Origin of the sequence: Limnothrix sp. PR1529, assembly GCF_002742025.1 — a bacterium.
Lineage (GTDB): Bacteria > Cyanobacteriota > Cyanobacteriia > CACIAM-69d > CACIAM-69d > CACIAM-69d.
On record NZ_LIRO01000038.1, the window covers coordinates 342 to 58,012 of the forward strand.

The window sequence follows — 57,671 nt, forward strand, 5'->3', positions numbered from 1 at the left end:
ATTGGGTTTGTGCCCTACGCACCGCTGCCATTGCCGCAGCCAAACCGACTCGTGATCCCGAGGGGCGATCGATGGTGCGTGGGAGACAAGCCAACCAAACCGTTACCCCGAAAACGTTCTCCCACTCACCCTACGGTTTGTCGATTGACCGCCACCCATCCCGAAGCAACGATAATCCCCGATCGGTTGGGCCACGCTCAATCGTCGGTTATCGCTCGTTTGAGCGATCGGCGAGGGGCGATCGGGCACGGGTCATCACGCCCGTGGCTTGGCTGTTCATGCGCATGGCGCGGGCGGCGGCTTGGGACAGGGTGTTCACCTCGTGCAAAAGCCGTTCCGGGTCAAATTTTTCCCCCAGCACCACATCCACGGTCAGGTTGGGATGATCGACCAAAATCGGTGAGGCCTCGGCGCGATCGCCCAACAGCAGCACTTGCACTCGGGGCGCTTGGCGGCGCAATCCGGCCACCACTTCCCAGCCATCCATGCCCGGCAGCCGCAAACTGACAATCACCACCTGGGGTTGCAACACGTCTAGCTGGGAGAGGGCGATCGCCCCGTCTGGAGTCCAAACCACTTGGTAGCCGGCCGCCATCAGCAGCTCACAAACGGCGATCGCCCGCTCCTCTTGGGCATCGATCAGAATCACCGAGCCTGACGGTCGCCAATCCACCGGTTCTTCTCCGTTGGGAGCGGTGGGTTGCTCGGCGGCGGGGGCTTGGGAGGGAATTCCCACCGTGAAAGTCGATCCCCGATCGGGCAAAGAATCCACCTCAATCCAGCCCTTGTGCAGATCCACTAACTGCTTGGTCAGGGCCAAGCCCAAACCCAAGCCGTCGTAAACCCGCCCGTAGGACGGATCGAACTGGTGAAACATCTCAAAAAGTTGCGGGATCCAATCTTCAGGGATGCCGATGCCAGTGTCTTCCACCTGCAACATCAACAGGTCTTGTTCGCGCCAAACTCGGACGATCGCTTGGCCACCTTCGGGTGTGAACTTGATTGCATTGCCCAATAAATTGCTAAGAATTTGCCGCACGCGATGACAATCGGCCGAAAAGCGATCGTCTTTGGTCAAAATTTGCACTTCCAACAACAGTTCAATGCCGCGCTCAATGGCGTGGGGCCGCTCGCCATTCACCACCGAGTACACCAGTTGGGTAATTGAAAAATCGCTGACGTTCAAGACGGTGCGCCCGGCTTCCACCTGCGACATTTCCAGCAAGTCTTCAATTAGCTTCAGCAAATGCTCGCCGCTGTCGTGGATGGTTTGCAGATAGTCGCGCTGTTTTTGGTTCAGTTGCCCGAAAGACCAGCGCAACAGGGTAGCCGACAGGCCAATCACGCAGGTTAAGGGGGTGCGCAGCTCGTGGCTGATGGTGGCTAAAAATTCACTCTTGGCCCGGGCCGCCGATTTGGCGGCCAGCAGGGCTTCCTGCAAAACCCTGGTTTGGGTGCTGATTTGCTGACCGAGGGTTTGTTGCTGCTGCTGCAAGGTGGCATCTAGGTGAGCTGCCCGCACGGCCACGGCCAAGCCCTGGGCAATCTGTTGGGCCAGGCTCACTTCTTCGGGAGTCCAAAGCCGGGCTTGATCGCACTGATGGAGCACCAAAAATCCCCATAACCCCACCGATCCGCGCATGGGAGCCAAAATTGGTACGGCCAGTTGGGCCCGTGCCGCCCGATCGCGCCCCCCATCGTTCACGATCCAAGTTTCCTGTTCCTGCGATCGCCATTGGGGTTCAAAGTCATCCACAAAGCAGCGATCGGCCCCCTCATAGAGCACCGAACCCACCTGGTCGTCCAAACGCGCTTCATAGGTCACGCAATCGCGAGTCATTTGCCAGTTCGGATCGTCCCAAGGGGAGGGCAGCCCCGCCGCCTGATCCGCCTGTCGCCAGAGCCGAATGGACTGTAACCGCGCCTGAAATTGGTAGATCAACGCTCGATCGACCCGCAAGCCTTGACAGAGAGTTTGCAAGGCGCGGTCAATCACCACGGGCAATTCCTGTTCCTGAACAATCCCCACCAGCAAATCAATCAGGTGGCGATCGCCCTCCAATCGGGTTGGGGAGGGCCGAGGGGCCGGGGCCGGGGTCAACAAAGGAGCCGCCAGAGTCTGCGTCCAAGTGGCCAGCCACCGCACCAACACTGCCGATTGCAGCGATGCATTGGCCTTATGCCAGCCCTGGGGCACTTTCAACAGTCCCCGTTCTTTCATCAGCGCCTGAATGGCCCGCCGATCGTCCGTCAGCCGCAGGTGATAGATCCCCGGATGGAGCGTGGTTTGATCTAAACCCTGGCGTAGGGTTTGGTGAGTGGTGGCCGCTGGATCCTCGATCGGCCCGCGGCCATTGGCCTTGTGGCCTCGGCCCCGCCCCCGTCGCATCGATGATTCCGGCGCTTCCGTTGCCATCCCGGTTGGGGTCTCGCCCTCGCTCGATCGCTCCATGGTCAACAACCAAGCCAGCCCCGGCCCCGTCACCAGGGCAAAAGCGGGCTGCTGTCGCTTCCCGATCGTCGCGTCCCCCTCTGTGGCGATCGCCCCGGATTCCGGCAAATTCCCTAATTCCTGGAGACAATCCAACGTTGACTGCCAGAGCAGCGATCGCACCTGTTGACAGCCCTCCGCTGTCAAGGTCCATTGCAGTGATTGCGCAAACGAGCCACTCATGATCGGTACGCTGGCAGGCAGCGTTCTAGGGGATGGCAGAAACTCCCAAATTCGACGTAGATTTGCGTAAATTCAGGCAGCCTGTAACGGATAAACGGTTCAACCTCAATCACCAAATTCAGCCACACTATTCAGATTGTCATGACACATTTGACCGTTGTTTGAGGCGTTGACGACTGGGGTCATTCCGGCAGTGAAAGCTTAATGGCAGCCAACTAATCCAGAACTTGATTCCGGCAGATGCGGGGTCAAAGTGAAACAGTGCGCTAACTCGTCCTGACGAGAGGTTTTCTCAATGGGGCCAGGGAATGAGAATTATTTTGAAATCACTCACCCAACCCAAAGCCGCCGAAAAATGCCTTCTTTCCTGGTAGCCAACACTCAATAGGGCCAAGGGCATTGACAAAAACATCAAAAGAGAATCGCCAAAAAGATGAGAAATGCCCTGTGGTCGCCTCTTTGGGCAATAGCAACGATCACTAAGCCCAATGGCTGATGGAGCCATCTCGCATCAATGTTCTCTACTTGAGTAATTCTAAGATAGTCAATTTACGAGGAAATTAATCTAAAAAGTTTCTGGATTCTAATTCTGTAATTAAATCTGGCTCTTCCAAATTCAATCCGGATCACTTAAGGAATGAAAAATTCTGAAATCATGACAAAAATCTTGTTCAAGAAATGGGTAGTCAGTGTGACTTTCTTGAGGTTTTTCAACTAAATCTCAAGATTGTTCTCAAGATCCATAAAATTATTCATGTAGTTTTCAATAGAAGAAATGTTCAAAACTTTTTGAAATGAAATAAAACATTACAATTAATCATTGCAATCAATAACTGCGATCAATTATTCAAGAAAATCTAACTTGGAGGCTCAATTAATCCTAGGTTAACGACATGATAATTGCAGATTTATTTTGTAGCAATGGTGCATCAGGATCGTTAGATGACGCATTGATGACGCATTAATGGTGTATTAATTGCACATCAATTTCAGATTAATTTCAGATCAACTACGCAGCCCCAACAGGGTGGCAACGTGGTAATGGCGAAGGGATTGTGGAGAAATACGTAATTAATGCGTGATTTAGGATGGCGTTAAGGTCTTTTTGAGTTGGGTTCTTTCATGGAACCAGTGGATTTGTTGTGGCTGGGAGGATTGGCGTTGGGGACAGTGGGCCTCTGTGCCAGTCAAGGCTTGGGGCTGACGCGGGCTTGGGGCCGGGCGATCGGGCGGGCCCTGTTGCAACTCACGGCGGTGGGCAGCTTGTTGGCTTTGGTTTTGGCGGCTCCGTCTCCGGGCAGCCTGGCGATCGCCCTGGGGGGATTGTGGGGGCTGGCGGTGGTTTCTGCCCACCAACAGATGGGGCAACGATGGCCCCAACTCTTGCCCTGGCTGTTGGGCGGGCTGTTGGGAGCCGGACTGTTGGCCAGTGTGCCGGTGGTGCTGTTGGTGCTGCGGCCGGGGCAGTGGTTTGAGCCTCGGGTTTGGGTTCCCGTGGGGGCTGTGGTGTTGGGGGCGGCGGCCAATGGGGCGGCGATCGCGGGGGAACAGGTGATGATGGCGGCCCGATCGCACCGCAACGATATTGAACAGCGATTGAGTTTGGGGGCCACGGCCCAACAGGCGATCGCCCCCCATCGTCGCGCCGCCCTGCGATCGGCCCTTGTGCCCACCTTGAACGGTTTCACCAGTGCGGGACTATTCACTTTGCCAGGTCTGGTGAGTGGGGCCCTGCTGGCAGGCATGGATCCGTTGATGGCCGTGTCGGTGCAGCTCTTGGTGATGGTGGCGGCGGCGCTGGCTGTCTCCGTTGGTGCGCTGGTGGTGGCCTGGGGGGCTGGTCGTTTGTGTTTTGACCCGATCGCCCAACGATTGCGCTAGAGCGATCGCGCTAGGCCGATTACGCTCGGCCGAATTGAGCCACCTTGTACCAACTTGCCCCCGGTGGCGGACTACATAGGGACAGAGTTCCCGTGGCGTGATTAACCTTTGGACGCTTCTTCCTCGGTGCCAGAAACTACCGGAGCCGAAGCCAAATGGGGCGATCGATCGTGACTATGACTCAAGCCCCGCTGAAGCTGGTTAAATCGCAACTTCATCGCTAACTCCTCCTGGGGTTTGGTTTCGCGAATCTGCTTCAGGGGCAACAAAATAATAAATTCACTACCTTGATCCGGCTCAGAGATGCAGCGAAGTTGTCCACCATGCTGCGTAATAATTTGATGGCTAATAAATAACCCTAGTCCAGCGCCTTGCCCAACGGGTTTGGTTGTGAAAAAGGGGTCGAATAATCGCGATTGAACTTGTTTGTCAATGCCTAAGCCATTGTCAGCAATGGAAATCAAAACCCAGCGGTTTAAATCCACTTTGGTACGAATTGTGATGGTGGGTTGTAATGGAGCTTTAGCCGCCTCAAATCCTGAACCATTAGCATCAAAGGTTTGCAATTTGGATCTCAGTTGCTCTGCAAAGGAAGCCCCTCGATTTCGCCGATTATTGTTAGTGTTATTGGCATTATTGCTCGTGCTAGCGTTTTCAGAATTTAGGTTGCCAATACCCGCATTTTCCAGCTTTGATTGGCTCGTTGGTTGACCGGAATTTCGGGGGGCCTTTGCGGGTAGGTCAGTGGAGGTTTTCAAGACCGGTGAACGATGGCTTTCTCCATCAATGGGTTCTGAATTGCTAAGGTCAATTTCGGTTCCTGGCTCCGCCCCCAAAATGACGGGAGCGGTGGTTGGGGTGCTCGGGGCTGAGTCTGCCGGTTTTCCGTGAATGCGTTGATAGTGTTTTTTCATGGTCTCGTCGAGGGAGTCGATCGAGTTCATGAGTAAATGCATAAAAACTTGATTGAGCTGGCGTGCATAACACTCAACGAGGGGTAATTCGCCATAGACTCGCTCGATCGCAATCGCTGGTCGGAATGAGCGTTCTTCTAAGGCGTGGTCTAAGAGTTCGATCGTGCTGTCAATGCCTGCATGGAGATCCACCGATTTCAAATCCGATTCATCCAATCGCGAAAAATTGCGCAGGGCATTCACAATTCGATAGATCCGATCGGCTCCGCGATCGATGGACTGAATGACCCGATCGCTATCTTCTAAGATGAAAGCCAAATCCACTTCTCGGGAGCGATCTAAAATTTCATCGTAGGCAACGGGATAATATTTTTGATACAGCCGTATTAGGTCGCAAAGATCCTGTTGATATTTTTTTAGGTGTCGCAAATTACCCTGAATAAAGCTCACGGGATTATTCACTTCATGGGCAATGCCCGCCACCATTTTGCCCAAGCTTTCCATCTTGGCGCTGTGGATCAACTGAGCCTGAGAAGCCCGCAAATCTTGAAGAATTAACTCCAGTTCCATGATGCGAGCGCGATAGGTTTCCCGATCGAGATTTTGAGTGGCCGATTCAATTAGGGCGGCCTCCGCTCGATCGCGCTCATCCAAGTTCTGCAAAGCCTGTTGCAGGGCCTGCCAAGCCAGGCTAATGAATCCCAAACTGAGCAGCACCAAAATGCCGCCAATGCTTAAGAGTCCATACAAACTATGTTGGTGTAGGGTGCGCGTAATGGTGACCCGGGCGATCGCACTGGGTTTGCCATACACATCCACTAAGTAGCGATAACCCACCAAATTGCGCGATGAATCAGTTACTTCGGTGCGCTGATTTCGTCTGGCTTGACCCGTAAAATCAAAGGCTCCATAGAGGGGCAAATTGTTGGAATGGCGGCTGACCTTAATTTCCAAAGCCCCCGGAACCAATTGGCTTAAATCTTGAAGCAACCGAGCATCCAGCCGCTGACCCATCACAAACCAACCATCCACTTGATCTGGTTTTTGAGGATTGGGAATGCTGCAAATGGCAATGCTTAATAAATCATTGTCAATGGCTACCACACCTGCCAGCCGCTTTTGGTCTGGGTTTGATTGAAATCCTTTCGGCAAGGATTGCAAAAAATACGTCAGGGTTGTGGAGGGTTCATGGTAGCGATCGTTGGCGGTGCTGCCGGACTGATTTGAAACTTGTCGCTCTCGGGCATAGCGAATTTTGCCATCGCGACCCACCACGCCCATGATGGTTAAATCAAAACTTTGATAATTGGTTGGACTAAAATTATTGCGAATAAAGTCTTCATTGGGCTGCCTGAGAAACTGATGGGTTGCATCCCAATAGCCATAGTCACAGGCCGATGGCAAAAGCTGGGCCGATCGCCGGTAAAGTAACCGAGTAAAGCGGTTGGTATGTTCTTCGATGGTTCTTTGTTCGAGGCTGGTGATGGTGTTCAGCAGGACACTCGCCACGCCTGTGTAAAGCAACCCTGATACCAACAAAATGGTCACCACGAGCTGCCGAAAGCCGCGTCGCACCTGCTCACCTTCAGACGAAGCTGATTTCAGCACAGAACTGCCTCAAGATCCTTTTCCATCTTTCCTTCAGAGTTATCACAAATAGAGGGGTTGCAACTTCAATTATTGTTAAATTTTTTCCTCTGGGATCCAATTTAGATAAATTTCTTTCGAGTTAACTCGTTTTTGAATTAATGGTCAATATCTTGGGGAGCAAACTGCCAGGGAGATTACCCAGCCGATGGGTGGGCATGGGAGCGGCCGCGACTCAGACCCAGCGGGCGGCCAGGGCGGAAAATTAGCCCCGATTCCGGTTGGTCCCATGTGGTCTCAGGGGGGCGCAAGTTCAGGGAAAATCCGTAGGATCGCTGGAATCTGGGGCACTAAAGATGAGCAAAGGTTCATGATCGAACCCTTGCTTTTGCGATCGGGAATTCTATTTCTTAGCCCTAAAATCCTGCTTCAAGAATGGCACTTTGGCGCAACACCTCCGTGGCATAGGGTTGCCAAAGATGTGACTTTTTAGACCTCCAAAGGTAGGGGCAGTGGTTGCAAAGTCTGAATACCGTGAAGAATCAGGCCATATTCGATCGCTTCCACAACGGCTTGATAGGAAGCTTCCAAAATGTTGCCGGAGACTCCCACGGTTGTCCAACGCTGGTGGCCGTCGCTGGATTCCACCAGGACTCTGGTTTTGGCGGATGTGCCCGCGCCGCCATCCAAAATTCGCACCTTATAATCGGTGAGGTGGAACTGAGCCACCACTGGATAGAACTGCACCAGCGCTCGCCGCAGGGCCGCATCCATGGCCGCCACGGGGCCGTTACCTTCCGCCACTTCCAGTAGGGTGCGATCGCCCACGGTGACCTTGACGGTGGCCAAGGATTCCCGATCGCTCGGTTCACCAAAGTCGTAGTGAACGCGGCAATCTTTCAGGACAAAAAAGCTCGATCGCTGACCGAGAGCCGTTCGCATCAGCAGGTCAAAACTGGCTTCGGCGGCCTCGAACTGATAGCCCTGATTTTCCAGGGTTTTGAGGGTTTGTAAAATCTGCCGACAGGCGGGGTCTTGTTTGTCGAGATCTAAGCCAAAGGAGCGGGCTTTGGCCAACACATTGCTCAAACCCGATTGATCAGAAATGACGATTCGGCGTTGGTTTCCCACCCGATCGGGCGAGATATGTTCATAGGTGTGGGGATTGCGTTCCACGGCGCTGACATGGATCCCTCCCTTGTGGGCAAAGGCAGACAGACCCACATAGGGCGCGCGATCGTCCGGAGCCAAGTTCGCCACTTCACTGACAAAGCGACTGGTGGCCGTCAACTCCGCCAACTGGGCGGCGGGAATGCAGTTCAGCCCCAGTTTCAACTGCAAATTAGGAATCAGGGTGCAGAGGTTGGCATTGCCACAGCGCTCGCCATAGCCATTGATCGTGCCTTGCACCATCCTTGCGCCCCCTTGGACAGCGGCGATCGCGTTGGCCACCGCCGTGCCGGAATCGTTGTGGGTGTGGATTCCCAATTGGGCCGCGGGCAGCCATTCCCGCACCTCAGCCACAATCCGAGCCACCTCGTGGGGGAGTGTGCCGCCATTGGTGTCGCAGAGGGCCAACCAAGCGGCCCCGGCCTCGTGGGCTGCCTTGAGGGTGGCGATCGCGTAGTCGGGATTTGCCAAATAGCCGTCAAACCAATGTTCCGCGTCGTAGATCACCTGTCGCCCTTGGCTGATTAGGAAGGCGATCGAGTCGCGGATCATGGCGATGTTTTCATCGAGGGTGGTTTTGAGGCCCTCGGTCACATGCAAGTCCCAAGATTTCCCAAAAATGGCTACCCAACGTGTCCCAGCGGCCAAAATCGGCTTCAGGAGCGGATCTTCCTCGGCGTTCATGCCCGGCCGGCGGGTTGAGCAAAAGGCCACCACCTCGGAAAATTCCAGCGGTTCTTCCTGAAGTTGCCAAAAAAACTGCACATCCTTGGGATTGGCCCCGGGCCAACCCCCTTCAATGAAAGGAATTCGCAGGCGATCGAGCTTGCGGGCAATCCGTAGCTTGTCCTCAATGGAAAATGAGAGACCTTCCGACTGGGCCCCATCCCGCAACGTGGTGTCATAGAGCCACAGTTGAGGACTTGCCTGGTGAGAACTGGGCTGGGCGGGGCCGTTGCTGGGTGCAGCATCCGGCGCGGGGGCGGAGAAAACCATGGTTGCAGTGCCTAAACCGATCGCCTATCAAGGGCCTAGTAAATGGCCGATTAACTGAATCGCCTATTGCCGATCGCTCAGGGCCCATGAACTTACTGGGCAGCCATGCGAAGAGGCGCGAAATAGTGCCAATGATGCTATTATCGCGCCTTTTCTGGGGCATTGCGAGTGAAGTTTTTCAGGGGTTTTAATCCCGGATTGAATCCAGCTTGAATAGGGATGTCTGAAGAGCTAAAACCGCTATCTTGGGAGCCTCATTGATCGATGCCTGTGGGGCTTACTGATCGATCCCTGCGGGACTTATTGATCGATGCCTGTGGGGCTTACTGATCAATATCTGCGGGACTTATTGATCGATGCCTGTGGGGCTTATTGACCAATGCCTGCGGGCCTCGTTGATCGATGACGACAAGGGGCTTAAGCCCCTTGCCCCGATGATGACTGGTGCTTGGCAAGTACCCTAAGTTACTGCTCAGAGATTGCCTAGGCTAGAGATAGGAACTTTTCATAAATGCGATAGGTTTTGTAGATTTTGCCGCCGGCCGCTTCGATCAAACGGCGCGATCGGGAATTGTCCTCGTAAACCCAACCTAACTCAGAGGTGCGGTAGGGTTTGCCCTTTTGCTGACAAGCTCGCAACCCCAAATAAATCAAGGCCAAGGGAACCAATTTGCGTTGATATTCCGGCAAAGAACAAATGGCAACCACCCGCCCCCGATCGATTTGCCGCCGATACCAAAGAAACTTCAACGTTCCCCACCAATTCAGCTTGCCTTTCACTTCCTTGAGCGGGATGTTGTAGTCTGGCAAGCCCATGAAAAATCCCACTGCCTTGCCGTCCACTTCTGCAATCAAAACCACATCGGGATCAACCAATTGTTGGAGCGATCGCGCTTCTTCCAAAAACTCTTCTTCGGTGCGTGGCGTAGAACTCCAATTTCCTGAAAAAGCTTCGGTGAATAGACGATATAAAATCCTGGCATCTCGCTCAAAGGCTTCACCCTTGGTTTCAATAGAGCGGAAGCTCACGCCGGATTTGGTGGCAATTTTATAGGCTTTTTCAAATTCAGTGGGCAGGGGGCGATCGAGCGGATATTCATAGGCATAGGCATCTTTTGCTTTGCTGAATCCTCCTTGCTCCACCAATTCAGGATAGTAAGAAGGGTTGTAGGGCATCATCACCATGGGTGGGGAATCAAACCCATCAATCAGCATCAAGCAATTATTGTGGGTAGACAGATCAATGGGGCCGCGAACTTTGGTCATGCCCTGTGCTTTTAACCAAGTTTCGGCAGCCGTAAACAACCCTTGGGCCACACTGAAATCATTGATGGTTTCAAAATAGCCAAACAGCCCGATCGCTTCCCCTTCCTTTTCCACCAATCGTTGATTCACCGTGGCCACAATCCGCCCCACCGGTTCAGGATTCAAGGCCACAAAAGCTTGTAATTGGCCATAGGTGCGGAATGAATTCTCCGGTGACAATTGCCGAGCGATGCTGCTGCGTAGGGGGGCAACCCAATAGGGATCCTGGTGATAGACCCGATCGGGCACATCTAAAAACTGTTCCAAATCAGCCGGCGTATTGACGGGGCGAATTTCCAAAGCACACATAGCAGCAAGACCAGACGATGGGAACGGGCGTGAACACCGGACTTAGGGCCGGCTGATTAACTTCTGCATTGTAGGCCCTGGTTTCGGGTCGAATCGCTCGGGGAAATCTCGCGAATCTGGGGAGGAACCGAGGAAATCGCGCCAGCTTTGCACGAGCGATCGCATTGGATCGCTTAACCAGTCGTCAAAGGCGGGGTAAACCGGTAACCGGGGGCGCAGTTGCCCACCCGCTGCGGCCACCCAATCGGTGAGTTGGGCCAGGCTCGGGTGTTCATAGGTGGGGTTCACCTCATCGATCGGGCAAATTCCTCCCAGGTCGCTTGCCCCCAGCTCGATCGCCCGTTGCAGCAATTCCGCTGTTTTCAATAGATTGGGCGGCACTTGAATCGCAATTTCCGGTGGCAACAGTTCCCGGGTGATCGCCACCGTTTCCAGCAACAGGGCCGCCGAACAGGCCTCCCCTTCCCAGACTTGATCCCGACCGGGGCTGTGGGGTTGTACGATCACTTCTTGGATGTGGCCGTACTGGCGATGAATCTGCCCGATCGCTCGCAAGCTGTCCAGGCGATCGGCTTCGGTTTCGCCAATCCCAATTAATAGACCCGTGGTGAAGGGAATCTGTAACTCCCCCGCTTGGGCCAGTTGCGCCAACCGTCGGGATGGATCCTTGCTGGGGGCGTGGCGATGGACGGTTTGGGCTAGGGCAGGGCTCACCTGCTCAATCATTAAGCCCATCGAAACATTCACCGCTTTCAGATAAGCCATCTCTTCGCGATCGAGCGGCCCCACATTGGCATGGGGCAAAAACCCTTCCAGCAGTGCCAACCGACAGAGGGACTCAATGCGCCGAATCCAGGCCGATCGCCGGGGACTGCGGGGATGCACCTCCCCACTCAGAATCAGAATCTCAATCGGCCCGGAGCTGGGGGGGCTGGTCGGGGCGATCGGGAATTGCCCCGATTGTGGTTTGTAACAATCCCGCAATGGATTGGTGAGTGATCGAAGCTTAACTGTTGCTTCCGCCAGGCCCAGCCAGCGATCGGCCCCCGGCTCCACCCGAAAATTACAGTACTGACAGCGGTTGAAACATTCATAGGTGGGAACCAGCGTGTAGGCAGCGCTGTAGGTTACCAGAGACCCCAAAGGCTGACGGGTACGGCAATCCGCCTCTGTGCGATCGGCCATGGCCCTTGACCTCAAACGTTAAGGAAAATGGAATTTGTGTAAATCATCGTCAAAACCTCTTTACAAAACTAAACACAGCAGTTAATCTATATTCACGTGGGAAACAAAACCCACCAAATCATTCTTCTACAAAGCAATTCATCCAACCATGACTGCAACCCTGCAACAGCGCCAAGGCGCTTCCGTGTGGGATCAGTTCTGCGAGTGGGTAACCAGCACCAACAACCGCCTGTACGTGGGCTGGTTCGGTGTCCTGATGATCCCCACCCTGCTGGCTGCCACCATCTGCTACGTTATCGCTTTCATCGGCGCTCCCCCGGTTGACATCGACGGCATCCGCGAACCCGTGGCTGGTTCGTTGCTGTACGGGAACAACATCATCTCTGGTGCTGTGATCCCCTCGTCGAACGCCATCGGTTTGCACTTCTACCCCATCTGGGAAGCTGCTTCCTTGGATGAGTGGCTGTACAACGGTGGTCCTTACCAACTGGTTGTGTTCCACTTCCTGATCGGCGTGTTCTGCTACATGGGCCGTGAGTGGGAACTGAGCTACCGCCTCGGTATGCGTCCTTGGATCTGCGTGGCTTACAGCGCTCCTGTTGCTGCTGCTACCGCCGTGTTCCTGATCTACCCGATCGGTCAAGGTTCGTTCTCTGACGGTATGCCTTTGGGCATCTCGGGCACCTTCAACTTCATGTTGGTGTTCCAAGCTGAGCACAACATCCTGATGCACCCCTTCCACATGCTGGGCGTTGCTGGTGTGTTCGGTGGCTCGCTGTTCTCCGCAATGCACGGTTCCTTGGTGACCAGCTCGCTGGTTAAGGAAACCACCGAAGTTGAGTCGCAAAACTACGGCTACAAGTTCGGTCAAGAGGAAGAAACCTACAACATCGTTGCAGCCCACGGCTACTTCGGTCGTTTGATCTTCCAATACGCTTCGTTCAACAACAGCCGCTCGCTGCACTTCTTCCTGGGTGCTTGGCCGGTTGTGGGTATCTGGTTCACCGCCCTGGGCGTGAGCACGATGGCATTCAACCTGAACGGCTTCAACTTCAACCAATCGGTTGTTGACTCGCAAGGTCACGTGATCGGCACCTGGGCTGATGTGATCAACCGCGCCAACCTGGGTATGGAAGTGATGCACGAGCGTAACGCTCACAACTTCCCACTGGATCTGGCTGCTGGTGAAGCTGCTCCCGTAGCTCTGCAAGCTCCCGCAATCAACGGTTAATTCTGAAGGTTGTGAGTGCTTGCTAGCCTGAGCAAATCAGTCTAAGCGACGCAGTGGAGGGGGGACGATCTTGAATCGTCTCCCCTCTTGCTATTGGTGATCCTGAGAAACTCATGCGGGCAGTGATCCGCCGGATCCAGAACGGTTGGAATCACCCGATAATTGGGTTATGGGTACTGGTTGTGCGTCGGCTCCCGGGGAATTCGTAGGAATTCAAGATTTGAGGAATTGAAGGTTTATGTTGCTCGATCGCCCAGAAATGCATAGCGAATCTGACGTGGCGGTGGCGGAAGCGAAAGCGGCTGCAATTCCCACCTATGACGTAGCGATCGTTGGGGGTGGAATTGTGGGCTTGGTGGTGGCCTGTGGGTTGCGCCAAACGGGGTTGAAAGTGGCGATCATTGAAGCCCTAACCCAGGCCACGGCAGCAAAACAAGCTCAGGCCTATGCCTTTTCCCTGTCTTCGGCCAAAATCTTCCAGGGATTGGGCCTGTGGGATCAGGTGCGATCGAGTCTGGAACCCTTCCGGCGCATTCGGCTTTCCGATTGTGATTGGCCCGATGTGGTGGAATTTTGGCCCCAAGATGCGGGAATGCAGACGGAGTTGGGCTATGTGGCGGCCCACAATACCCTGCTGGAAGCCTTGCAAGGGGCTGTGAATCGATCGCCCCATTGCACTTGGATTGGCCCAGCCACGGCCACCGTTTTGGACTACGGGGCCGATTGTGCTGAGTTGGTGATTGCGCCCAATGGCGAGGGGGTGACGGTTCCGTCGCGACTGCGGGCCAAACTGGTGGTGGCGGCGGATGGGGCCCGATCGCCCCTGCGGGAAGCGGCCGGCATTCCCAGACGCGGTTGGGCCTATTGGCAATCCTGCATTGTGGCCGCCGTCAAGGCTGAACAGCATCACCAAAACATCGCCTACGAACGGTTTCAGACCAGCGGCCCCTTCGCGATTTTGCCCTTGGGGGATGTTTGTCGCTTGGTGTGGACGGCTCCCCACGCGGAAGCCCAGGCGATGTTGGCGTTGGATGACCCAGCATTTTTGCGGGCCCTGAGCCAACGGTTTGGCCCCCAGATGGGGCAATTGGAATTGGTGGGCGGTCGCTATCTATTTCCGGTGCGGTTGATGCAGTGCGATCGCTACGTGGGGCATCGGTTGGCCCTGGCGGGGGATGCGGCCCACTGTTGCCATCCCGTGGGGGGACAAGGTTTGAACATGGGCATTCGCGACGCGGCGGCCCTGGTTGATGTGATCCAGGGGGCGATCGCCCGGGGTGAAGACTTTGGGCAAGTGGCGGTGTTGCGGCGCTACGATCGCTGGCGGCGTTGGGGCAATTGGGTGATCTTGGCGTTCACCGATTTGCTCGATCGACTCTTTTCCACCCAACTGTGGCCCGTGGTTTGGGTGCGGCGGCTGGGCTTGGCGGCCCTCAAGCGGGTTCCGCCCCTGAAATCCCTGGCCCTGAGGTTGATGACAGGACTGCTGGGGAAAATGCCGAGCTTGGGTCGCCTGGCGGATTCCAACCCTTGAGCGTTGGGCGATCGCCCCGCGTCAATTGGTGGTTACAGATGGTGATTCCAGACGCGCGGTCGCAGATTGGCCGATCGCAAATTGGCAAGCTGCTAGCCTAACCAGGCGGCCGGTGCGGGCCGGGCGGTCGATCGACCGGCGGGCCGCACCTCGTAAAGCTTGCCTTCATTCAGTTGCAAAACTCGGTGATGACTGCGCCGCACCCACAACTCATCATGGGTCGTGACGATCGTGGTTGCTCCCAATTCGTTGAGCCGCTCCAGGATCGCAATGATCTGTTGGGAGTTGTCGCCGTCGAGGTTGCCGGTGGGTTCATCGGCCAAAATTAAGGGGGGCGTGCTGACAATTGCCCGGGCAATGCTGGCCCGTTGCTGTTCGCCGCCGGAGAGTTGTTCGGGGAAGTGGTCTGCCTTGTGCAGCAGCCCCACTAACCGCAGGGCGGGCGTGAGACGACGGCGAATTTCCGCCTGGGGATAGCCCTGGGCCAACAAAACGAAGGCAATATTTTCGGCGACGGTGCGGCGGGGAATGAGTTTGTAATCTTGAAAAACGATGCCGATTTTGCGCCGCAGGAGCGCCAGTTGATTGCGATTGAGATCGCTAACCCGTTGCCCATCGATGATCACTTCGCCCCGATCGACCAGTTCTTCGCCATAGAGCAGCTTCAGCAGGGTAGACTTGCCCGCGCCGGAGGGGCCCGTAATCATCAAAAATTCGCCGCGATCGACCCGTAAATTAGCCCCCAACAGGCCGCGCTGACTGCGGTTATAGATTTTCACCACCTCGCGCAATTGCACGATCGCCGCCGCATTCGACCTCACACCAGCCATGGCCGTTCTGTCCTTTGTGGAGGGTGGGGGTTGTCAGGATGCCAAGCTTGGGCCACTGGGCCCGCAATCGCCTGAATCGATCGCCCTGTTCCACCCAATTGTTCGTTCTGGTTCGTTATGAGTTTAACCGCCGATCTCCTTTCCACCATCCCCGGCCAACCGTTGGCGGGTTTAGCGCGAGCCGATCGCCTGTGGCAACAACTCCGGGGGCTGGATAGCCAGGGGGTTACACCCCCTATTTCGGTGATTTACGAATCTTCACAAAATCTGGCGGCCGATCCTGACAACTGGCCGCTGGCCGATGCCCTCAGGGTTGATTTGGTGGTGCTGGGGGGAACCTTGGGGATTGTGATGGCCACGGCCCTGGCCCAGGCCGGTTGGCGCGTGGTGTTGATGGAACGGGGACAACTGCAAGGGCGAGATCAGGAATGGAACATTTCCCGATCGGAACTGGCCGTTTTGGTTGAACGGGGGCTGTTGACGGCGGCGGAATTGGAGCGGGCGATCGCCTCGGAATTTAATCCCGTGCGGATTTCCTTTGCGGGTGGTCAGGAGCGATGGGTGCGGGATGTGCTGAATCTGGGAGTCAGTCCCGCCATTTTGGTCGCTCAATTGCGGCAAAAATTCTTGGCCGCTGGGGGCATCCTGCTGGAGCAAACCCAGTTTGTTTCCTTGACCGTGCAGCCCGATCAGGTTTGGGTGGAGGGGCGATCGCTCCTGGGCGGCCCCACCGGAGCCACCGGAGCCGGGGGCAGCGCTGCCTATGGGGATTGGGTCACCGCCCATCAGGCTACGGTCACGATCGGGGCGCGGCTGGTGTTGGATGCCATGGGGCATCAGTCCCCGATTGTCCGGCAAACCCGCGGCCCCGCCAAACCCGATGGCGTTTGTCTGGTGGTGGGTACTTGCGCCACGGGCTATCCTGCCAACGACAGCGCTGATCTCATTGCCACGACCACCGGCATTCAGGACGATCGCCAGTATTTTTGGGAAGCGTTCCCCGCCCAAGCGGGCCGCACCACCTATCTGTTTTGCTATGGGGATGCCCACCCCAGCCGTCCCAGTTTGCACGATTTGTTTGAGGACTACTTCCGGCTGTTGCCCGCCTACCAAAACTTGCCTTCCCTGGAGGGGTTGCAATTTCAGCGGGCCCTGTTTGGTTTTTTCCCTGCCTTTCGCCAAAGCCCTTTGCAACCAACGGTCGATCGCCTGCTGTTTATTGGTGATAGCAGCGGTTTGCAATCCCCCCTCAGTTTTGGCGGCTTTGGGGCCCTGTTGCGCCACCTCGATCGGCTCTTGGATGGCATCACCAACGCCCTGCAAACTGATCGGCTCGATCGATCCCACCTGAGCCTGTTGCTGCCCTATCAACCGAATCTTTCCGTTACCTGGTTATTTCAGCAGGCCATGCGCGTGGCTGTGGGGCAACAGTTACCGAGCGATCGCATCAATCGATTGTTGGATGCGGTGTTTGGAGAAATGGCCGCAGCGGGCGATCGGGTACTGCGGCCCTTCCTGCAAGACGTGGTGCAATTTCCCGCCCTTTCCATCGCCCTGGCCCGTGTGGCGATCGCCCAGCCGGCCTTGGTGGCTCAACTCATTCCCCAACTGGGCTTGCCTGCCTTGTTGGATTGGATGCGGCATTATCTCGCCTTGGGGCTATATCACGCGGGCGATCGCCTGGCCTTGCCCGCTCGCAAACCGGTGCGATCGGCTTGGCGCTACGGTTCTGGCAACGATTGGCATTCCTAACGGTTGGTTAATACTTGGCTAGTTAATGCTGGGTTAGTTAATGCTTGGCTAGTTCATTCTGAATTGGTGAATTCTCAGGGACTTAACTGGTTGTTGAACCCTCAGTTTCCAGGGATTCTGAACGAACCACAGGAGCACGACTATCCCCACCCGTTCCGTGGGCAACCCCTGCGATCGGGATGGGGGGCTGCTTCAGCGGTAGCCGAATCATAAAGGTTGTTCCTTGTCCCGGCTGCGAGCAACAGGTTAGGGATCCGTGGTGTTTTTCCGCAATAATTTGGTAGCTAATCGATAGGCCAATTCCTGTGCCTTTGCCAATGGGTTTAGTAGTGAAGAAAGGGTCAAAAATCTTCGCCTGAATGGCTGGGGGAATTCCAGAACCATTATCAGTAATGGCAATTTCTACCGTGTCTGTGTTGATTGGTGAGTTTGATAATTGGGATGAGTCAGATTTCACCAGTTTGGTTGTAATTTGCAGCCGATTGGGATTTGCTTCAATCTCCGGAAAATCCCAACGGGCTGTGCGCTCTTCCAATGCATCGATCGCATTGGCCAATAAATTCATCAAAACTTGATTGAGTGGCCCTGGATAACAATCCACCAACGGAAGATCTCCCAACTGGGTTGCAACCTGGATGGCGGGTCGTTGCGAGTTGGCCTTCAAGCGGTGATTTAAAAGTGCCAAGGTGCTTTCAATTCCCTCATTAACTTGAAAGGGTTGATGCATTCCTTGATCGGATCGGGAAAAGTTGCGCAATGAAAGAACCAGTTGGCGAATGCGTTCAGTGCCCAAGGTCATGGAACCAAGGATTTTGCCTAGATCTTCCTCAATGAATGCCAGTTCTTCAGCATCAAAATCAGCCTCACTTTCTAAGTCGGAAAGATACTGCGATCGCATGTTTTGGGGAATGACTTGCACGATCGATTGATATTGATGAATCAGACTAATGAGATCTGTGGTGTAATTTTTAATGTGATCGAGGTTGCCATAAATGAAATTCACAGGATTATTAATTTCGTGGGCAATGCCTGCCAGCATCTGCCCGAGTCCCGACATTTTTTCGCTCTGAACCAGTTGAATTTGAGCTTGCTGCAACTGATCTAAAGCCGCCGTCCGCTCGGCCACGGTTTGTTGAAGAAATTGATTCGCTGATTCCAAAGACTGAAAAGACTGTTGAACCTGCTTAGACATTCGCTCAAAGGAGAAGGACAAAAATTCCAACTCATCCATCCTGTGGGGCGATCGACTAGATTTTGATTGCTCCAAATCTTGCGCTGCATTGGATTCTGAAGTCAATAATCCTGCACTATTTTGTACTAAGGTTGAGATCTCCAATGAAGAATAGGTCTCTGATGAATTTCCAGATAAGCTTCCATTTGAATTCTCGAGAAAATGGCGAGGTTCCTTCATGGAAGAATTACTGGAAAAATCACTAATCAAGAGATCATTGCACTTGGAAACGATGGGCTGTAAGCGACGATTAAGATATTGCACAGCAGCATAAACCACAAAAGCCAACACCAAAGCGGCAATGGCTGCGCCGATCAGGACTGTGCGCCAAATGGGATATTTAACGACCGATTCTGGGACAACAGCGACCGCGATCCAGTTCGTGCTAGGAACTCGTTGATAGGCTAAGAACTGGCCTTCCATGTAAGCCATACCCACGGGGCGCGACTGTAGAATCAGCCAAGCTTCGCGAAATAATGCAAAGTCATAGTAATCGGTGGTGACTTTTGTAAACTTAAAATTGGGCGGTGGAACGAGCAATTTTCCTTCTTGACTGAAAACTGCAAAATACCCTTCGCCACGGGTAACGGTTCTTTTTAATTTCTGAGCTAGGGCTGAGATATTCACATCAGCGCCTGCAATACCCAATAGTTTGCGGCGGTCATTATAAAAAGGACTATAGAAGGTGGTCATTTTAATACCTGACCACTCATAAGGCTCTAGCCAAACATCACCTCGGGCTGCGATCGCGGCTTTCCAGTAATCGCGCGTTGGATAATTATCATCGGTGTAAATTTCTGAATAGCGTACATGCTGGTAAGGCGCAGGGAGGCGGTGACCCACCATGCCCGAGCTGCCTTGATCGACATAAAAGTAGGGATAAAACCAAGGGCGATCGCGCACAATTTGGTAGGCATCTTGACCGAAAAAAACCGCCATGGTTAAGTCAGGGCGGCTTTTAAAAAACTCAAAAACTAATTGTTTATAGGATTCGGCATCCTGAATACCGGCTTGTTGATTGGCTCTGACGGCTGAGCTGATCGCCTTAACATAGGCTTGGGAGTTGGTGAGCTGTCCATTGATGACTTGTACCTGAGCATTCAAGGTGTCTTGGATTTGGTCGATCGACTTACTTTCCAGCGATCGATAAAAAATTCCTGCCATGCTGCCAATGCCCACCAGCGCCCCACCAAGAACACTCATAAAAAGGCGCGCACTGACCGATCGAACCGGCCAAGAAAATCCCAATTGATATCGATAGTCAATAGGCATAGGACTAGCATTTGCTGTTAAACCTTACCCCTGTTATATAGCGGTCTTAGAACAGAAAATCATGAGATTTCAACAATAAAACTTTACACTCTCCACAATATTTCAGAGGTAATCATTCTGCAAAATTCCCCCAAAATCCCATGATTCCAAGGATTCAGGAGATGATCTATCTTGGGATGACGTAAGGAAAATTTGAGAATTTTCAATCACTGAACCGCTTCGAGAACTCAATTCCGTCAATGGCTAAGTGTGTTATTTGATACCAGCAGGCAAATGAATCATAAATTGAGTACCTTGATTGGGTTGAGAGCGACAGAAAATTTTCCCTTGGTGTCGCTCCGTAATAACTTGATAGCTGATTGACAGTCCCAAGCCTGTGCCTTTGCCAACGGGTTTTGTGGTGAAAAATGGATCGAAAATCCTTGCCTGCACGGACTCTGGAATGCCGGGGCCATTATCAGCAATGCTGATTTCAACCACATTTTCACTGGCGATAAACTGGGTGGTAATTTCAATTCGGCTAGGATTAGCCTCAATTTCCGCCTCGCTCCAACCGGCCGTTTTTTGCTCCAAGGCATCGATCGCATTAACCAGCAAATTCATAAACACCTGATTCAGCGGGCCTGGATAGCATTCCACAGGTGGCAAATCGCCATATTTCGTGATCACTTCAATGGCTGGATGATCAGACGTTGCTTTCAAACGATGTTTGAGCAACAGCAAGGTGCTTTCAATGCCATGGTGCAAATTGGTGACACAATCTTTGGTTTGATCAGTTCTGGAAAATGTGCGCAGGGATAAAACTAGCTGCCGAATTCGATCGGTGCCCACGGTCATCGAATCCAAAATTTTAATCAAGTCAGCTTGAATAAACGCCAGCTCTTCAAAGTCGATCGAGGCTTGACCGTTGGATGGGCTGGCTTGACCGGCATGAATTGCATAGACTTGCGTTGTGGCTTGGAGTAACTCGTGAACATAGTCCCGCACATAATCTAAGTTGCCATGAATAAAATTCACGGGATTATTAATTTCATGGGCAATTCCTGCCAAAAGCTGCCCTAACCCTGACATTTTTTCGCTTTGAATCAGTTGCAATTGCGTTTGTTGCAATTGGTTTAGGGCTTCGCTGCGGTCTTGAACGGTGGCTTGCAGGGTTTGGTTGGTTTCGGCCAAGGATTGCAAGGTTGCCTCCACTTTGGCAGCCATTTGATCAAAGGAATGACATAAAAAAGTCAGCTCATCCATATGCTGTCGATCGCGAACCGCAAAAGCGAAGACGGCCTCTGAAGTGGTGGCTTTTGGGGTGGCCATGGGCATGATTTTCTCCGTGGCCACCAAGGTATTGCATTTTTCTAAAATCGGCTTAAGTTGGCGATTGAGACGGCGCACAAAACCCAATACGGCGATCGCTAGCAGAATGGCGGCGATGCTGACACTGATGATTAAAATGCGCCAAAGGGGCCCCAACACTACATCACTGGGAACAACGGCGATCGCAATCCAGTTGGCACTGGGAATTCGCTCATAGGCAATGATTTGATCTTGGTGATAAATAATATCGGAATTTTTGCTCTGCAAGATGGGCCACAGTTCGCGCAAGAGTGGCAAATCTCGATAGCTGGAATTAGCTTGAAGAGACTTGCGCTTCGGTGGGTAAGCCAGTAATTTGCCAGATCTACTGAGAATGGCAAAATAGCCTTCATTGTTGATGACGGATCGATCGACTCGTTTGCTGAGTTCGGTCACGCTGAAATCTGTTCCTGCCACACCAACTAGGTTTTTTTGACTGTCATAGAAGGGAACTAAGTAGCTGGTCATGACAATATTTGACCACTCATAGGGTTCTATCCAAATTCCCTTTTGATTACCCACAGGAATTCGCCAGTAATGTTGGTCAGGATATTGATCGTCTTTATACAACTCTGAGTAAATCCAGTCGGAGTGGGGAGGTGGTAGGCGCTCACCGATCGGATTGGGCTGACCTTGATCGACATAAAAATATGGATAAAACCACTGACGATCGCGCAAAACCTGAAAGGCATTTTGGCCGAAGCCTACTCCCAACACTAAGCTGGGACGTTGTTTGAAAAATTCTAAAGTTAGTTGCTTATAGAATTCTGGATCTTGAATATTTCGATCGCGATTGGTCAAAACAGCCGCCGACAGAATTTCAATGTAGCGCTGCGACTCTAATAGTTGCCCTCGGGTAAATTCAACTTGGGCGTTCAGTTCCGCACGAATTCGCCCAAGGGATTCCCGTTCAATGGATCGATAAAAGACAGCGGCCATGGTTCCCAAGGCCACGAGGGCCCCACCCAAAACGTAGAGAAAAAGTTGGGTGCTGATGGATCGAACAAGCAGGCGATCTCGTAATCTCTGGAGCCACTTGGCCAGCATAGGGATCAATAGTTGGAAAGAGCAGTGAGTTGCGAAGGGAATGCACTCTGGGCTTGGCTTTGGTGACTAACAATTGTGGCTATTCCTCAGGAAGTTAAGGGACTCTTGAGGTATTTGCTAGGACTAAATGGGCTTCATTTGGAGGAAATGGGATTGAGGATAATCAGGATCGGCTTCTTAATTGATTAGCGATCTGTTTTTAGCTATAAATAATTGCAATTGAATGCTGATTCTTGATCTGCCAGTGCCCCTATTTTGGCATCTTCTTTTCAGAATTTTAAGTAATCGATGAAACGGTGGGTATTGGGCGATCGCCCCGATCGCAGCCTTTGGAGCTTTACGGATTCCAAGGGCAACCAACCGGATTCCTTGACTGAATGATTTGGGGAAGCAGACCTGTGGATGGGTGGCCGGAAGCGATCAAGATGAACAGTACGATCGCCCCCAAACAGGTTAAAAGGGGTGAGAATGTATTGTGCAAAACAATTTCTCGTTTCTTTCGCCATGACGTTTGCGCCCCCAGTTCAGCACCATGTTTTTCCCAATGGTTTGACGGCAATTGCGATCGAAAATCCGGCAGCGGACATTGTGGCGGCTCGTATCTTCATTAAGGCTGGGAGTCTGTGGGAGGCGCGATCGAAAGCGGGGCTAGCCAACTTGGTGGCAGCGGTGATGACGAAGGGCACGGAACGCCTGTCATCGATGGAAATTGCGGAGCGGGTGGAATCGATTGGGGCCAGCCTGGGCACGGATGCCAGCACCGATTACTTTCTGGTTAGCCTCAAGAGTGTGTCCCACGATTTTGTGGATCTGCTGTCCTTGGCGGGAGAGTTGTTGCGATCGCCCGCGTTTCCGGAGTCGGAGGTGGAACTGGAGCGATCGCTGATGTTGCAGGGGATTCGTTCCCAACGCGAGCAGCCGTTTTCCCTGGGGTTTGATCAACTGCGCCAAGTGCTGTACGGGCCAGAGCATCCCTATGCGTTTTCACCCTTGGGCACGGAAACCACCACGGGACAACTGACCCCAGCGGATTTGCAGGCGTTTCATCAAACCTACTTCCAGCCCGATCGGGTGACGATCGCGGTGTCCGGTTGCCTGAGCACCCAGGAAGCTTTGAAGGCGATCGAAGCAGTGTTTGGCGATTGGCAGGTGAGCGATCAAGTCATTGTGGAGCCGCAGTTTCCGCCCTTGCCCAACACCATTGAGCAACGGGCGATCGCCCAGGAAACTCAGCAGGCGATCGTCATGTTGGGTTATGGGGCCGCATCGGTGTTGGGAACGGATTCAACCGCAACCGAGCAACAACATCACCCGGACTATGCGGCGCTGAAGTTGGCCAGCACCTATTTGGGCAATGGCCTTTCGAGTCGCCTATTTGTGGAGCTGCGGGAAAAACGCGGCTTGGCCTATGAAGTTTCGGCCCTCTATCCCACTCGCTTGGGCCCGTCGCACTTTGTGGTTTACATGGGCACTGCGCCTCAGAACGTGCCTGATGCGATCGCCGGGTTGCAATCGGAGGTGGAACGCTTGATTCATCACCCGATCGAGGCGGCAGAGTTAACCGCCGCCAAAAATAAGCTCTTGGGTCAATATGCCCTGGGTAAGCAAACCAACGCCCAGTTGGCTCAACTCTATGGTTGGTATGAGGTGTTGGGCTTAGGTCGCGAGTTCGATCGCACCTTTCAAACCGCGATCGCCCAAGTGAGTGCCCAAGATATTCAAACGGTGGCCGATCGCTACTTTGCCGCACCGCACATGGTTTTGACGGGCCCCGCCGCCGCCGTGGAGCCGGCCCTGTTGGTGACCCCCTAAGTGCAGCCAGCGAGCACCAAAACAGGCCAAAGCCAAAAAGTCCAAAGAAAATCAGAAGAAAATCAGAAAATCAAGGGCAAGGAACTTCAGCCCCTTGCCCTTGTTCTGGCCCTTTTAGTGGTTTTAGCTGTTGATTAACCCTTCCACTTCACCTTCGGCAAAATTTCCGAGTTGTCCACCCGCCCCTTGTATTTCACCGCGAAGTTCAACAGGGAATCTAGCAGCGAATCGGACAGGTAGTGTGGTTGCAAGCCCAAATCCAGCAGATTGGTGTTCTTGGCGTTGAAGTAATGTTCTTCGGCTTCGACGCGGGGGTTTTCGATGTTGTTGATTTCCACCTTCAGACCCATGGCCGCGCTGGCCTCTTGGACTTTCTTGGCCAAGTCCAAAACGCTGAACAGTTCCGTGAATTGGTTGAACACTCGGAATTCACCGGGTTTGGCAGGCGTTTCGATCGCCAGCTCCACGCAGCGCACCGTATCGCGAATGTCCAGGAAACTGCGGGTTTGGCCGCCCTTGCCATACACCGTCAACGGATGGCCCACGGCGGCCTGAATACAGAAGCGGTTAAGTGCTGTGCCGAACACGCCGTCATAGTCCAACCGGTTGATCAGCAATTCGTCCATGCCGGTTTGGTCGGTCAACACGCCGTAAACCACCCCTTGGTTGAGGTCGGTGGCCCGCAGACCCCAAACCCGACAGGCAAAGTGGATGTTGTGGGAGTCGTGGACTTTCGAGAGGTGATAGAAACTGCCGGGTTGCTTGGGATAGGGCAGGGTATCTTTGCGACCGTTGTGCTCGATCGTGATGTAGCCCTCTTCGATGTCGATGTTGGGCGTGCCATATTCGCCCATGGTGCCCAGCTTGACCAAGTGACAGTCGGGGAACTTCTCACGAATGATGTAGAGCAGGTTGAGGGTTCCGACAACGTTGTTGGTTTGGGTCAACACGGCATGTTCGCGATCGATCATCGAGAACGGAGCCGATCGCTGTTCCCCAAAGTGAACGATCGCCTCAGGCTGAAACTCGGTCAGAGCCTGATCCAGGAAAGCATAGTTGGTGATGTCGCCAACGTAGAGGTCAATGTGCTTGCCGGTCAGGTCTTTCCACCGTTGGATGCGCTGCTTGATCGGGGCGATGGGGGTCAGGGTGTCAATTTGCAGTTGTTGATCCCAGTGCCGACGAACCAGGCTGTCCAGGATGCCAACTTCATGACCGCGATCGGACAGGTATAGAGCCGTTGCCCAACCGCAGTAACCATCACCGCCAATGACGAGGACTCTCATAACTTCTTGGAGCTAGCGCTTGCCGATTGTTTCGCTCAATCTATCAGGGTTTGGTTAAATTTAGGCCTTCCACTGAAGGATGGGCGCTGGATCCCGGTTGATCCTGATAGGCTCCTGATGGGCTGGGCGTTTCGAGCACTAAGATCTCGCTTTCGAGTTCTGATTGGTTTCGGGTTGGTTGTCGGTGGATCGTTGATTGATCATTGATTGATCAGCGATTGTCGGTTTGTGATTATTTGCAAATATTTTCTGGGCGGGTACTTTTTGCAAGTCCTTGCTGCAAACCGATGGCTCAAAACAAGTCCACTTGCCAATGGCGGAACCCATCCATAATGCCCAAGAGGCCAGGATAGGGACTGTGGTAGAGGGTGGGCCGATCGCCCAAGGCCGCCAGCAGCTTGGGTTCACTGTTGCCCACGGCGATCGCTCGGTAGCCCGCCGCCAACAGGTTCAAATCATTGAGGCTGTCTCCGGCGGTGATGATTCGATCGCCCGGCCAGCGCTCCAGCTTGGCCAGTCGTTGCAGGGTAGATCCTTTGGCAACGCCCTTGGGCATCACATCCAAATAGCGATCGGCGGACATAATCACATCAAAACCGGCCGCCTGGATCAGGTTCAGCGTGGCTTGCCGCAATAATTGCGGGTCGTAGTCATAGGACACGCGGTAGGCAAATTCCCCGCGCTGCAACGAGAGACCCGGCTCCCCCGCCAGCAAGCGCTTGACCCGATCGTTCGCGCAATTCCAGCGATTGGCGATTTCCGATTGGATGGTTTCGATCGGGCGGCCCTGACCGTCATAGACCGTTGTGCCCACATCGCCAATCACAAAATCCGGTTGGGGCACTGGGCAATCGCCCGACCACAGCGGTTCAATGAGCTGCCAATGGCGACCGGTCACGAAAACCAAAATCAGCCGATCGCGCTGTTGTTCAATCCGTTGATAAAACGCAGCGCGATCGGCCTGGGAGCCGTGCAGAAAGGTTCCGTCCAAATCCGTTGCCAGCACCCAACGGGGCGCGGTCGTTGCAAAAACCATAGGTCACCAGTCCCCCACCGATGCGATCAATCCCTGGGCATTGTACCAAGGCGTTTCCTGCTTCCTGGGGGAGATGGGTTCCTGGCTGGGCTATGCGCCGACGGCTTCCTTGGCGGCATAGAGCACTTCAGCGGTAATTTGCGTCAGCCCCCGATCGCGCGCAAATTTTTCCGTATTGCGCTTCACCTTGCCCCGCACAAAACCCGGCACACGGTTCAACTCCGTCAGCCCATCGCGACTCCAATTCAGCTCCGAATCCGTGGAAACAGACTTGGTAATCACTTCCTTGGTGTCGTGGCCGCCAAAGATTTCCAGCAAATGATCTTCCATGCCCAAGGTGAAGGAGTTATAAACCAAATCCACCACCTGATTGGCTCCCTCGTAGCCCAAATAGGGTCGATAGCCAACGGGGAAATTCTGAATATGAACCGGAGCCGCAATTACACCACAAGGGATATCTAATCGCTTGCCCACGTGGCGCTCCATTTGCGTGCCAAAGATGGCGGCCGGTTCAATTTCTGCGATCGCGTTGGCCACCTGGGTATGGTCATCGGTAATTAAAACCCGATCGCAATATTCACTGACCTGATTCCGGAACCAATCAGCATCATACTGACAGTAAGTGCCCGCCAAAACCACCTGAATTCCCATTTCCCGGGCCAGGATTTTGGTCATGGCCGCCGCGTGGGTGTTGTCACCAAACACCACGGCTTTTTTACCCGTTAGGTTTTGACAATCGATCGAACGAGTGAACCAAGCGGCTTGCGAAGCAAATCGGGTTTGTTCATCAATAAACCCTTCATAGTTCACCGGTTCGCCCTGGCTGTTCAGCACGGCTTGGATCGATCGAATGCAGCGGGCCGTTTCCACAATCCCCATCGGCGTGATATCCACAAGCGGCATCTGAAATTCCGTTTGCAAATATTGCGCCGTCAGCCCGCCAATTTCACGATAAGGAACTAAATTAAACCAAGCCCGGGGCAACTGTTTCAGTTCCTCCACCGAAGCCCCATCGGGAATCACCGCATTCACCGTAATTCCCAAATCCGCCATCAATCGCTTCAATTCCGTGCAATCGTGGCGATTATGAAATCCCAGCGTGGTCACTCCCAAAATATTCACCGAAGGGCGATCGGTCTTTTGGGTTTGCAAATCACCCAATTTGCGGGCTTTTTCAATGTAGAACTTGACGATTTGCTGAAGGGTCTGATCCGCCGCTTGTAATTCGTTCACGCGGTAGTGATTTACATCGGCAAAGAGCACATCGCCCCTAGCATCCAACTGGGCCCGGGCCACAAAATTTTGCAAATCCTCTTGCAAAATGCTCGAAGTGCAAGTGGGAGTCAGCACAATTAAATCGGGCGCTTCTTCTCGATCTTTGCGAACAATATTATCAACAACTTTTTCTTGGGAGCCTTGGGCCAAAACGTTGCGATCGACCACGCTGGTGGTGACGGGGGTATAGTCTCGCTCCCGTTCCAGCATCGATCGCATCACATTGAAATAGTCGTCCCCCAGTGGGGCGTGCATGATGGCATGGACTTTTTGAAAAGAACTGGCAATCCGCAACGTTCCAATGTGAGCCGGCCCGGCATACATCCAATAGGCTAATTTCATCTGCTGCTCAACTTGGGCCCAATAGCCCGACGCATTGACGTTGAATCAGGTCTAAATTTGCATCTAAATCTAAGCCCAAGTTTGATTCTCGCAGACGAATAATTGATCCCCGCTAAACATGAAGCATTGCAACGTAAACAAAAGTCTGCAAGTGTTGCGAGACCTAACAACCCTTGCAGACGAATGAATGGCGTTTGCCTTGTTTGGGATTGGCTTTTCGAGAATTAACCCTGTTTTGGCTTTGTCTTCTTTTGAACAAACTTGAATCAAGGTGAACGAACTTGAACTCAATTGAAAACTTGAAATGAGACCGAAAAGACTATCTGAAAAGGATCTGGCCCGGGCCCAGCACCCGCAGTCATAGGGGTAAGATGGGGGCAAGGGGTTAAGGGCCTATCGTCGTTTAGCCCGAAACCCTAGAGCTGCCGTTAGTAGGAGCCGTGGGGGCAAGATGCTCAAGCCCCTTGTCTTTGTCGATCGAGGAGAAAATCGGGGTTGCAGAGCCGAAGCGATCGCCCAACCTGGCGCTTAAACCGAAGCTGTGTCGGCCACGGTTTCCACGGCGCGATCGTCCTGGGCCGGCAATTCCAGACAGTAACCCGCACCATAAACGGTTTTGATGTAGCGCGGATGGCGGGGATCGGGTTCTAACTTGGTGCGCAAATGTCGCACGTGAACTCGAATGGTTTCAATGTCATCGTTGGGATCGTAACCCCAAACTTCCTTGAGAATTTCGCTGGGGGCAACGGTTTGACCGTGGCGCTGCAACAGGCAATGCAACAGCTCAAATTCCAGGTGAGTGAGCTTCACGGTTTTGTCAAACCAAATGGCCTCAAACCGTTCAGGAACCAGGGTTAAGGGGCCGTAGCTCAGGATTTCGCTATGCTTGGCGGCTTGGGGAATGCGATCGGTGCGTCGCAACAGGGCCCGCACCCGCGCCAACATTTCTTCCACTTCAAAGGGCTTGGTTAAGTAATCATCTGCCCCTGCATTGAAGCCTTCAACTTTATGTTGTGTTTGCCCCAGCGCCGTCAGCATCAGCACTGGAATATCGGCGGTGCGTTCATCGCGTCGCAGCCGCTGACAAACGGTGAACCCATCCACCTTGGGCAACATAATGTCCAACAAGATCAAGTCGGGCATGAGTTGGAGCGCTAGGGCTTGGCCCTTGATGCCATCGGTGGTTTGGTTCACGTCATAGCCGGCCATTTCTAGGTTGACGGATACCAGTTCGGAAATGGCTGGATCGTCGTCAATAACGAGAATGCGCGGCATGGCCTTTGGCTCCGAAAAACGTGCGATCGGGGACAGGCAAACAACTGCATATCCCTGATCGGATTATAAAGCGGCTGAGAAGAAGGCTGGAAAATCACTATTTTGTTTTAGCAATCGTTCGCAACTGACGGTAACAGTTCGCAATATTGCCATGATTCGCAATCGGGCTGGGGCTAACCGGGCCGGGGCTAATCGGGCTGTGGCGTGGCTGCTGTGGCTGCTGCTCGATCGCCCCCATGCCGGCCGCTTGGGGGTTTAGGAATTGCAGGGATTAGGGATTGTAAGGATTAGGGACTGAGATGAACTTGGCCGAGGATCGCTCGCAGGCGATCGTAATCATCCTTGAGCAGAACGCTGAGGGCGCGGCCCGCCTGCACCAACCAGGGCCGATCGCCCTGTCGCAGCCGATAAACCTCCCGCAGCGTGGCGGCAATCAACGCATCGGTGGGCGTGCCGCTCATTTGCAACAAAGTCCGCAAAAAGTCCATTTTGGCGGTGAATTCCATCACCTCTTGGCGATCGCACCCATACACCGCCTGGTGAATTTGGGGTGGGCGAGGGGGCAAATGTTGATAGATCGGGCCGTTGATCAGTTTGGCCCCCGCTTGCAGGAGGTTGGCGATCGCCCCTGGGTTCACGCCTTCTGTCCCGATCGCGTCGGGATTCAAGGACTCCAGTGGCACAAACCCCACGATCGCCACCCGAAACTCCGTGCGCAACATGGAAAAAATTTGCGGCTGCTGTTCGCGCAAATCTTCCAAGGACAGCCCCAAGGCTTGGGCCCGGTGTACGGAGTCGATCGGGGCGGTGGTGGCGTGATAAACCACCCCATAGATCTGATTGCCGGAATCCTCATCGCGCGATCGCACCCAACTGCCAAAGGGCGGCATGGTCGGAAAACTAAGGGTTTCTGGCTCCAAACATTGGGCCAAATATTCCGTCGTGGCCGTTTCAATCACTTCCGCCAAGTGATGGGACGGGCGATCGCGCTGGGCAAATTGCGGCAGGGGTAAACGCATAACCGAACCAAAGCGGGGCTAAGGGGAGCAAGGGTTAGGGGCTTGACGGCCTTGAACCAATGCGTTACTTTTTGCCGCGACCAGCCGTGGCATCCACCGTCTCCAGTTCCGAGAACCGGAAGGTGACCAATTTATCCCAGTTGCCACCCTCAAACAGCACGGCCACTTTGCCATCGGTCACGCGCTGCACTTGACCTTGAAATTGATAGTAGGTGTCGTTGGGGTTAATGACACGGACTGCGGAACCGGGCAGGATCATAGGATTAGCCTGAACTCAACAGGGACTGGGATTGGCTTGGGAATCAGGGCTTGGGGCCCAGGGGGCAGTCAACCGATGCCCAGCCCTTACGATAGCGTGCGATCGAGCTGCTTTGATCGCCCAATCCCGCCCGATCGCCCCCAAAATTTTTGATATCCCCAATCAGTTGAACGGTTGAATATGGCTGAATCCTGTGCCCCGCGTTTTTAGCTGGCCAGCACCAAGTTATCCCGATGCACCACCGTTTCCGGCGCGTCATGCCCCAAAATTGCGGCAATTTCGTCCGATCGCTTGCCACAGATTTTCTCCAGCGCCTCATGGCTGAAATTCACCAGGCCGCGAGCCACCTCCCGCCCTTCCAAATCACAGAGCTGCACCGCATCTTGGGGTTGAAACTCCCCTTCCAAATCCCGAATTCCCGCTGCTAACAGGGATCCACCGCCCGTGCAGATGGCCCGCACCGCCCCGGAGTCGAGATAAAGCTTGCCCGCTGGAATCAGGCCATGGGCGATCCACCGCTTGCGGGCGCTGGTGGCCTGGGGTTGGGGCGCAAACTGCGTACCAATATCCGCCCCCTCCAAGATTTTCAACAAGTTACGCGGTTGGCTGCCGTCCGTGATCACCACGCGAACCCCGGCACTGGTGCCAATTTGGGCGGCGGTGATTTTGGTGGCCATGCCGCCGGTTCCCCACTGGGAGCCACGGCCGCCAATGTCCAGCTCTAACGCCTCCAAATCAGACATTTGCTCCACCAGGCGAATGGGTTCCGCGTTGGGATTTTGGCGCGGGTCGGCGGAATAGAGCCGATCGACATCCGTGAGCAAAAACAGCCACTCCGCTTCCACCAAGCTGGCCACCAAGGCCGAAAGGGTGTCGTTATCGCCAAATTTCAACTCATCCACGGCCACCGTGTCGTTTTCATTGACGATCGGGATGGCTCCCATCCGCAGCAGTTCTTGAAAGGTGCTGTAGGCATTGATATAGCGACTGCGCTGGGCCAAGTCCCCCCGAGTCAGCAACACTTGGGCGATCGGCTGGTCAAACTGACTAAACAGATCGTCATAGACCCGCATCAGTCGCCCTTGGCCCACGGCGGCCACGGCCTGTTTCTGGGCGATCGCCTTGGGCCGTTCCGTCAGCCCCAACCGCGCACAGCCCACCCCCACCGCTCCCGACGACACCAGCACCACGGGATAGCCCCGATCGCGCAGATCACAAATCACTTCCACCAGCGTGGCGATCGTGGACAAGGCCAGCCGGCCGCTGTCCGGTTGGGTCAAGCTGGAAGTGCCAATTTTCAAGACGATCGGGCGCATAACTAACCACCACTTCTGGAAGGGTTGCAAGGGGCAACCAATTATCAAACCAGCGAATGGCCCCAGTGGCCCAGGCTGTGGCCCCAGGGCGATCGAGGTTTATGGGGATCAAACAGTTGAGGTATGGGGGTAATGCGTGGGGCTAATTCTGGGCGATCGACTCGCCTTCGTGCGGATCCCCCACCGGAATACTTGAGATTACCGCGAGACCTCCGCCCCCGATCCCGACCCAGATCCTGGGCGAAACGGCGATCTCCAGCACCGTGATCCCAAAAACCCTGAGCAACAGGGCCCCAAAACAGCAGGGCCAAAAACAAAGTGCCGGGATCCGGAGACCCCAGCACTTCGTGTGTTTAAAAAAGTTGGTTTTATGGTTAGGGTCTTTATTGGCTGACCCCATTTGAACTGTTATTAGAATCGCAGATTTTTGGGATGGCGTTTTATTTCCTTATATTTTTTTTATATTTGTTTCTTCATAAAAGTTAATCAAAAAGGCGAGATTTTGTATTCTAGCAAGCGATATATCACGGGATCAGTATCTTTTCTTTAAAAAATGTTTCAGTCATAGCGGCAACTTGATAGAGAAATCCCCCCAGGCCAGAAAACTAAGATGATTTGAATAAAAACTGTATCGGGATTGACAAAAAATTATTAAGTACCCTATTCCCTAGATTTTCACCATGAATCTGTGCGTTACACCGCAAATTGCAACGATTAATGATGGCAAAAACCATGACTAATCGCTCCTAAAGTTAGCCCCCAAATCCTCGGATTGGATTCCGAATCTTTGGGGGCGGTTGTCAATGGTGCTCTGTTGGTTTTTTGGGGCCAAGACTGCTTAATTGTGTGCTCATCTATTCAGGTGGGATCCACCCAGTCGAGATCCATGAGCACCGGCCATTTTTAACTCAATCTCAGAATGACTTCGAGTTAGCTATTAATTAAGTTAGCTGGCGGGGCGATCGGGCGAGGAGGTCGCTGTGGGCAGGGGCGAAGGATCGCGATAGAACGATGCGCCAATCAGTTTTGAGAGCCACACTTCGAGGGAGTGAATCGGGTAGCCCCGATGGGCCGACAGGGGATTCACCATCGGTTGCACCAACACGGTGAACAGCCCCAGACGGTTACCGGCTAACACATCGGTGAACAGGCGATCGCCCACCATGGCCACCCGCTCCGGCGGCAGTTGCATTTCTTGGAGCGCTTGGCGCAACTTGCGGCGAGAGGGTTTGGCGGCTCCGGTGAAGTAGGGCAAGTCGAGCGATCGGGCAATGCTGCCAATTCGTGACTCGCTTAGGTTGTTGCTGGCCAGCCACAGTTGCACATGGGGCCGCACCGCTTGGATCCAGGTCACCAGTTCCGGTGAAACCGCGTCGGTGGTGGTGGGAACCAGGGTGTCATCCACATCCAGAATCAAGCCCTGCAAACCGTGCTGCACAATCACTTCCGGCGTGAGGGCCAAAATGCAGTCGCCTAGGATTAAGTCGGGCTGGAGCAGGACACCAAACGTCACGGGAACCTCACAAACTTGTGGCGATCGAACTGAGCAGCGAAACTGAGCGGCAAACTGATGAAGGGGCGATCATCAGGGCGATCGGGGCGATTGTGCCTAGGGGCTGGGGCTGGCCGCCGGTTGAGGGGTCGATTGAGTCCTGGCGTTGCGCTCGGCCCGAATGCGCTTCACAGCGGCTTCGTGTTCCGCCAAGGTTTTGCTAAACACATGGGTTCCGTCATACCGTGCCACAAAGAACACATAGTCTGTTTTGGCCGGAGCCAAGGTGGCCTCTAGGCTGGCCTTGCCCGGTGCGGCGATCGGCCCCGGCGGTAACCCAGGATTGAGATAGGTATTGTAGGGCGAAGGCTGGCGAATATCCGTGAAAGTCAGAGGGCGATCGGGTGTTTGCCGAATTTTCAGGGCATATTCCACCGTTGGATCTGATTCTAGCTTTTGCCCCCGATTCAGCCGATTGCTAAACACCCCCGCAATCACCGATCGCTCCTGGGGAATCACCGCCTCTTTTTCTACAATGCTGGAAAGCGTCACCCACCCCAACAAATCCAGCTTGGTTTGGCCGCGATTTTGGTTCCACAGGGGCAAAGCCACCTTCTCGAAGCGATCGAGCATGGAATCAATCACCGCCTGCGGGGTAATCGTGTCTCCCGGAAACTGGTAAGTATCTGGAAAAAGAAACCCTTCCAAGGACGTAATTCGCTGGGGCAGCCAGGGGTAGCGATCGCGCGGAATTTTTTGCGTGAGGGCCAAAAACTCCTCCGCCCGAAACACCCCTTGGGACTGGAAATAGTCGGCCATTTGCCGCACTGTCCAGCCCTCCGGAATCGTCAGGCTCTGTTGAATGGTCTTGCCCTGCCAAAGTTGCTGGGCAACGTCCGTCATCGGGGCCGTGGGTAATAGTTCATAGGTTCCCGCCTGGAAGCCGCCATTGTCGTCATTCCAAGTCAGCCACCGGGCCCACAGTTCCCAAGCCGCGCTGGAGCGAATAATCCCCAACCGTTCCAGATCGCGGCCAATTTGCCGGGCGCTGGTTCCCCGTTCAATTTGCACTTGTACTGCTTTCATGGCGGTGTCGCCCTGGGCCAAGTCCATGGGACGGTTGGCCCAGCTCCACCATTGCCATCCTTGCCAAGCACCAACCAAGGCCGCCGTGGGCACGAGGAGAGTAAATATCACGCGACCCAATCGTTGCATGGCTCGATCGAACTACTCCAACCCATTAAATAGTTGTTCCTCGATCGACGGTAGCAAATCTTCGATCTGCTCCAGCTCCTCGGGATCCAGTAATTCTGGCTGTCCCTGTTCATTCATGCGGGCCACAATGAAGAATGGATCCAGCGGCGTATAAACCGCATACTCCGTTTCATTATGAAAAAAGCTAGCTAACCACTGGAACTCATCCACATCTTCGCCGGAGCCGTTCCCTTCCCAGGGTTCATCGTCCTCCGGTTCTTCGGGTAATTCGCCCTCAACGGTCAGCACGATCGCCGTGCGCTTCAACTTCAAATTCTCCTCTGCCAACACCGCCTTCGCCGTGTTGAACAGGAGATCGATCTGTTGCTCGTTCTCGATCGGGACGGCTTCCTCGTCCTCGTCGTCACCCTTCCAGGTCACAATCTCAACCGGGGAATCCACCGGGTGTAAGAGCACATACTCGGAGCCTTCCACCTCGATCGAGTGCTCAACAAAACACTCCAATGTCCGACCCGTGGCATCGGACAGGGTGATGGTGGGAACGTCCCACGCAGTATCTTCTTGGGTCATGCGCGCGATGGGAATCGAGACCTTAAAAGTATCCCCCATGAGGGCAGCGTTGCCGCAGGGAATAATGAGGATTTTCCCGCCCTGCTCTCAACCACCGGACTGACAGCAGAATGGCCAGGCCATTGGCTCACCCACAAAAAAGCCCCCTGCACAGGAGGCCCATTGCGGACTAGAGGAGTAAGTTCACCCTCAATACCCATCTTTCACTCAGTGCCTATACCCGATCGAGAAACCCATAACAGTGCTGTTCCGAGTGCCGTGAATTGTGCCGAACACTGGGCCACCAATTGAAGGGAAAAAAAGAAAGGGCGATCGCACCGGTATTCTCAGCCTCAGGGGCATCATTGAGAATCAAGATGGGATTGATCGTACTTGAAAAATGAATTGGGAAAAAACGGTTGCAAACTGCTGAACATTCTCTTTTGAAGCGATTGTTTCAGTGAACAACCTTCAACCCAACATCTCAATTCAGCGAATCTAGCAAACTTCATGAATGGTCGTTGCCTAATCGCTGATTCAGCCATTCAAACAACGGAACCCTTAACCAATGGCATCTTCTTCAGACAGCATCTCTAGAAGATTGTCGGGATCCACATAATGGCAAACCGCATCATCAACACAAATCAAAGCCCAACCCGATGCATCAATATCCATTAATTTGTAGGAGGCTTCTTGGACAAAAAAGCCCTTATGATTACGGGTTTCCGGCTTAACAGTAACGTTGTTCGCAGACATTTCCCTAACTCCTGAAACGGTGTGACGACGAACTGAACTGGTCGGGTAAAGCAAGTCTAATAACTTGTATCGCAAAATCCTATCATTCAATTTTTGATTGTCCAGTAAAGTTCTGTGACATCTTGCAACCCCTTGTTAAATGTAAACGCTGTAACCAGGGAGCTGCTGAACCCTGTTTTTTCGAGGGTTTGACCTATCGGAGATTTGGCCTTTTGGGGTCACAATCGTTCGAGAAAGTGTAAAGTTTTTTGACAATTAAAAATGGAGCCAGTTTTTACCTGACTCCAATGCCAAAAAATCAATAAGACGTGATCCCAGCGCGATCCCTAACTATCAAAGATCCAAGCTTTGATCCGCTGAAAGCCTTTGCTGTTGGGTTTTTGGGCGATCGCCTCTTCCAAATTTTTCTGAACCTCTTCGGCCGCGTCTTGGTCAATCAAAACCAACTGGCTGGCGATTTCCACCTGTTCGCGCACCCCTTTTTGGCCGTCTTCGATCATGGCAACGGCCAGATTTACACGGGCTTGGGCATCCTGGGGATTGAGTTTCACGGCTTTTTTAGCAGCTTTGAAAGCCAATCCCGCTTGATCAGTCAGCAGATACAGCCATGCCAAGCAAGTCCAAGGGGGGCTGCTTTTGGGGGCCCGATCACACACGGACTTGAACAGCGGAATCAGCACAGCGGGATCTTCACCGGCTTGATAGCGATCGATGCCTTGCAAGAACAGTTCTTCGGCGGTTAACGTCGCGGAGTCAGTGGTTTCCGCATCCGCAAGTTCTGAAGTGACAACAGGAGTTTCGGCCATGGGTCAACCACGAAAAAGAATGAGGGTCAGTCCTGACGAACGATCGCCAACGGGAAGCAACCCGCCAGCACCGATCGCCCAAAGGCTTGGTCTTTGACCACTGTTGAAGGGTTGCGTTGCGCGCACAAAGTCGCGATCGCCCCGAAAACGGAATGGCAGGGATAATTCCGAATCCTAACGATACCAGCAAACGCGAAACGGCAATCCCGAAGGACTGCCGCCGCTGACAGAGGGGCGATCGATCGTCCCCCCAACGGGCCCCACCAAACTGATGAAACCCAGTTAAGGACAGGAGGCCCATTTCAAACCAACCCAACTCAAGCTAAATCAGCTCAAGTTAAATCAACTCAAACTCAATTCACTCAAACTCAATTCACTCAACCAAAACCCAGTAGCTCGTAGCTTGTAGGGTGGGCAATGCCCACCGAATCGTTCCTTCATAGCATCTGCGCTATGGCGTGCCAATTATTTTGGGTAAAGGCTGTAGGTTCAATCCCAACTAGGCCGAAAAAGACTTCCCACAGCCGCAGGTTTGGGTAGCGTTCGGGTTGCGGAATTGGAACCCGCCGCCAATCAAAGCCGTGCTGTAGTCCAGTTCCAAACCATAGAGATACAGCAGGCTTTTCGGATCACAAATCACCTTGAAATCGCCGTAATCAAACACATCGTCATCGGGGCGAATATTCGCTGCCGTCTCAAAGTCCATCGTGTAAGACAAACCCGAACAACCGCCTCCCCGAACGCCAACTCGCAAGCAGAGGTCGCTTTGGCCTTGGCTCTGGCGCAGGTTGAGCAGGTGTTGGCGGGCCGACTCGCTAATTTGAATGCCTTGCTTGGCGGGAATAGTTGAAGTAGTCATAGGGTTCAAAGGGCTGGGACTAGCAACTGCCTGGGGATGGCTCCGTGGAGGAAGGCCCCAGAGTTTCGCGGAATCTGTGGAATCGATGAAATCTGATGAAATCTATTGTAAGCAACTCCTCCAGCTAATTTTCAGTAATTCCAGGAGGCTATAGGTTCTGGCGATGTGACGATCACTTAACGATCATCTAATGATCGTCCTCTGCCTGAATGCTCTGGGCTGAAACCACGGCAAAATAACGACGGTAAAATCAGCCCGCCGCAGGAAATCACAGCACAATCACCCCACCGTAGTGGCATGACAGGCTTAATACATTGGGTCAAAGTTGCGAAGCCAGTCGTGGTAACAAGGGGCTTGAGCATCTTGCTGCTTAACGATCAGGTGACGGTAACAGCCATGTCATTTAACCCAACGAATTGAGGCAGCCACGCTAGTAGGGTCTGTCGTCAAATCCTCTGAAACTCTGATTCCACCGCTAACGGTTCTTGAAGGCCAAGGCCCTTAAGCCCCCTGTTGCGACGATCGGGGCACGGAAAATCAACCGTTCCTGCCTAATCCCAAGACATCACAACCGCCCCTAAAACCTACCGTATGGTTAAGCCACCGTTTCGTCAGGCTAGCGCTGATGCTGGGTTTGGCAAGTGCTAGTTGGGAAGAATTGCGATAATGGAACTGGAAAAGCTGTGTCAGAACGTGAAAATGGGGTGCGCACTGCTCTTTCCAATGCGCTGTGTTGTTGGGGATCTGGGATATGCAAAGTTTGCCAAAGGCGACGATCGAACGGTTAACACAACTTCCGTTGTTGCGAACCACTTGGCAGGGAGACCTGAGACCGGTTCATAGCCGTGCCCTCAATACCCGCGCAAACCATGATGCCCAAAGGCTCTGTGTGTTGTGGATGGATGTTAGTCAACCCTCGTTGCGCGCTTTGGAGCCAGTGACAGAAGAGGCGGGGTTCGGAGCGGTGGTGCGGGTTTTGCTGCAGGCCATTGAACAACCCCGAGGACAACAGCCGCCGGGACGGCCCCAGCGGTTGGTAGTTTGCAACCGAGAATTGCAATTTTTCCTGCGCGGCGCACTGCAAGGGCTAGACATCAAGGTGGAATACGGCGCGAAGCTGCCTCTGGTTGATGATGTGGTGCAATCGCTGGAAGCCTATAACCCAGAATTGGAAGTGCGAGACATTTGGGATTCGCCCCACGCCAAACGGCTGGTTCAAGCAATTCGGGCCACCTGGCGATCGGCCCCTTGGATGTTGTTGGCTGAATACGAAGTGGTGGAAATTAAATTTGAGCTGGATGAGCCACACCAGTTCTATCTATCCACTTTGGGCATGGAGGGGTTGGAGCTGGGATTGTTGCTCTATCGATCGCTGGAATCGTTGGAGAAATTCCGCAAAGATATCATTAGCAGCCCCCATCGAGCAGAGCCGCACAAGATGGAAGAAATCTTTCTGAATCAAGATTGTTTCTTCCTCACCTTCAATGATCTGGAAGAGAGTGAAGCACCATCCTCCCAAAGCCCCATTCTGAGTGAATCGGCTTGGCCAGAATTGGGCAGCATTCATCCCCTTGAAGGAATGCGAGATCATCTATCGGATGATGAATTGATGGTGATGGTCGTAATTTTGGAAGCGCTCAATCAGTTCATCAAGCGCAACAACAAAATCCTTTACGATGCTGACGATTTCCCAAGCCTCAAAAACCAATTTCGGATTCTGAATCCCTTAGCGAATCCTAATCCTGGCCAGAAGCGTAAACAGGACAACATTGCTGTCACGATTCAAACGCGCCCTGATGTGACCCTGCGATTGCTGGAATCGGTTGCGGATCCGGAATCCCTGGCGGCTCATTTGCTGATGCCCGATTTTATGGATGACTTGGATGAGGATGCGGAGGGCATGGCCGCTTTGGAGCAGATCCAAAAATTGCTGTCCCTTGCATCGGGACGGGATGTTCCTCTGGGATTGGGCAACCCTAACTTGAATCCTGGCTATGTTCCCAGGGCGCTGAAATCGGCATCGTCTCAACAATTGTCATCGGGTTCACGCCACTATTCTCAGGAAATTGAGATGGATTGGTTGCCGGAGGGAACGTTGGTCAATTTGGAAACCAATTTGCCTCGGGTGACCTATGACATGATCCCGGATACTTTTCGATCGCCCTTGGTGGACTATCCCTTCACGCCAAATAGTTTGACGGGTGGCGGTTCGGTGCAGGAAGGCCAGCGGAAAAAAGCTGGTTCTGGGAAGGCTGCTGGAAAGACTGCTGCTCAGTCGTCGAAGCGATCGCCCCAGAGTTTCCCGCTACTGGCTTTGCAAACCTCCCAGCCCAAAGCCAAGGCGTTGATTGATGAAGTGCTGAGTCAAGATCGCCCGATCGCGATGGGGGTAATGTCGAGTTATGACCAGTTTGATCAGGCTTACGATTTATTGGTGCTTTACACGGCGCAAGGTCGTTTGCTGGGGGTGAATGTTTATTGGCAAGATGACCCGTTCGATCTCGCATTGATTGAAGACTGGCACAAACGAACCAAGGCGGCGGGAAATCGCTGCTCGGTGGCGGTGTTTAAGGGAGCCACGGGCAAGAATCGCGGCATGGTTGATCCGTTGGATCTGATGCGGTTGTGGGATATCCATGTGTTGAGCATGGAAGATTTGCTCCGATCGGCAGTGCAGGCTCAAATTGCAAGGGAGAAGGCCTAGGGGCGACGGAAGCGGGCAACTGCGATGTTACAATCCGTTAATATTTTGGGCGATCGAGTTGGGTTAACCGTTCCAGGAACCCGCCGCCCGATCGCCCCTACTCACCCGATGCACAGAAGGATTTGAGGCAGCCATGCGAGTCGCGATCGTGGGAGCCGGATTAGCCGGATTAGCCACCGCCGTGGATCTAGTCGATGCGGGCCATGAAGTGGAAATCTTTGAGGCCCGCAACTTTGTTGGCGGCAAGGTTGGCAGTTGGGTTGATGCAGACGGTAACCATGTGGAGATGGGCTTGCACGTCTTCTTTGGCTGCTATGAAAACCTGTTTGGCTTGATGAAAAAGGTGGGAGCCTTTGAAAATCTGTTGCTGAAGGAGCATACCCACACCTTCGTGAATCGGGGTGGCAATTTGGGCGAGCTGGATTTTCGCTTCCCGATCGGGGCCCCTTTCAACGGTTTGAAGGCTTTTTTCACCACTTCGCAACTGTCGGTTGCCGACAAGCTGGCCAACTCGATCGCCCTGGGAACCAGCCCGATCGTCCGGGGATTGGTGGACTTCAAGGGCGCAATGAAAACGATCCGTGAGCTGGATCGGGTCAGCTTTGCCGACTGGTTCCGCAGCCACGGTGGCTCCGACGGCAGCTTGAAGCGGATGTGGAACCCGATCGCCTACGCCCTCGGCTTCATCGACACCGAAAATATTTCGGCGCGGTGTATGCTCACCATCTTCCAATTCTTCGCCGCCAAGACCGAAGCTTCGGTGTTGCGGATGCTGGCTGGCTCGCCCGATGAATATCTGCACAAGCCGATCGTGAAATACATCACCGATCGGGGCGGCAAAATTCACCTGCGTCGCCGCATTCGGGAAGTGCAATACGCCGAAAGCAGCAACGGCGAAATCCGCGTCACGGGCCTTGACGTGGCCGACGGGGAAGCCACCGAGCGCATCACGGCCGATGCCTACGTGGCCGCCTGCGACATTCCCGGCATTCAGCGCCTGTTGCCGGAATCCTGGCGCAAAATTCCCGAATTCGACAACATCTACAAGCTGGAAGCCGTGCCCGTGGCCACGGTGCAGTTGCGGTTCGATGGCTGGGTCACGGAAATGCAAGATCCCGAAGCCATGAAGGATCTGAGCAAAGCACGGGGCTTGGATAACTTGCTCTATTCGGCCGATGCGGATTTTTCTTGTTTCGCGGACTTGGCCCTCACCAGCCCCAAAGACTACTACCGCGAGGGCCAAGGCTCCCTGCTGCAATTGGTGTTGACTCCCGGCGACCCGTTCATCAAAAAGTCCAACGAGGAAACGGTGCAGCATGTCCTCAAGCAAGTCCATGACCTGTTTCCCTCATCGCGCAGCCTGAATCTGGTGTGGTCAGGGGTGGTGAAGCTGGCCCAATCGCTGTACCGCGAAGGGCCGGGCATGGATCCCTATCGCCCCAATCAAAAGACCTCGATTGAAAACTTCTTCTTGGCCGGCAGCTACACCATGCAGGACTACATCGACAGCATGGAGGGCGCAACTCTCTCGGGCAAACAGGCCGCGAAGGCGCTGTTAAGCACCAAACTCCCGATCGCGGCCTAGCCATCGGCTGCCCATGATGGGGTTGATGGGGTCATCCTCGGGTAAGCGGGGGTAACCGGGCGATCGGGTCATGCCTTCAAGTGCTGATTGCAGCAGCGTGTGGGGTGGTTAATGGCCACCCTCCAGGTTCAACAGTGTTGATCGTGCAGAAGTGTTGATTGTGCAGACGATTCAAACCAGTTCAGGCCAGTTCTGAACCCACTTTTCTGCATCTCAAAATTCTGGTGTCAAAATAAATCAATTGGTTATAAATCAATTGGTTGCAAGCACGGTGATGTTCACATGCTAGAAACCCTGACCGCCCCGATCGCCCTGGCAGACTTTTTGGAGTTGCCAGAAACCCAACCAGCGAGTGAATATATCGACGGGCAAATCCTGCAAAAACCCATGCCCAAAGGAAAACATAGCCGAATCCAAAGCAAGTTGACTGCGTTCATCAATGCAGTAACGGAACCCTTAAAGTCAGCCAGTGCATTTACCGAATTGCGTTGCACCTTTGATGGGCGCTCGATCGTGCCGGATATTGCTGTCTTTTCTTGGGAACGGATTCCCAAAGATGAATCGGGTGAAATTGCCGATCGATTTCTGCTGGCTCCCGATTGGGTGGTGGAGATTCTGTCTCCCGATCAAAGCCATGCCCAACTGTTTAAAAAACTACGCCATTGCTTTCAGCACGGAACGATCGCTGGTTGGATTATTGATCCTGCAAACAAAGCCGTGATGATCTATCGGCCGGGTCAAGAGGCACTTTTGTTTGATCTAGAAGAAATGCCCGATCGCCCCTTGCCCATTCCAGAATTTGTTGGAGAGCTAACCCTCACCTCAGAAGTTTTATTTAGTTGGCTGGCACTCTGAAACTGCGAAGAATGCCAAGAATGCCAAGAATTCAAATTCTTCAACTTCTGCGATTTCTTGTCCAGCCTTTGCCTAGAACCATTTGCCTAGAACAATTGGTGCGCCAGATTGCAGATGCCATAAAATAACGATTCGGTGGTCATTGCCCACCCTATGGGCTAAGGTTCACCATTAGTTAACTCACCGTTAATTAACTATTAATTCACCAGTTTCTGTTGGGCTTGCCGTTGCTTTTTGCGTTCCACCATGGCCGATAAATGCCGTCGCAACAGAGCGCTACCTTGCAAATTCTGATTTTCTAAATATAAATCTCCCGCCTTCACCAACCGAGGAACTGCTTCATTGTCATTGAGCAAATTGGCCAAGACCAGACCCCAGTTATGGTAAGCCTCCGGCCAATTGGGTGCTAATTCTAGGGCCGTTGCAAATCGCTCACCGGCTGCTCGGTAGTCCCCTTGCGTAAACAACGTTTGTCCTTGATTGAAAGCCGCGATCGCCTTAGGAATTCGATCGCCGTTCTCTGTTGGCAAGGGAACCGCCTCCGTGAACAAAATCGATCGGCTACCCTGTCCGCGATAGGCCCAAATCATAATCCCTAAAGAGCCACCCAACACCGCACCAATTACGCCAAACCAAAGGGCAAAGTCCCCCCACTCCAAGCCCAGGCGATCGAGCAATGGGGAGTCAACCACTGCCGTGAGTGCTGTCATGAGTGTTGTCATCACTGCTGTCATTACCCCGATTATGATCATTGATGGATGAATCTGCTGAATTTAACGAACGGATCTGATTCGTCGGTTCCATAGACCAATTTCTAATCAGTTTAAAACCAATCAGAAACGAATAGAGCCAAGGGATAACTCGATCCTCCCTTGGCTCTGCAATATTGAGTTTCATCTCTGGAGCTTTATCACTGGAGCTTCAACTTTTCAATTGAAGGCTGATTGCGATGGTTAATGCTGTTGCCTTCCTGATCGCCCTAGCGCAGGCCAAGCCGAGCCAAAACCCCTAAGCCGGTTGGCGAAACAGCGTTGATAGATAAACCCGCGACACCCGCCGATCGCTCTCCCCGTTTTGCAACAGAAAAAGCGATAACGCCGCTGCAAACACCCGGTTCAAATCCCAGTCGGGATGCACTTCCAAATAATCCTTAAGGGCTTCGTGGAGTTCTTCAGGAATTTCCGCCACGATGCTAACTGTGCCACTCATCGGCAAAACCCCAGCCACATTGGTAAGCGGCAACATTGTGCGCCAGGCTCCCAGCGATGTCAATGCTGCGAAATATTGCGATCCAGTTCAAAAACTCAGGATTTTTTCTGAATAGCACATATTTTTACTCATTTAATTTACATAAAGTCATGAAAAATCAACTTTTATGAGAAGCCGGGCGATCGCCCAAAACAATCCCCAACTGAACGACAAACCGTATCGTTGGTGACATAGCCTGTGGAAAACTCCGTCATTTCTGTGGAAAACTTGGGGGTCTTCTGTGGAAAACCTGTGGAAAACTTTCCCCCAAGATAAGAATTTTCCCTTTGCAAAATGATTTGCATCCTCAGAAATCCTAACCGGGGGCCTTGGATCGTCAGCCCAGCGCCCAATGCGATAATGGAGGTGTTGAATTCAGCCCAGCTAGTCGTGACCGTAACCCCGCTCCGTTCCGCCACCTTCAATGCCCAAGTGCCCGATGCCCTCGGCCGGTTTGGCCAGTTCGGCGGCAAATACGTTCCCGAAACCCTGATGCCCGCCCTGGCTGAGTTGGAGCGGGCCTACGAGCACTATCGGCACGATCCAGACTTTCAAGCGGAACTGCAAGGGTTGCTTCAGGACTATGTGGGTCGTCCCAGCCCGCTCTACTTTGCCGAGCGACTGACGCAGCACTATGCCCGCCCCGACGGCAGCGGCCCGCAAATTTACCTGAAGCGCGAAGACCTGAACCACACGGGCGCACACAAAATTAACAACGCGATCGCCCAGGCCCTGTTGGCCAAGCGGATGGGCAAACAGCGGATCATCGCCGAAACCGGAGCCGGTCAACACGGCGTGGCCACGGCCACCGTTTGCGCCCGCTTTGGCCTCGACTGCGTGATTTACATGGGCATCCATGACATGGAGCGCCAGGCCCTGAACGTGTTCCGCATGAAACTGATGGGTGCAGAAGTGCGACCCGTGGAAGCGGGAACCGGCACGCTGAAGGATGCCACCTCGGAAGCGATTCGCGACTGGGTGACCAACGTGGAAACCACCCACTACATCCTGGGTTCCGTGGCTGGCCCCCACCCTTACCCAATGATGGTACGCGACTTCCACGCCATTATCGGCGAAGAAACCCGCCAACAGTGCCAAGCCAAGTGGGGCGGACTGCCAGATATTTTGCTGGCCTGCGTCGGCGGTGGCTCCAATGCTATGGGGCTGTTCCATGAGTTCGTGACGGAGCCAACCGTGCGGATGATTGGCGTGGAAGCGGCCGGCGAGGGAGCCGAAACCGAAAAGCACGCGGCTACCTTGACCAAGGGCCGGGTGGGCGTGTTGCATGGGGCCATGAGCTATTTGCTGCAAGATGGCGACGGCCAGGTCATTGAGGCCCACTCAATCAGCGCTGGGTTGGACTATCCCGGTGTGGGCCCGGAACACGCTTACTTGAAGGATGCGGGACGTGCGGAATACTACAGCGTGACGGATCAGGAGGCGTTGGATGCCTTCCAGCGGGTGTCGCGTCTGGAGGGAATTATCCCGGCGCTGGAAACGGCCCACGCCTTTGCCCATCTGGAAAAACTTTGCCCGACCTTGGAAGGTAGCCCCAAAATCGTGATTAATTGTTCGGGCCGGGGCGATAAAGATGTGCAAACGGTGGCTAAGGTGTTGATGCCTTAGGCCTGGTTGGCACTCCCGATCGCTGGGGACGGGAATGGCTGATTTTCTGAGCCACATCTGTAGGGGCGTACCGCTGTACGCCCCTACCTGGATGCCTTCTACTCCCGAGGTTTTGCCCCGAGATTTTGCCCCGAAATTTTGCAAAGGGCGACGGCCAAATCAGGGGAGCATCGCCACCGCCAAAACTGCACGAGGGCGAGAGTTGCAACAACCATGAAAATTTTGGGCGCGGGCCTCAGCAAAACGGGCACTTCTTCACTTCATGCGGCTTTGCAGATTCTGGGGTTGTATGGGCTGCATTTCGATCGCGATCGCCTGAACGAGATCCTCAGCGGCAAGGTCACCCAACCCAATTTCCGCTGCTATGACGATGTGGATGTGGTGACGGATTTGCCCAGCGCCTATTTTTATCGGGAGTTGGCGGCCGCCTATCCCGACAGCAAAATCATCCTGACCGTGCGCGATGTGGATGCCTGGTGGCGCAGTGTGGAATTTCACATCAATCACCGCTTCCCCGTGTCACCTAGCTTGGGGATTCGGGCCCAGCTTGCCCAGCGTTGGCAGCTCGATCGCTGGTTGAGCCATGGGCCTTGGCCGACGGATTGGCAAGTGGGCTGGCAAAACTTTTGGCAAGAAAGCGCATCGCAACAGTTTCGCCGCGACCTGCGCAATTGTGTTTATGGCTCGGCGATCGCCACCGAATTTCTTTATAAGAAGAAGTATCTGGAGCATAACGATCGGGTGATGGCAGAAATTCCGCCCGATCGACTGCTGGTGATGAATATTCCCGCCGGGGATGGTTGGGAAAAACTCTGCCCTTTTTTAGGTGTGCCAATTCCCGATCAACCTTTTCCCCACGCCTACAAAACCGAGCACCAAGCCTACAAACGCTGATCAACAAAAAGCAAGACTGACCCTGTGTTAGAGTCATTCCGACCCGATCCGGATGGTTTAAACAATTCCCATGGCCAGACTCAGCGGAATCTTGCTGCACCCCACTTCGCTCCCCAGTCGCTACGGAGTGGGTGATCTGGGTGATCAGGCCATTGCCTTTTGTGACTGGTTGCAAGCGGGGGCCCAGCGGGTGTGGCAAATGTTGCCCTTGGGGCCGGTGGGTGCTGGCAATTCACCCTATATGAGTTTTTCTGCGATCGCCGGGGAACCGTTGCTGATCAGCCCCGATCGCCTGGTGGAAGCTGGCTGGCTGCCTGCCGCCGCCCTCGAACAATTGCCCGACTTCAATCCCCATCGGGTGGACTTTGCGGCGGTGCGGGCCTACAAAGAGCGCCTGTTTGTCCAAGCCTGGGCTGGGTTCCAAGTTCATGCCACCGTAGAACAACGCACCGCCTTTGAGGAATTTTGCACCGAGCAGGCCACCTGGCTCGAGGATTTTGCCCTGTTCATGACCCTAAAGGCGGAATTTGGCCAAATTGTTTGGAACCGTTGGGATGTGGGATTTGCCCAGCGAGATCCGGCCGTGTTGGCCGCCGCCCGCCAAACCCTGGCCGAGCCGATCGCCCTGCAACGGTTTTTACAATTTGTCTTCTTTGAACAGTGGCAACAACTGAAGACCGCTGCCAACGAACGGGGCGTGCAATTGGTGGGCGATGTGCCCATCTATGTCTCCTTCGACAGCGCCGACGTTTGGGCCAATCGCGAATTGTTTGCTTTGGATCCGGACACCCTGGATCCGGCTCAAATGGCCGGCGTACCCCCGGACTATTTCAGCGCCACGGGGCAACTGTGGGGGAACCCGGTTTATGACTGGGAAACCAACGCCCAAACGGGCTATCACTGGTGGATTAACCGATTCCGCCATTTGTTCACCATGGTGGATTGGGTGCGAATTGACCACTTCCGAGGGTTCGAGTCCTTTTGGGCCGTGCCCCAAGGGGAAGAAACCGCCATCAATGGTGACTGGGTTCCGGGGCCGGGCGCTGCATTTTTTGAAGCGGTGCAGGGGGCCTTGGGCAAGCTGCCGGTGATTGCGGAAGATTTGGGGATTATTACGCCCGAGGTGGAAGCCCTGCGCGATCGCTTCCAATTTCCCGGCATGAAGATTCTGCAATTTGCCTTTGACTCCGGCAGCGGTAACCCCTATTTGCCCCACAATTACCGCAGTCCTAACTATGTGGTTTATACGGGAACCCACGATAATGACACCACGGTGGGTTGGTTTAATGGCCGATCGCCCGAGGAGCAACAGCGCGTAATCCGCTACGCTGGCTATGCGGGCCCCGATGGTATTCAGTGGGATCTCACCCGGATGGCCATGGCCTCGGTGGCCGACTGGGCGATCGTTCCGTTGCAAGACTGCTTGGGCTTTGGCAGCGATTGCCGCATGAATGTGCCCGGCCAGGCCGATAGTAATTGGGAGTGGCGCTGTTTAGAGGGATCCTTTGCCCCTTGGATGGCCGATCGACTCCGGGAGTTGGTGGATTTGTATGGCCGCTGGGGCTAGGGGCAACCTTGCCACGATCGAGCGCCTGATAGTCGTCATCATCAGCCAGGCCACAAAACCAGCCTGAGGACACAAAGGATCAGATTTTGGAGCATAACCCCCACCCGATCGACTCGGGTGTATGAAATCAGGCGATCGCCCCGCATGAGCAGAAACTTTGCCAATCGCCGTCTTGATCTGGCGCGAATCATGCCCGAATCATTCCTTGAAGAATTCGGGCAGAAGGACGCGGGCACAAGACGGTTTTTGCTCAATGCCCTCACCCTATTTGCCGCCATTTCCCCCGAGCAACAACACCAAGCCATCAACGATCTGATTCAGTTTGAAATCATCATTTTGTCCGATCGGTCGCGGGAATTTTTGCGACGACGGGTGCAAGGCTTGCTGAAGCGGTTCTACTTGCAGAAAAATTTGGGCGAAAACGATATTCGTGAATATTACTATCGTTATTACATCCTCACGGGTACGATTCCGGAGCGCCTAACGCCCGATTATCTAAACTTTTTGATGAAGTTCATCGTGGGCATTGAACTCATCATCATGATTTTCTGCATGAGCTTCATGGAGCAGCAGCGCTTCTTTGAACTGCAAGGAAAATATTCCACCCAAGCCCTGTTGTTTTATCACTACATTCGCCCCATCCGCGACAAGTTAGTTCGAGAACGGGTGGTGACGCGGGATCCATCCGGTAATCACTACTATCGGCGGCCCAGCCTCGATCATTCCGAGGTGATGGATTTTGTCTTTGATGTGTTCGATCTCGATCGAATCGTTGCCTTGGGCGAATATGCCGAAAAACTAGCCTTCGAGCGGGACTACATCCACAGCGGCCCCGATGAGCTGGAGTCGGACGGATCCTGAGCGCCATCCCCCTTGCGATCAATGGCTGGCCTATGGCGTAACCGTTGCCCGAACCTTCCCAAATTGCCCTAATCAGCCTGCATCACCCTAATTGTCCTGAGGAACCGGGCCAGCCCTTGGGAACCTGGTGATACTGGTTACGTCCTTAATTGAGGAGCCATCGAAAAATAGCCCATGACCACGATTTACTGAAAAGAATCAAGCTCCTGGGTTCTAATTCCAGTCACTATCAAAGCCTGCTTTTAAAATCAACCCAACCACTGGGTTTTGTTTTCAGTAACTCTTAAAATCAAAAAGCTGACTGAATTAATTAGATAAAATTTCTAAGCTTCAACCACCAGAAAACTATTAATAGAAAACCCTAGCCTCAAGCTGCATTCCCCAGGCATGGGCAGGAGGCTTGGGGGGATTGCGGTTGATGATCCCTAACCGAAGGACGGGATCGATCGGCCATCGATCGCCCATAAATCTCCTCAGTCCTTCAGGATCAATCCGCCTGGGATGCCTTCCTTTTGGCTCGATCGCCCCTTAGGCCCCAACCCCACGCTATTGCTATCCCCAAACAACCCGAGCCGATCGCCCCGATGGGATTGGGCGGATTGAGCGATCACTCCACCCGAGCGTTGGCCAAGACTCGATCGCCATTCAGCCGATCCTGAAAATCCGGTTCCCAACAGTCGCTCCCCAGACGAACCAGACAGGGCGATCGTTCCCGATTATTTTCCAGAAAAATCAAGAATTGCGGGAACTTTTTGAAAACTTTTCAGAACATTTTGTTCCCGCAAAATTCCCCAAAAAAAATTTCCCCACTTCCGGATTCTTTGATCGCTTCCCGAAGGAATAGGCAGCGAACCACAGTTCACCAACCCGCACAGGGAACGCAACAGCAATTCACTTGCACCTCGATAGCGGTTCCGGTTCCACCGGCCCCTAAGCACCCAAGAATGCAGGACTTGCACCAGCGTTTGGGACTCGAACTCGTGACCGCAATGGTTGCGGCTGTTCGTCCGCGCCTCTTCAACTCAACAGCTCACCTTTTGCAACTCAAGTCCACTGGAGGAGTCAATGGCTGTTATTAACGGAACCAACTTTCCCGATGTCATCCCCATTACTGAAACCCAAGCCGCTCTCGACAGCCTGGCCGGGAATGATGTGATCAGCGGTTTGGATAGCAACGACATCATCCGGGGCTATAACGGAGACGATCGCATCCTGGGCGGCAACGACAACGATCGCCTGTTTGGCAACCAAGGCGTAGATACCCTGGAAGGGGAATCCGGCGACGATGAATTGCTCGGCGGTGCTGGCAATGACCTGTTGTTGGGCGGACTCGGCAATGACCTGATGTTCGGCAACATGGACAGCGACCAACTGTATGGCGGCAGCGGCGGCGACGAGCTGTATGGCGGCAAAGGCAACGACCTGCTGTTTGGCGAAGACGGCGACGATGTGTTGTCCGGCGATCTGGGCGCAGACACCATGCGCGGTGGTCAAGGCAACGATACCTTTGTGATCGGTCGCCGCAGCGACAGCTTCTCGGCCCAGACCGGTCAAATTTCCACCGGCGGTTCCACCATCCTGGAAGCCGACGTGATTGAAGACTTCAACCAATTTGGCCAAGACCAAATTCGGCTGATTGGCGGAGTCACCATGTCTGACCTGGAAATCTTTGATGGTTCCGGTCAAACCGCTGGCAGCGCCATCATTCGCGACAAAGGCAACAACCAAATTTTGGCGGTGGTGAAAGGGGTCAGCGCCAACCAACTGATGAACACCCCCGGCACGTTCAGTTCCGATGGTGTGCAACCTGGATCTGTGCCGCCCCAAGGCGCACTGCAATTCTCGGTGGCCAACCTGACCGGCACGGAAGGTTCCCAAGTGGAAGTGACCGTGACGCGGGATGTGAACCAATCGGCGGGTGCGGTTTCTGTGGATGTGGGTGTGTTGGGCGGCACGGCAACGGCCAACGCAGACTACAAAACCTTCAACCAAACCCTGAACTTTGCGCCGGGTCAAATTAGCCAAACCTTCAAGGTGGATCTGATTGACGATGCGCCTTTGGCCGACAGCGGTGAAACGATTCGGATGTTGCTGTCTCGTCCCACGGGCGGCGCAATCTTGGGCAAGCAGGATTCGGCAATCTTGACGATCGTGGACAAGGGCGCAACGGGCGGCGGCGGAACCACTGGCTCTTCCACTTTCCAATTCAGCGGCGCAACCTACACGGCGACGGAAGGCACGGCCACGGTACAAGCGGCCATCAACATCACCCGCACGGGCGACACTTCCCAAGCTGGCTCCGTCACCTTCTCGACCGGTACAGGCGGCACGGCGACGGCTGGCTCGGACTACACGGCGGTTGCAAACCAAGTGGTGAGCTTCGCGGCGGGTGAAACAACCAAAACAGTGAACGTGCCGGTTCTGTCCGATGCGATTACGCCAGAGGCCGATGAGACGGTGAATCTGACTCTGACGGCTCCCACTGGCGGTACGTTGGGCACTCAGGCCACTTCGGTGTTGACGATCAAGGATGTGGCTACTGCAACTACCACAACCCCACCTGGCAGCTCTGCAATTGGCAACACGTTGCAGTTCAACGACCTGAATAATGCAATCACTGTGGATAACAGTTTGGTGTCGCTGTTTCCTGGTGGGATCAACGGTGGCGGTGGCGATGATCAATTCACCTACTCCAACACCGCACCTGCAATTTTGCGGGGTGAAGCAGGGAGTGATCGATTCACTCCGGGCACAGCGCCCGCACCCACTGGAACAGTAACCATCGACGGCGGCGCTGGTAATGACGTGATTACGGGTAGCACAGTTGCTGGCAATAAACTGCTGGGTGGCGCGGGAGATGATCAAATCACGGCTGGAGCAGTAGCAGCCGGTGGAACAACGACTCTGGTTGGTGGGACTGGTCGCGACACGCTCGTTGGTGATAGTGGTACGGATATCTTTGCGTTCCAGGCCAGTGATGCTGTGGATAGCATTGGTGATGCTGATCGAATCAGCGCATTCACGCTGGGCACAGACAAGATTGGCTTGGGTGATGGTTTAGTTGCCACTGCTTTGATTCCCGAGGCTGTTCCTGGTAGCACAACAGGAGAAATTGCCTTGACGTACACATTCCCGACGGCTAGCGGCAATGTGAAGAAATATTTGGCAGTGATTACGCCTGCTGCTGCGGGTACCTTCAGCCCCACAGGAGACACAACTTCGGTTCCTTCCTCAACTTTCACGATTTAGTTGACCCAAAATGGGCTGGGTTACAGCCCATTTTGCGAAGACTGCCAAAAATTTCACTTCTGTTTGGAGGGGCTGGGTCGATCGACCTGGCCCCTTTCTTTGGTCGTTAGCGCGGGGCCTTTGTCCAGCCAGCCGCGATCGCCTCCGCCTCCGAGCAAAACCAGCGTTCCCCTCGCGATAGGTCGATCACGGTGCGCTCATAGTCCCGCATTCCTGGCAGGTGATATAGCCGTCGCCCGGTGTTTTGGCCGTCCGTGGTTTGGGAGATGTTGCCTTTGATCGGGCAGTTGGGATCGGGTGGGGTGGTGGAACGGCTGCTGGGGGCTGATTGGGTGTTGGGTCGCTGTTGGGCCTGGGCCGGTGCGATCGCCGTGGAGCCGATAACCAGGGCGATCGCACCGCCTAAAAGCTGATGAAGCATTGAGATCACCAAGCAACTACTGGACTCTATCTAAACACAGAGTCTCAGCTCAGTTTGTAATTTGAACAAAAAGCTCACAAAGTGTTCTTGTTTAAAATTCAGCGATCAGAATTTGGGGAGTTGAATACTGCGCCGTTGCACCCGAATGCTTGCCAACCAACTGCGACTAAATTTGTTGTTTTGGTATTGCCACTTCAACCAATGCCCAGTCAAAATTGCCAGTCGATCGCGCAACTCCAACAAATTAGCGCGATCGTCATGACATCAACTTCTAGACTGTTCGGCAATAAATTTCAGAATTTCCATAATATGAAAATCCCTCAAAGATTCATGATTTCGTGAAAAATATTCTGCGATATTAAGAGTCAACTGATCACGAATTACTTTTGCATCCAAGGGGTAATCATCACCATCTGTAATTTGATTCCAAGCCAAGTCTTTGACTTTCGTGATCACAAGGACAGCTTTGATTAAAAGCGATCGCCCTTCCTCAGAGTCCAAAGAATGTTGATTAGTGCAAGCCTCAAATCGCTGTTCTAGGATTACTTGCAGCATTCTTGGGTCTAGATCTATCAACTCTTCTGGCGATAAATACCTTTGAATTCGCTGTTTGACAATACCAAAATTCTCTCTGATTCTTGGATCATCACCAATACTATGGATTAAAGTCTGGTAGATGACCTTGAGGTTGAACGGTTGACCAGAGTGCTGCAATTTCGGGAACTTCTCTAGAAATTCATTAAAAACCTCTCTTTCTAGTTCTGGCAAAATGAAGTAAGCTTCTTTATGAATGAGTCCTGTGGTGTAGATTTGATGACCAGATAAATTTAGTTTCTCAAAATCAGAATGATAAATATTTCTATAAATTGACTCAATATCTGGAAATACATATTTGTTAACTGGTTGTCTGCCAAGGTCTAAATCTACCAGAGAGAAAAGCTTATCAGTACTTAAGTTGCTATTGCTCGGATCGAGATTATGAATCTCAAGAAGCTGATGAAATACTTTTATGACACTAGCTTGGCTACCACAATTGAAGAACTGAGGACAATATTCACGTTGTAAATATCTGGGTAAGCATTTTCGGTAGAATTTGGAGTCATCAAATTCCTGTTGCCGATAGCTACCAGGACTCTTTCTAAGTTTGCTGCCGTCGGGAATAGGATCAACTTTACCTTCACAAAGGATCACTGCTCGATTTTTAATGGCACGGCATCTGATAATTGAGTTTGCCAAGTTCCAAACTTGGTCATCATTTAAACTCATAGTCTTGATCAAATCAGTCTGCTAATTTTCCTGGCTATCTTGTCTTTTTGAATTTAGCCGGGGTTCAATTTCATTCACATGGGCGGGCGTAACTGCATTGCACAAATCATAGGAATGAGTTGCCAGGATAAATTGATTATTATCCGACCATTCGAGTAGGTCATGAATAATTGAATATTGCCAATCAGGATGAAAGCCAGCTTCTACTTCATCCATTAGCACAATTGCATCCTTGGTTTCTATATATTTTAACCAAACATAAATGCTAAACTTCTTGATTTCTCCATGACTGAGTTCATGTATTGAAATTCTTTTGTTGGTTTCTTTGAAAACAAATTTGACTGATTCACGATCAAGCACTATTTTTTTGTCAATAAAAAAACGATCAATTTCTTCTTTAAACTTAATCAAAGAATCGCCATAGTCATTAGAAGCCAGTCCATACTCTGTATCTTTTTCGATATAACGATGAACAATTTCCATTAGTTGTCTACTTGAGAAAAGATCATAGGTATAGAAGCTCCCAATATCTCGCCTTGCAGATTCTAATGCCTCAATATAAGCTTCAATTCTTGTATTGCTTTCCACTGCTTGATGCAATATCTCTTCCTTTAAGAAAAGGGCAAATTGCGTCAAGGGAAATGCCAAGTAAATATACTCAGAGATCAGCTTTAAGGTTGATTCACTATCCAAAGTTTTGCAGAACAAAAGGTGTTGATCTGACAATTGAGTAATATATCGATAACCTTTTTTCCCTAGCGCTGCTCGAGCGAGAGCGACTGATTTACTGAAGTTGATATATTGACCAAGTAGCTCACTGAAATCAAACTCAAGATTTTCAAGTTGCTCTAATAATGCTTTTAGAGTTTGCATCATTGAGAGAGAATCTTGCTGGCTGAGGGCATTAAATCGAGAAATCTTCAGGACTAGCCTTCTTGCGTCAAATAATTTTTCTGACCAACTATTCTTATCAAAAAGACTCTGAAGACCTTTAGAAAAGTCTTTGATATCTTGCTCTTGAGGAGAACCAATAAAACTTCCGATGTTTTCTGTTTTTTCAATTAACCCCCTTAATTCCATAATATACCTGTGAATTACCTCTGGACTAATCTCTGTCCCGAAGTCTTGATTTAGTGATTCTCTGGTTTCTTCCAGGGCATAAAAAGAGTCTAGACGTTGGCCAGATATTTTTTGAGATGCGATTATAAAACGAAGATCAACATCTTCATTTTGATGATTGATGATGCAATGAAGAACTTCACGTTCTTGGTCTCCTACATCTCCTAAGTCGAGCCGGAGAATATTTTGAATATAATGATGTTTTGCTGGGTCAGAGGCGCAGCGAAGGAGAATAAAAATAAGTTGTAGTAGGGTGCTTTTGCCACCGCCATTTAAGCTGCCGACTGGAAAAACGGAAGGCGACAGAGACTGATTGAACTCAAGCACTACGTCTTGTAGTCCACGAAAATTTTTAACATGAACTTTTTTTAGAAACATAGTTTTGAATCGGTTAATAGATCAGTAAAAATAGACTGGCGTTGCAAGCTGCTGGAGAGCTACCCATCGAGGCTAGCACAAAATTCCAGACAGCAAAAAGGCAGGAGAGATCAGTGCCTCTCCTGCCAGGTGGGGAAGACGATCGCCCCGGAGCGATCGCCCTAAAACGACTTAGCGCTTAGCGAGCTTTTTTGCCGGGAGCTTCCGCAACCGAATCGATTCGGGAGTGACTTCCACCATTTCATCGGAGCCGATATATTCCAGCGCCCGTTCCAGCGTCATTTGTACCGGCGCTTGCAACTGCACCAATTCATCGCCACCGGCCGCGCGGTGGTTGGTGAGCTGCTTGGTTTTGCACACGTTCAGGTCAATGTCTTGCGGGCGGTTGTGCTCACCCACAATCATGCCCTTGTAAACCTTTGTGCCCGGTTCAATGAAGAACACACCGCGATCTTCAGCGTTCTTCATGGCGTAGAAAGTGGCCACGCCTTCTTCAAAGGAAATCATCACCCCGTTGCGGCGGGTGTCGATGTCTCCCACGATCGGGCGGTAGTCATGGAAACTGTGGTTCATGATCCCTTCGCCTCGGGTCATGCGCATAAACTCGCCCCGGAACCCGATCAGACCCCGCGCCGGGATGATGAATTCCAATTGGGTGCGGCCGTTTTCACCCACACGCATGTCCTGCATTTCAGCGCGACGAGTCCCCAGCTTTTCGATGCAACTGCCGGATGCATCGTCGGGCACATCCAACACCAACAATTCGTAAGGTTCGCAGGGTTGGCCGTTCACTTCGCGGAAGATCACCTGCGGCTGCGACACTTGGAATTCATAGCCCTCTCGGCGCATGGTTTCGATCAAGATGCCCAGGTGCAGTTCACCCCGACCGGACACGGCCCAGCGATCGGGCGAGTCCGTTTCTTCCACACGCAGAGCCACGTTGGTTTCCAACTCGCGCATCAGGCGATCGCGCACTTGCCGCGAGGTCACAAACTTGCCCTCACGACCGGCAAAGGGCGAATCGTTGACCACAAAGGTCATTTGCAGAGTCGGCTCGTCCACCTTGATCAGCGGCAGCGCTTCAGGGTTTTCGGCGCTGGCCAAAGTTTCCCCAATGTTGGCATCGGCAAAACCGGAAATGGCCACCAGGTTACCGGCCGAAGCCTGCTCGATTTCCACCCGTTGCAGCCCTTCAAAGCCCAACAGCTTGGTAATCCGCCCCTTGGTGATTGACCCGTCTTCCTTAATCAAAGCCGCTTGTTGACCGGCGGTGACCGTCCCGTTATGGATCCGGCCAATCACAATCCGACCCAGATATTCGGAATAGTCCAGGGTGGTCACTTGCAGTTGGAAGGGTTTTTCGGGGTCGCCCACGGGCGCGGGCACATGCTCCAGAATCGCTTCAAACAAGGGCTGCATGTCCTTGTTTTCGTCGGCCAAGTCGTTCTTGGCAAAGCCAGCCATCCCCGAAGCGAACAGGTAAGGGAAGTCGCATTGGTCGTCATCGGCTCCCAGCTCGATGAACAGATCCAACACCTTATCCACGGCGGTCATGGGTTCCACACGCGGGCGATCGATCTTGTTGACCACCACGATCGGGCGGAGACCCTTTTCCAGCGCTTTCTTCAGCACGAAGCGCGTTTGGGGCATCGGCCCTTCGTTGGCATCCACAATTAGCACGCAGCCATCAACCATGCCCAACACCCGCTCCACTTCGCCACCGAAGTCCGCGTGGCCAGGGGTGTCAACGATGTTGATCAGTGTTTCTTTGTAACGAACCGCAGTATTTTTTGACAGAATCGTGATGCCGCGCTCCCGTTCGAGGTCGTTGGAGTCCATCACGCAGGTGGGCACTTCTTCGCCCTCGCGGAAAATGCCAGATTGCTTCAGCAGCGCGTCAACCAGGGTGGTTTTACCATGGTCAACGTGGGCAATGATGGCAACGTTACGAATCGGGAGGCTCATAGGTTGATTAGCGATGGGTTCACACGGGCCCCGCTGACAGCAAGCAGTCCAGCAGGTTGGGTCTCGGAAAGACGATTTTTGTAAAAATCTGTAATGATTCTAGCCCAGGATTGCCAATTCGCATGGGCAATGTTATTGGCAAGTGTGATTGGCCACTGACTTTTGCCGCCAACTGTGCCAAACAGTGATGCCAAATGGCTATGCCAAACCAGCTCGCCAGCGTCCGGCCACCAAGCGCAAAGGCGAGCTTGAGGGACAGTCTGGGAAGCTGCTTGGGGGCTAAGGCCACAGCAGACCTGCTTGGAGCCGGCGGCAGTGTACCAGCCCCCAGCAGGCAGACTGTCTCGTTCTTGTGTAAGACGACTATT

General features: G+C 53.2%; 42 protein-coding genes and 1 pseudogene. 13 read left to right on the top strand and 30 right to left on the bottom strand.

The features are described 5' to 3' along the window. Window positions 1-208 precede the first annotated feature (208 nt). Window positions 209-2,674: an ATP-binding protein gene (locus AMR42_RS06365; RefSeq protein ID WP_099532630.1), complete on the bottom strand. Its 2,466-nt coding sequence runs from the start codon at window positions 2,672-2,674 to the stop codon at window positions 209-211. Window positions 2,675-3,796: 1,122 nt separating this feature from the next. Between AMR42_RS06365 and AMR42_RS06370 the strand changes: the two genes are divergently transcribed. Beyond that, entirely contained in the window at window positions 3,797-4,555 is a 759-nt protein-coding gene (locus AMR42_RS06370) for an ABC transporter permease (protein ID WP_143472962.1), read from the top strand. 101 nt (window positions 4,556-4,656) lie between these two features. Here AMR42_RS06370 and AMR42_RS06375 read toward each other — a convergent pair whose 3' ends face one another. The 4 genes from AMR42_RS06375 to cofG form a co-directional block, all read right to left on the bottom strand. Continuing rightward, entirely contained in the window at window positions 4,657-7,077 is a 2,421-nt protein-coding gene (locus tag AMR42_RS06375) for a CHASE4 domain-containing protein (RefSeq protein WP_099532632.1), read from the bottom strand. Window positions 7,078-7,545: 468 nt separating this feature from the next. Beyond that, the gene (cimA, locus tag AMR42_RS06385; protein ID WP_099532634.1) at window positions 7,546-9,222 is read right to left on the bottom strand and encodes a citramalate synthase; all 1,677 of its coding nucleotides are present in this window, start codon (window positions 9,220-9,222) and stop codon (window positions 7,546-7,548) included. A gap of 483 nt (window positions 9,223-9,705) precedes the next feature. Then, window positions 9,706-10,836 carry a GNAT family N-acetyltransferase gene (locus AMR42_RS06390; RefSeq protein WP_099532635.1) on the bottom strand — a complete coding sequence of 377 codons (1,131 nt, stop codon included), beginning with the start codon at window positions 10,834-10,836 and terminating at the stop codon, window positions 9,706-9,708. A gap of 42 nt (window positions 10,837-10,878) precedes the next feature. After that, window positions 10,879-12,021, bottom strand: coding sequence for a 7,8-didemethyl-8-hydroxy-5-deazariboflavin synthase subunit CofG (gene cofG / locus AMR42_RS06395; protein WP_099532636.1), 1,143 nt, complete (start codon window positions 12,019-12,021; stop codon window positions 10,879-10,881). A gap of 148 nt (window positions 12,022-12,169) precedes the next feature. Between cofG and psbA the strand changes: the two genes are divergently transcribed. Together psbA and AMR42_RS06405 are read left to right on the top strand one after the other, a co-directional pair. After that, the gene (psbA, locus tag AMR42_RS06400; protein WP_099532637.1) at window positions 12,170-13,252 is read left to right on the top strand and encodes a photosystem II q(b) protein; all 1,083 of its coding nucleotides are present in this window, start codon (window positions 12,170-12,172) and stop codon (window positions 13,250-13,252) included. A gap of 259 nt (window positions 13,253-13,511) precedes the next feature. Beyond that, the gene (locus tag AMR42_RS06405) at window positions 13,512-14,786 is read left to right on the top strand and encodes an FAD-dependent hydroxylase (RefSeq protein ID WP_099532684.1); all 1,275 of its coding nucleotides are present in this window, start codon (window positions 13,512-13,514) and stop codon (window positions 14,784-14,786) included. 92 nt (window positions 14,787-14,878) lie between these two features. Here the strand turns inward: AMR42_RS06405 and ftsE are convergent, their stop codons facing one another. Next, window positions 14,879-15,616, bottom strand: coding sequence for a cell division ATP-binding protein FtsE (gene ftsE, locus AMR42_RS06410; protein WP_099532638.1), 738 nt, complete (start codon window positions 15,614-15,616; stop codon window positions 14,879-14,881). A gap of 117 nt (window positions 15,617-15,733) precedes the next feature. Here ftsE and AMR42_RS06415 point away from each other — a divergent pair, with 117 nt between their 5' ends. Then, on the top strand, window positions 15,734-17,368 hold the full coding sequence (locus tag AMR42_RS06415; protein ID WP_099532639.1) for an NAD(P)/FAD-dependent oxidoreductase: 1,635 nt from the start codon (window positions 15,734-15,736) through the stop codon (window positions 17,366-17,368). An 82-nt stretch (window positions 17,369-17,450) separates the two neighbouring features. Here the strand turns inward: AMR42_RS06415 and AMR42_RS06420 are convergent, their stop codons facing one another. Both AMR42_RS06420 and AMR42_RS06425 read right to left on the bottom strand, forming a co-directional pair. Further along, window positions 17,451-19,502, bottom strand: a complete 2,052-nt coding sequence (locus AMR42_RS06420; protein WP_234406711.1) for an ATP-binding protein — start codon at window positions 19,500-19,502, stop codon at window positions 17,451-17,453. 621 nt (window positions 19,503-20,123) lie between these two features. Next, window positions 20,124-22,268: an ATP-binding protein gene (locus tag AMR42_RS06425; protein ID WP_099532641.1), complete on the bottom strand. Its 2,145-nt coding sequence runs from the start codon at window positions 22,266-22,268 to the stop codon at window positions 20,124-20,126. A 504-nt stretch (window positions 22,269-22,772) separates the two neighbouring features. Between AMR42_RS06425 and AMR42_RS06430 the strand changes: the two genes are divergently transcribed. Next, the gene (locus tag AMR42_RS06430) at window positions 22,773-24,080 is read left to right on the top strand and encodes a pitrilysin family protein (RefSeq protein WP_099532642.1); all 1,308 of its coding nucleotides are present in this window, start codon (window positions 22,773-22,775) and stop codon (window positions 24,078-24,080) included. A gap of 134 nt (window positions 24,081-24,214) precedes the next feature. Here the strand turns inward: AMR42_RS06430 and AMR42_RS06435 are convergent, their stop codons facing one another. From AMR42_RS06435 to AMR42_RS06500, 13 genes are all read right to left on the bottom strand, one after another. Further along, the gene (locus AMR42_RS06435; protein ID WP_099532643.1) at window positions 24,215-25,366 is read right to left on the bottom strand and encodes an NAD-dependent epimerase/dehydratase family protein; all 1,152 of its coding nucleotides are present in this window, start codon (window positions 25,364-25,366) and stop codon (window positions 24,215-24,217) included. A gap of 292 nt (window positions 25,367-25,658) precedes the next feature. Further along, on the bottom strand, window positions 25,659-26,402 hold the full coding sequence (locus tag AMR42_RS06440) for an HAD-IIB family hydrolase (protein ID WP_099532644.1): 744 nt from the start codon (window positions 26,400-26,402) through the stop codon (window positions 25,659-25,661). A gap of 90 nt (window positions 26,403-26,492) precedes the next feature. After that, window positions 26,493-28,019, bottom strand: a complete 1,527-nt coding sequence (bchB, locus tag AMR42_RS06445) for a ferredoxin:protochlorophyllide reductase (ATP-dependent) subunit B (RefSeq protein ID WP_099532645.1) — start codon at window positions 28,017-28,019, stop codon at window positions 26,493-26,495. 528 nt (window positions 28,020-28,547) lie between these two features. Then, window positions 28,548-29,294 (bottom strand): response regulator transcription factor, encoded by a 747-nt coding sequence (locus AMR42_RS06450; protein WP_099532646.1) that lies wholly within the window; start codon window positions 29,292-29,294, stop codon window positions 28,548-28,550. Between the two features lie 287 nt (window positions 29,295-29,581). After that, window positions 29,582-30,313 (bottom strand): HAS-barrel domain-containing protein, encoded by a 732-nt coding sequence (locus tag AMR42_RS06455; RefSeq protein ID WP_099532647.1) that lies wholly within the window; start codon window positions 30,311-30,313, stop codon window positions 29,582-29,584. A gap of 64 nt (window positions 30,314-30,377) precedes the next feature. Continuing rightward, the gene (locus tag AMR42_RS06460; RefSeq protein ID WP_099532648.1) at window positions 30,378-30,572 is read right to left on the bottom strand and encodes an NAD(P)H dehydrogenase subunit NdhS; all 195 of its coding nucleotides are present in this window, start codon (window positions 30,570-30,572) and stop codon (window positions 30,378-30,380) included. Window positions 30,573-30,778: 206 nt separating this feature from the next. Next, the gene (gene proB / locus AMR42_RS06465; RefSeq protein ID WP_099532649.1) at window positions 30,779-31,888 is read right to left on the bottom strand and encodes a glutamate 5-kinase; all 1,110 of its coding nucleotides are present in this window, start codon (window positions 31,886-31,888) and stop codon (window positions 30,779-30,781) included. 946 nt (window positions 31,889-32,834) lie between these two features. Then, window positions 32,835-33,401: a YqeG family HAD IIIA-type phosphatase gene (locus tag AMR42_RS06475; protein WP_099532651.1), complete on the bottom strand. Its 567-nt coding sequence runs from the start codon at window positions 33,399-33,401 to the stop codon at window positions 32,835-32,837. Between the two features lie 96 nt (window positions 33,402-33,497). Further along, window positions 33,498-34,595, bottom strand: coding sequence for an endolytic transglycosylase MltG (gene mltG / locus AMR42_RS06480; protein WP_099532652.1), 1,098 nt, complete (start codon window positions 34,593-34,595; stop codon window positions 33,498-33,500). A gap of 12 nt (window positions 34,596-34,607) precedes the next feature. Then, window positions 34,608-35,165, bottom strand: coding sequence for a DUF3727 domain-containing protein (locus AMR42_RS06485; protein WP_099532653.1), 558 nt, complete (start codon window positions 35,163-35,165; stop codon window positions 34,608-34,610). Between the two features lie 540 nt (window positions 35,166-35,705). Further along, a complete protein-coding gene (locus tag AMR42_RS06490) occupies window positions 35,706-35,900 on the bottom strand; it encodes a hypothetical protein (RefSeq protein WP_099532654.1) in 195 nt (64 codons plus the stop codon). A 326-nt stretch (window positions 35,901-36,226) separates the two neighbouring features. Continuing rightward, the gene (locus AMR42_RS06495; RefSeq protein ID WP_099532655.1) at window positions 36,227-36,706 is read right to left on the bottom strand and encodes a hypothetical protein; all 480 of its coding nucleotides are present in this window, start codon (window positions 36,704-36,706) and stop codon (window positions 36,227-36,229) included. A gap of 499 nt (window positions 36,707-37,205) precedes the next feature. Next, window positions 37,206-37,565, bottom strand: a complete 360-nt coding sequence (locus AMR42_RS06500; RefSeq protein ID WP_099532656.1) for an iron-sulfur cluster assembly accessory protein — start codon at window positions 37,563-37,565, stop codon at window positions 37,206-37,208. A gap of 751 nt (window positions 37,566-38,316) precedes the next feature. On the opposite strand from AMR42_RS06500, the gene AMR42_RS06505 reads away from it, so the two are divergent. The 3 genes from AMR42_RS06505 to AMR42_RS06515 all read left to right on the top strand — a co-directional run bounded on the left by AMR42_RS06505 (window position 38,317) and on the right by AMR42_RS06515 (window position 42,709). Then, window positions 38,317-40,269: a hypothetical protein gene (locus AMR42_RS06505; protein WP_143472963.1), complete on the top strand. Its 1,953-nt coding sequence runs from the start codon at window positions 38,317-38,319 to the stop codon at window positions 40,267-40,269. A gap of 133 nt (window positions 40,270-40,402) precedes the next feature. Continuing rightward, on the top strand, window positions 40,403-41,854 hold the full coding sequence (gene zds / locus AMR42_RS06510; RefSeq protein WP_099532658.1) for a 9,9'-di-cis-zeta-carotene desaturase: 1,452 nt from the start codon (window positions 40,403-40,405) through the stop codon (window positions 41,852-41,854). A 282-nt stretch (window positions 41,855-42,136) separates the two neighbouring features. Then, window positions 42,137-42,709, top strand: a complete 573-nt coding sequence (locus tag AMR42_RS06515) for a Uma2 family endonuclease (RefSeq protein ID WP_099532659.1) — start codon at window positions 42,137-42,139, stop codon at window positions 42,707-42,709. A gap of 197 nt (window positions 42,710-42,906) precedes the next feature. Here AMR42_RS06515 and AMR42_RS06520 read toward each other — a convergent pair whose 3' ends face one another. Further along, a complete protein-coding gene (locus tag AMR42_RS06520) occupies window positions 42,907-43,419 on the bottom strand; it encodes a hypothetical protein (protein WP_099532660.1) in 513 nt (170 codons plus the stop codon). A 298-nt stretch (window positions 43,420-43,717) separates the two neighbouring features. Then, complete coding sequence (locus AMR42_RS06525; protein WP_099532685.1) at window positions 43,718-43,918, bottom strand: DUF2811 domain-containing protein; 201 nt, start codon at window positions 43,916-43,918, stop codon at window positions 43,718-43,720. A gap of 429 nt (window positions 43,919-44,347) precedes the next feature. On the opposite strand from AMR42_RS06525, the gene trpB reads away from it, so the two are divergent. The 4 genes from trpB to AMR42_RS06550 all read left to right on the top strand — a co-directional run bounded on the left by trpB (window position 44,348) and on the right by AMR42_RS06550 (window position 48,905). Beyond that, on the top strand, window positions 44,348-45,583 hold the full coding sequence (trpB, locus tag AMR42_RS06535; RefSeq protein WP_099532686.1) for a tryptophan synthase subunit beta: 1,236 nt from the start codon (window positions 44,348-44,350) through the stop codon (window positions 45,581-45,583). Window positions 45,584-45,796: 213 nt separating this feature from the next. After that, window positions 45,797-46,477 carry a sulfotransferase family protein gene (locus tag AMR42_RS06540; RefSeq protein ID WP_099532662.1) on the top strand — a complete coding sequence of 227 codons (681 nt, stop codon included), beginning with the start codon at window positions 45,797-45,799 and terminating at the stop codon, window positions 46,475-46,477. A gap of 64 nt (window positions 46,478-46,541) precedes the next feature. Then, window positions 46,542-48,044 carry a 4-alpha-glucanotransferase gene (gene malQ, locus AMR42_RS06545; RefSeq protein WP_099532663.1) on the top strand — a complete coding sequence of 501 codons (1,503 nt, stop codon included), beginning with the start codon at window positions 46,542-46,544 and terminating at the stop codon, window positions 48,042-48,044. A gap of 189 nt (window positions 48,045-48,233) precedes the next feature. After that, a complete protein-coding gene (locus AMR42_RS06550) occupies window positions 48,234-48,905 on the top strand; it encodes a hypothetical protein (RefSeq protein ID WP_199309216.1) in 672 nt (223 codons plus the stop codon). Between the two features lie 473 nt (window positions 48,906-49,378). Here AMR42_RS06550 and AMR42_RS20280 read toward each other — a convergent pair whose 3' ends face one another. After that, a complete protein-coding gene (locus tag AMR42_RS20280; RefSeq protein WP_158234383.1) occupies window positions 49,379-49,516 on the bottom strand; it encodes a hypothetical protein in 138 nt (45 codons plus the stop codon). Further along, entirely contained in the window at window positions 49,513-49,641 is a 129-nt protein-coding gene (locus tag AMR42_RS21355; protein ID WP_255407531.1) for a hypothetical protein, read from the bottom strand. Before AMR42_RS21355 ends, AMR42_RS20280 begins: the two co-directional genes overlap by 4 nt. Before the next feature lie 329 nt (window positions 49,642-49,970). On the opposite strand from AMR42_RS21355, the gene AMR42_RS06555 reads away from it, so the two are divergent. Then, window positions 49,971-52,154 (top strand): Calx-beta domain-containing protein, encoded by a 2,184-nt coding sequence (locus AMR42_RS06555; RefSeq protein WP_143472964.1) that lies wholly within the window; start codon window positions 49,971-49,973, stop codon window positions 52,152-52,154. A gap of 106 nt (window positions 52,155-52,260) precedes the next feature. Here AMR42_RS06555 and AMR42_RS20815 read toward each other — a convergent pair whose 3' ends face one another. From AMR42_RS20815 to typA, 5 genes and pseudogenes are all read right to left on the bottom strand, one after another. Then, entirely contained in the window at window positions 52,261-52,575 is a 315-nt protein-coding gene (locus tag AMR42_RS20815; RefSeq protein ID WP_199291354.1) for a hypothetical protein, read from the bottom strand. 123 nt (window positions 52,576-52,698) lie between these two features. Next, a pseudogene (locus AMR42_RS21360) lies at window positions 52,699-52,812 on the bottom strand (DUF29 family protein); the annotation flags it as partial. A gap of 27 nt (window positions 52,813-52,839) precedes the next feature. Then, a complete protein-coding gene (locus AMR42_RS06570) occupies window positions 52,840-53,841 on the bottom strand; it encodes a hypothetical protein (protein ID WP_099532667.1) in 1,002 nt (333 codons plus the stop codon). 21 nt (window positions 53,842-53,862) lie between these two features. After that, window positions 53,863-55,338 carry an AAA family ATPase gene (locus AMR42_RS06575; RefSeq protein WP_099532668.1) on the bottom strand — a complete coding sequence of 492 codons (1,476 nt, stop codon included), beginning with the start codon at window positions 55,336-55,338 and terminating at the stop codon, window positions 53,863-53,865. Between the two features lie 171 nt (window positions 55,339-55,509). Continuing rightward, on the bottom strand, window positions 55,510-57,303 hold the full coding sequence (gene typA / locus AMR42_RS06580; RefSeq protein WP_099532669.1) for a translational GTPase TypA: 1,794 nt from the start codon (window positions 57,301-57,303) through the stop codon (window positions 55,510-55,512). Window positions 57,304-57,671 lie beyond the last annotated feature (368 nt).

Coding starts and splice junctions, on each gene's coding strand:
- AMR42_RS06365 (WP_099532630.1), bottom strand. CDS start 2,674: ATGAGTGGCTCGTTTGCGCAATCACTGCAATGGACCTTGACAGCGGAG.
- AMR42_RS06370 (WP_143472962.1), top strand. CDS start 3,797: ATGGAACCAGTGGATTTGTTGTGGCTGGGAGGATTGGCGTTGGGGACA.
- cimA (WP_099532634.1), bottom strand. CDS start 9,222: ATGGTTTTCTCCGCCCCCGCGCCGGATGCTGCACCCAGCAACGGCCCC.
- AMR42_RS06390 (WP_099532635.1), bottom strand. CDS start 10,836: ATGTGTGCTTTGGAAATTCGCCCCGTCAATACGCCGGCTGATTTGGAA.
- cofG (WP_099532636.1), bottom strand. CDS start 12,021: ATGGCCGATCGCACAGAGGCGGATTGCCGTACCCGTCAGCCTTTGGGG.
- psbA (WP_099532637.1), top strand. CDS start 12,170: ATGACTGCAACCCTGCAACAGCGCCAAGGCGCTTCCGTGTGGGATCAG.
- AMR42_RS06405 (WP_099532684.1), top strand. CDS start 13,512: ATGCATAGCGAATCTGACGTGGCGGTGGCGGAAGCGAAAGCGGCTGCA.
- ftsE (WP_099532638.1), bottom strand. CDS start 15,616: ATGGCTGGTGTGAGGTCGAATGCGGCGGCGATCGTGCAATTGCGCGAG.
- AMR42_RS06415 (WP_099532639.1), top strand. CDS start 15,734: ATGAGTTTAACCGCCGATCTCCTTTCCACCATCCCCGGCCAACCGTTG.
- AMR42_RS06425 (WP_099532641.1), bottom strand. CDS start 22,268: ATGCTGGCCAAGTGGCTCCAGAGATTACGAGATCGCCTGCTTGTTCGA.
- AMR42_RS06430 (WP_099532642.1), top strand. CDS start 22,773: ATGACGTTTGCGCCCCCAGTTCAGCACCATGTTTTTCCCAATGGTTTG.
- AMR42_RS06435 (WP_099532643.1), bottom strand. CDS start 25,366: ATGAGAGTCCTCGTCATTGGCGGTGATGGTTACTGCGGTTGGGCAACG.
- AMR42_RS06440 (WP_099532644.1), bottom strand. CDS start 26,402: ATGGTTTTTGCAACGACCGCGCCCCGTTGGGTGCTGGCAACGGATTTG.
- bchB (WP_099532645.1), bottom strand. CDS start 28,019: ATGAAATTAGCCTATTGGATGTATGCCGGGCCGGCTCACATTGGAACG.
- AMR42_RS06450 (WP_099532646.1), bottom strand. CDS start 29,294: ATGCCGCGCATTCTCGTTATTGACGACGATCCAGCCATTTCCGAACTG.
- AMR42_RS06455 (WP_099532647.1), bottom strand. CDS start 30,313: ATGCGTTTACCCCTGCCGCAATTTGCCCAGCGCGATCGCCCGTCCCAT.
- AMR42_RS06460 (WP_099532648.1), bottom strand. CDS start 30,572: ATGATCCTGCCCGGTTCCGCAGTCCGTGTCATTAACCCCAACGACACC.
- proB (WP_099532649.1), bottom strand. CDS start 31,888: ATGCGCCCGATCGTCTTGAAAATTGGCACTTCCAGCTTGACCCAACCG.
- mltG (WP_099532652.1), bottom strand. CDS start 34,595: ATGCAACGATTGGGTCGCGTGATATTTACTCTCCTCGTGCCCACGGCG.
- AMR42_RS06485 (WP_099532653.1), bottom strand. CDS start 35,165: ATGACCCAAGAAGATACTGCGTGGGACGTTCCCACCATCACCCTGTCC.
- AMR42_RS06490 (WP_099532654.1), bottom strand. CDS start 35,900: ATGTCTGCGAACAACGTTACTGTTAAGCCGGAAACCCGTAATCATAAG.
- AMR42_RS06495 (WP_099532655.1), bottom strand. CDS start 36,706: ATGGCCGAAACTCCTGTTGTCACTTCAGAACTTGCGGATGCGGAAACC.
- AMR42_RS06500 (WP_099532656.1), bottom strand. CDS start 37,565: ATGACTACTTCAACTATTCCCGCCAAGCAAGGCATTCAAATTAGCGAG.
- AMR42_RS06505 (WP_143472963.1), top strand. CDS start 38,317: ATGCAAAGTTTGCCAAAGGCGACGATCGAACGGTTAACACAACTTCCG.
- zds (WP_099532658.1), top strand. CDS start 40,403: ATGCGAGTCGCGATCGTGGGAGCCGGATTAGCCGGATTAGCCACCGCC.
- AMR42_RS06515 (WP_099532659.1), top strand. CDS start 42,137: ATGCTAGAAACCCTGACCGCCCCGATCGCCCTGGCAGACTTTTTGGAG.
- AMR42_RS06520 (WP_099532660.1), bottom strand. CDS start 43,419: ATGACAGCACTCACGGCAGTGGTTGACTCCCCATTGCTCGATCGCCTG.
- AMR42_RS06525 (WP_099532685.1), bottom strand. CDS start 43,918: ATGAGTGGCACAGTTAGCATCGTGGCGGAAATTCCTGAAGAACTCCAC.
- AMR42_RS06540 (WP_099532662.1), top strand. CDS start 45,797: ATGAAAATTTTGGGCGCGGGCCTCAGCAAAACGGGCACTTCTTCACTT.
- AMR42_RS06550 (WP_199309216.1), top strand. CDS start 48,234: ATGCCCGAATCATTCCTTGAAGAATTCGGGCAGAAGGACGCGGGCACA.
- AMR42_RS06555 (WP_143472964.1), top strand. CDS start 49,971: ATGGCTGTTATTAACGGAACCAACTTTCCCGATGTCATCCCCATTACT.
- AMR42_RS20815 (WP_199291354.1), bottom strand. CDS start 52,575: ATGCTTCATCAGCTTTTAGGCGGTGCGATCGCCCTGGTTATCGGCTCC.
- AMR42_RS06570 (WP_099532667.1), bottom strand. CDS start 53,841: ATGAGTTTAAATGATGACCAAGTTTGGAACTTGGCAAACTCAATTATC.
- AMR42_RS06575 (WP_099532668.1), bottom strand. CDS start 55,338: ATGTTTCTAAAAAAAGTTCATGTTAAAAATTTTCGTGGACTACAAGAC.
- typA (WP_099532669.1), bottom strand. CDS start 57,303: ATGAGCCTCCCGATTCGTAACGTTGCCATCATTGCCCACGTTGACCAT.